Origin of the sequence: Massilia sp. DJPM01, assembly GCF_030348125.1 — a bacterium.
Taxonomy (GTDB): domain Bacteria; phylum Pseudomonadota; class Gammaproteobacteria; order Burkholderiales; family Burkholderiaceae_D; genus Telluria_A; species Telluria_A frigida.
This window is the reverse complement of record NZ_JAQOZV010000010.1, coordinates 115344-159968: the sequence shown is the minus strand read 5'-3', so window position 1 is coordinate 159968 and position 44625 is coordinate 115344. Positions and strand designations below refer to the sequence as shown.

Genomic DNA, 44625 nt, shown 5'->3' with positions numbered 1-44625 from the left:
CGCACACTTGTGCTTCGCCGCGCGGTGTGCCGCCCCCCTTCTCCATGCGGCCAGCATGGATTGTGGCGGCCAAACGAAAAGGTTAATAGATAATATTCAATTTGCAATAAATTGCTTGTTTTTGCAAACCGCTTGTTTCATGATGATTGTTGCCACGCGATTTCGTGTCTCACCATGAGCGCCGGGCCTGCTCTCTCGATAAGGGTGAAAAATGAGAAAAATACTACTTTTTGTCCACGGGACAGGCGTGCGCAAAGTGGGCTACGACGCCGCTTTCGAGCTTGCCTGCAAACAGGCTGCGAAATACGAATTGGGAGTCACAGTCGAGGGTTGCTCATGGGGCGAATCGGTGGGTGCCAAGCTGTCGAAGGATGGCGCCTCCATTCCGACCTACGGGACAACCCGCAGCGCAGGGCCGTCTCCCGAGGACGAGCAACTGGCGTTGTGGGACTTGTCGCTGCAAGACCCCACCTTCGAACTGGGTATGCTCAGCGCGAGCGCGCGGCGCACGCCCGATGATCGTCCACCGAATGCGGAAGAGCCGGGAACAGCATTGCTCAAACGGTTTTCGCAACTGCCCGACGCCAACGGCCTGGTACAGCGTCTGAAGGAGCTTGGCTTGTACGAGATAGCACCGCCGGACGAGGCGGTCCGTCCGATTCTTCCTGAGGCAGTCGACGCCGTCCAGGCTTCGCCTGCTTACAAGGCCGCACGCAAGTCCGGCGCCGCCGGTACGCCGGAACACCGGCATGCGCTGGCGCGCGCCGCCATTGCGTCCATCCTCCAGGCGGCGCTGAACGCCGGCCTGCCTGTTCCGGGCGGCGAAGTGCGCGATGAGCTGGAGGAGGACATCCGGCGACTCCTCGACAACGATACGTATGGCGTACTGGATTTCATCCTGTCGCCGCTGGCAGGGCTGGCCGCCAATGCCGCCACCTGGCACGTCAAGCGCAAGCGCAAATCCATCATGGACGCGGCCTTCCCTGTTGCCGGTGATATCCTTCTTTACCAGGCACGGGGTGCAGTAGTGCGCACCTTTATCCGCGCTGAACTCGAGAAATTCGAAAACGATGACGTCACCATCATGGCGCATAGCCTTGGCGGCATCGCTGCAGTCGAAACCCTGATCGAAACGCCTGCCCCCAACGTGCGGCAGTTGGTCACCTTCGGCTCGCAGGCCGCGTTTTTCCACGAAATCGGCGCGCTTGCCACGCTTAAGCCTGGCGCCGATTTGCCCGCCGGCTTTCCTGCCTGGCTTAATTTCTATGACTTGAACGACCCGCTCAGTTACATTGCGAACGGAATCTTCAAGGCCGCGCGCGACTGTCGTGTCGAGAGCAAAGCATCGTTTCCGGCGTCGCACAGCGCCTACTTGCACAGCGAAGTGATGTGGAAAGAGGTCGCCAAACTATATGGACATGTTTGACGTCGGAGCCGCCCATGTTCGCGCGATTGTCGTCGGAATCGACCACTACGGCTATGGACCCGGTTGGGACCTGACAGGACCTGGCGCAGATGCCTTGCGCATGGTGAGCTGGCTGCTTGATTGCGAGGTACCTACTGCGAACATCGATGTTTTCCTGTCGCCGGAAAGCTGGGACAAGCCCTGGGTCGCCGCCTGGCTTGCGCAGCAGAAGGCGCTGGAGAAGGGCGGCGTATCGCGCACTGCATTCAAGCAACGCCCCGCCACACGGGAAGAGTTCGTCAAGCTGATCGACACCGGATTGCAGTCCCCACCGTGCAAGGCATTGTTTTTCTTTTGGGGTGGGCATGGCGTTGTTGCGGATGACGATGGGAACAACTACCTGTATACCGCAGACGCGAACCCTGACCTTCCATACTGCGTGTGCGCGCAGACCTTGCTCCCCGCCTTAAAGCATGACAAATTCTCGAAATTCGCGCACCAGGTCTTCGTGATCGACTCGTGCGCCAACGCGCTCGACACCGCCAACAGCAGCGTCCAACTTGCTCCTGCGTCCTTTGTCCTGAAGGGGCGACTGGACCTGGCGATTTCGCAGTGTTGCATGTTTGCGGCGTCGATGGGCAAGCGCGCATCCAATGTGACGGAAAACGGAACTGGCCTGTTTTCGAGCCTCTTGTTGGAACGCATTTCACCTTTAGCATCACCAAACGAGGATGATTTTGCCGCCGCGTTCCGGGCTCTGCATGGCGCGGGTGCTACAAATGGGCTGGCCAGGCAGAAGCCGTGTATCTACCTTGATGCGCCGGGTATCATGAAGGTGCGCAACACGATTCGTCCGCTCAGTCATGAAGGCGTGGCATTGATCGCGCTGATCCGAAAATGCCGCATTCCAGACGCTACGCTCATCAGCTGCTACCTTCAGTCGCTGGTCGATTATTCCCGCAATTACATAGACGATAAACTGGACCGCTGGGTGCTCGATCTCGAGGACGCGCCGGCGCGGCCAGGCGACTATCCGTCACCGCTGGTTGAGTTTGCAATTCGGCTTGCGCGCGCCCATCCTGCGTCCGCGGGCAAGCTGCAGGAGTGGATCGCGGGCCGGCCCGATCATGAACTGCGCGAGAAGCTGGACAGGAAACTGGCCAATGAAGACCGCATGAACGTGCGGATCGCCACGTTGTTTGTCGAACTGAACGGGGACCGCGCGGACAGGCTGGTATGGTGGCTTGACACACCCGGCGAACCGGGTTTGAACGGTGCGGTCAACCTCGATCCTTCGCTGCCCAAACGCGATGAGCTCCAGCGCTGCCTTGGTCCCATTCTCGTGCGCGTGGAGAATGCCATCCGGATCAGGTTCCAGTTACGCCTGGGTTTCATTGTCCCCGCCGAGCTTTTCCTCGCTGGCCTTGAATCGGTCACGATTCCCCAGGGCCTGCTGGAAGTTCCCTTGAGCAGCAAATACCCGGTTGTCTTTCACTGGCGCCAGCGTATGGCGCCGGGCTTGGGTATTTTCGATCCTGAGTGGGAAAAGACCCTGAGTATTCTGGAAGACCGGACCGGGAACAGCCTCAGCACCCCAGTCTTGTGGGTGGAGCACGAGAGCAAGACAGGACGGGATTGCTATGTAAAAGCAGTAGACGAACTAAAACGGGACGCAAGGGCCGTGTGCCTGGGCATTGGCCATTGCCATGACATCGGCTCCGCCAAGACGCTGGAAATGATCAAGATCTGCCTCTCGATCGGCGTGCCTTGTTTTTTCTGGCTGCCGCGCCCGCAGCTGCCCACTGCAGCGGCTGCCGCGCGCGAACTGGTACGTGCCAGTTTTGCCAGGCAGCCGGTGAGCACTGCCCCGGTCGGTATATGGTCGGAAGGCCGTGGCGCCGATGAAGACAGCGTTATCCGCAAGATCAGCGCGGTATGGGACCTTCGGGAAGCCCTGCCGCTGGACGAACAAATGCATACCGACTAGGGAGAAACGCATCATGAGCAAGGCAAGCGAGGCAATGCCCAATGGCGAGTGGCGCATCTATCGGGGCGACAACCTGCCACGCAGCGAATGGGAAATTCCCGCGCCGCCGCCATGGCGTCCGCGCCGCGCGGCGCCCGAGCTAGCCGCGTCTGCCTCCTTTTGTCCGGCGCTGTCTGAGGCGGTCCAGGGCACCGGTCGCCGCTACAAGGCCAACGAGGACATCATCCGTCTGGTCAACGCCGCGCTGCACCTGCGCCGGCCTTTGCTCATCACGGGCGGGCCGGGAACTGGGAAATCCACGCTGGTCGACGCGATTGCCTACGAACTCGGCCTGGGCGAACCATTGCGCTGGGCGGTCACGTCGCGCAGCACGCTGCGCGAAGCGCTCTATAATTATGACGCGATCGGCCGCATGCAATACCGCGAAAGTTGCAGCGCATCGGACAGCCAGCTCGACATCGGCGATTTTGTCGAACTCGGCCCGCTAGGCACTGCCATGTTGCCTGCGATGAGGCCGCGCGCCTTGCTGATCGACGAAATCGACAAGGCGGACATCGACCTGCCCAACGATTTGCTCAATGTACTCGATGAAGGACGCTTCCACATCCCTGAACTGAGCCGCATCAAACAGCGCACCGTCAAAGTGAGAAAGTACGGCAACGAAGGGGTGGTCGACATTTCGGCGGGCTTGGTCGAGTGTTATGAATTCCCTCTTGTCATCTTGACCAGCAACGGCGAACGCGATTTTCCTGCGCCTTTCCTGCGCCGCTGCCTCCAGCTGCGCATGCCCGATCCCTGCGACGATCCGGTTCGGCTCAAGGCCATTGTCGATGCGCACCTCGGTGAATCGGCGTCAGCAAAGGCGGACGCGATGATTCAGTCGTTTGCCACGCGCGCGCAAGGCGGCGATATTCTGGCCACAGACCAGTTGCTCAACGCGATACAGCTGGTGATGGGGAGCTACTCCATGGACGACGCCGACAAGTCGGAACTCGAGCTGTCCTTGATGGCCGGGCTGGGCAGGAAAATCTGATGATCGGCGTGCTGGCCGACAGTTTGCGCCGCGCGGGCCTCATGTTTACCGTCGATGAGCTCAAGGATATCGTCTGGCTTGCCGGTCAGCTCGAGGGCACTGGCGCGCCTGGCGGCGCCGCTGCTCCTGCGCGCGCGCATGCAGCTGCCGGAGTCGAGCATGCAAGCGAGGAGCCGGTCCGCCCCACCCGCGAACAAGCCGCTATGCACGATCAGCACGGGAACGCGGCAGCGGACCTTCCGCCCGTTGCCGCCAGCGCCGGGGCCGCCCCGGACGGCATCGCCGCTGGCGTGCTGCGGGTTCCAGGCGTGTCCGGGACCGGATCCCCGGAGCATTTCCGGCGCGGCCTGCAGCCGTTCGCACGGCGCGTGCCGTCGCGCTGGAATTTCAGGCTCGACGAGGTCGCCACCGCCGAGCACGCCGCCGATACGGGTGTGTGGAAACCGGTCCAGCGCGCAGTTCGCGAGCGCAACTTCGATCTGGTGCTCGTCATCGAAGATTGCGCGGTTGCGCAGATACGCCACCAGGCGCTTGCCGAAATGATCCATATCCTGCGCGGCTACAGCGGCCTGCGCAGTGTAAGCAGTTACCTGCTTGAAGGTGGGCCCAACTTGCACTTGCGCGCGCAGCCTAGTGGCGTGCAATATCCTGTCAGCCATGTCCAGCGCAGCGACAGCCGCCAACTGGTGCTGTTTGCCACCGACGGCACGTCGCCACGCTGGCGCGATGGCAGCGCGCAGGCTTTCCTTTACCGCCTGGGCGCATTGACCTCGGTCAGCATCCTGCATCTGCTGCCCCAGCAGGCGTGGCGCCACACGGCGACCGGGCACCCCGAATTGATGATCCACGCGCAGCTGCCCGGCGCACGCAATACGCGTTTGCGGGCCACCATGCCGTGGTGGTTGCAGGGCAAGACCGGCGACGCGCCAATGCTGGTGCCGGTGTTGGGACTCGATGCCGCCACCGCCGGCGCGTGGGCGCGGACCATGAGCGCGCGCGGCGGTGCCTTCGTGCACGGGATCCTGCTCCCTTCGCCTGGCGCGCTGTCGGTCCGGATCACGGCCCTGGCCAAGCAGGCGCGCCCTGCAGCCGTTGCCGATCCGGCTGCCCTGGTCGCGAAGTACCGCGGCATGGTTTCCAAGCCGGCCTACGATCTCGCCGTCTTCCTCTCCACTATCGATCCACTGACAATTGCCATCATGCGGCTGGTACAGCGCGCCATGCTGCCCAAAAGCACTGACGAGGAGTTGTCCGAGCTCGTCGCCGGTGGTTTGCTGGCAAAAGTTGCACCAGCCGAAAGCGATGCCCCAGCGCAAGAGCGGCAGTACCGCTTCCGTCCGGGTGTCGCCACGGAATTGCAGAAGGCGCTGCGCCACAGCGAGCGCAGGGAGGTCGACCAGCAGTTGCTGCAGGTGGGCCGGTTCCTGGAACAGAACAGGGGGGATGGCGAACACTTCGAGGCGCTGTTCCCGATGCCCGAGGGAGGCGCGCGCCTGAGCCAGTGGTCGATGCCATTTGCCGAAGTGTCGCGTGGCGTGTTGAACGGCTATGCCCAACGGGGACGCGGCCAGGTGTCGCCGGTCAAGACGCCGGCGCAGGGGGACGGAACCTGCGCCAGCGCGGGTGGGCGCACGACCCTGCGCATCCTCCAGCTGTACGATATTCACATGGGGGAAGCCTGGGAAACGGAATTTTCGCGGGCACGTCCCGAACTGGGGGAAGCCTGGAGGGCGAACATGGAAACGTTGCTCGCCCATGGCGGTGTCGACGTGGTGTGCGTGTCGGGCGACCTGACCTGGCGCGGTGCGGCGAAAGAGTTTAAGGAAGTCGGCATGTTCCTCGACGCCACCCTTGCCATGCTCAAGCTCGGCAAGGACCGGCTTTTTGTCGTCCCAGGAAATCATGACATCACGCGGATCGGGGAAAAGGCGGCAAAGGGGCTGATCAGGACGTTGCCAGAGGGACTTGGCGAGGAGCAGCTGCAGTTCGTCAAAAAATCGCAAGAGAATTATCGCGATTGGCTCGCCTCATATTTGCCAGCAATCAGCGCCGCTACGCCAGGACCGCAGGCCGACTTCCGCATCACGCTCCAGGGATGGCGCGTGCCGGTCCATCTTATCGGGCTCGACAGTGAGTGGCTTGCCGATGTCCCGGGCGACGTGCCCCGCGTGACGCACGAGCAGATGGAGCAGGCACTCACAGGCGAGGACCAGCGGCCGCTCAAGGGCGCCGTGCTGGCATTGGCGCACCATACGCCCGATGCCCGGTTGAGCCAGAAGACCATGCGGATTGAGATGGCAGCCCGGGGCGTGACCGTGCTGATGCACGGGCATCGCAGCAACGCCGACGTGGCCTGGTCCATGCGCAACCGGATGTTCGAATGCTGGGGCCGGGGCATGTCCCTGCGCAGCGAAGAACCCATGCGCATGCATGCGGTCGAGCTGGACATCGCCAATTTGTCTGTGCCTGCAGTGCGGCGATACTGGTCGCGCGAGTGGGATGCGCTCACTGGGCAATGGGTGACCAGCCAGACCGATTACTGGGATGGGCATGGTGAAATCATGCACACGCGTTCGCTACCGCCGCAGGCTGCCGAAGCCTGTCCGCAGTTCGTGGGCCGCGAGCGCGAACTGGAACAGCTGACGCGGTGGTTCATGGGCCCTGCCAGCCGTCCGCAATTGGAAGGCGCCCAGTTGGGCTTTATTGAAGGGCCCGCGGGTATCGGCAAGACCGCCCTGGCCGAGCATTTTGCCGCCCATGTCTGGGCGCGGCAGCGAGGCGGCCCATGGGTGACCATTCCTGCCGGCTCCCGCATGGAAGCGAATGCGCAGCTGCTCAAGCGCTTGCCCACACTTGGGGCGCCCGATGCAGTCATGGCGGATGCCGCACGCTTTTTCGCCGAGAACGGGACGCTGCTCATCCTGGACGGGGTGGACAGCGGCAATCCTGAATCGTACAGCGTAGCAAAAGAGGTGATGAAGGCAATGGCGGGATGCCCGACCCTGTTGATCGGGCGCGAGTGTCCTGCTGAGCTTCGCGGAGTGCCGTTGCTGCGGCTCGAGCCGCTAGAGTCGCGGGAGGTCGTCGGAATACTGCAGTCGCTTGTAAAAGGCGCGTCTGAGGTGGAGAGGCGGCTCAGCGCGTTGGCCGACAAGTGGAATGGGGAAGCCGACGTGTTGGTATCTCAGGCCAAGGAACTGGCCAAGGAACTGGCCAAGGAGACGCCACTTGCAACGGCGGTGAGCTGGCTGTCGCGCATGATTGGCAGAGGCGCCTCGGCGCCGCCGTCGACGACGGCAAGCGTTGATGCCGATGATAGCGATGAAAAGTCCAGTTTCGAACGGGCGTTTGCGGAATGGTCGACGAGCGATGGACATAAACATGCCTGGAGTACGGCAATGGTTGCGCTCGCACACGGCCCCGAAACGTTCACCGTGTCACTGGGCGCCGCGCTCACTGGCATGGCCCCACCCTCTATCGGGTCAGATGCCGATATGACGGCGTACTTCGCCTTCCACACTTCTGCAGTGCAGGCGGGAATGCTCGAGGGGGACCGTGTACAGCCGCATTACCGCGCGCACCTGAGGGCACTCTGGTTCGAAATGGAAGAGCTTGTCCGCAAGCGCTGGTTCAGATGGGTTGCGGCGCGGCTCAGCGCCGCCGACACCCAGCGCGACGCTGCCTGGGATGAGCTCGATGCCACTTACGAGGGACTCGGCGAACTGATGCATTCGTGCTCCGAGGAGCAGGCCAGGGTGCTACGCGAAGCCTGTGTTCCGTATGCGCGCCGGCGCCATGCCACTGCGCCATTTATCATTTTGTGCGAACGGATGGTGGCCGGGCAAGATGCACACCATCATCCTGCGGACCCCTATTGGAGTTGGACGCTGGCGTTGCTCTTCCACGCAGCCGGGAACGCGCGCCAGGCGTTGGAAGTCATCCACGCTGCGCGCCTGTTATTTCCCTCCGAGGCCTGGACCGAATCAAATGTTGCCGACGTAGTGAAGCTGCGCATGGGGCTGGAGGGCAGCCACGCTGAGCCAGGCCCGGCCAGTGAGGATGGCTCTCACGCCCCTGCCGTTCCGCACCGCCTGTATGACAATATGCTGGCGCATCACCGTCATATTGTGCGGGCTGCATTGCAGGCGACGATATGGGCGAGCAGCAATCGGCAGCAGGCCGGTGTCGTTCGTCAGGCAGCCGGGACCGGCCTGACAACGTCATTGCTGGCCTATTTGGCCCAGTGTCACGCATCATCGAGCCTGGAGCCGCAGCCCTACATTGTGGTAGTGGATCGCTTGGTGTGTGCCGATGTCATCATGGCCCGTCTGGAACTTGGCGGAGCCGCAAGCATCGACTGCCGCTATCCTGCGTCCTCGCACGATTTGGCGGCCCTGCTAAAACAAGGCGACCCGGCAATCATCGTCACGACGCTGCAGAAGCTGCGCCAACTCCAGTCCGTGGTGTGTCCGCATAAATGCATCCTGGTCGCGTACGACATCCACCAAGTCGCGAACGAACTGGACGTCGGATTTCCCCGCGCAACCCGTATTGCATTCGTTTCGCAATCCTACTCAGAGGTGCTCGCCGACATGTTCGGGGATCAGATTGCAAGCTACAGTTTGAGTGACGCAATTGCTGACGGACTTCTGTTGCCCGTCAAACTGCGGCGGGTCACCCTGGAACACGTGCTGCCACCAGTTGGCGAGGAAATGGGGCAGAACGCCAGTGATTACGATGTGCTTGGACGTGTTGCCGATGTAGTGATCAACGGGCTGCAAGCATCCGGATCTCCAGGCAAGGATCTAGTGATTGTGGAGAACCTTCAGTCTGCCCTCGCCCTGCGCGATCATCTCGCTGTCCGGCTCGCGAAACACCCGCAGGTCGTCATCAACATCATCTCTGGTGAGCGAACAGAAAGCACGTACAGTTTTGACAGCGAAGAAGGCTCGGATGCCCTCCTTGTCATTCCTGTCGGGCGGCTGGCTGGAATCGACCTTGAAAAAGTCCGCAATTGCTACGTCGCTTGCACCATAAGCCCGTACGTCGAGCAGAAAATCGAATCGCTGATCAATCGGCGCAACCGGAGCAGCGATGCAGGCGGAATCATCGATATGGCGGAAAATAGCTGGGCCTCGATACACCTGGAAACCAAACAAGATACCGATTGATCCAAGCCTAGCTGCGGTCGATCTGGCTATTTTCCTTGCTGCCGCTGTTAGCCACCGCAAACATGATCCCGCAGCCGAGCGGGATGAGCGCGCCGATGATGGTCCAGATGGCGCCGATATTGGCAAGGACGGCCAGCTTCCACAGCGCCGCCAGCACGCCGCCCATCAGGACGACAAAACCAACCATATACATTCCCGCCCGTTTCATGATAATTTTCCTTGTGCAGGCCGTGGCCTGTGGGTGCAATAGCTACCCACAATACATAAGCGGCACCCCTGCCGTCTGTGTGCTGGCACAAGTTGCAGCCCATGATGGGGCGGCTGTGGCGCCGACGAGATATATCGACTTGGATCGCTCGATCCGGTGCGTGTACCGCCAATTCACAACAGGCTTCCGAGCCTGTCGGGCTACTCACAACTGCTTTCGTCGATTCCCACGCTTATACACCGGAGCCTGGAAACTGGCTATTGCTCCGGTTTCGCGGAAGATGTCGTTCACGACGGTACCATTATCGCCAAGCTCGGCACCATAGTCGTAGTCGACTCCGTTTCGTATGACGTTCGTATTCGCACCGGGAGCGCCTGCAGCGCCGGCGCCGAAGACGAGCGGAAGATCCAGAAAGAATATTCGAAGAGAATCAAGCAACTCAGACGCGAGCCGGGCACGCGCCTACACAGCAGGACATAGACACGTTCGAACGCGCGGCAAAAACGCCTACCGGGCTCGCCATCTACACGCGACGAGCAGAGACGTTAATGAACACCTTCATTAACGCAACGATCGAGTCGCGGAAGGCCAGGCTGGAAGTCGAATTCATGACCACGGCAATCGGCCAACAGCTGGCCGCCATCCTTGCCCATCAACGAGCGCGCAAAGGACTGGCCGGCTGGTTCAAGGACGTGAGCGCCAATCTGAGCGTGAATGTCCTGACGATCTTGCTCATTGCAGCGCTCGTTTTCGGATACCGACTCCTTGACAACTGGTTGAACCATCTGAGTTCGGAGACGGGTGTCAGTTCCACGGAAATCGTCGATCAAACCGCCCTTGCCGGCTGGACCGGCGATCCTGCCGTCGCCCCATCGGCTGATGCGCAGCACCCGGCCAACGCGCTCATGCCTCGCCTGCGAGCGCGCGTGGCGGCCGATTAGCCCGCCTTCGGCCGATCACGCCAGCCAACGCCGCGCCTGCGGCTTCTGCCATTGACGCCGCGCTGGACTTACCCCTGTCTCCGCCAGCACTGTAGAATCGCGTTCACCGGCATTTCAATAACGATAACAATACCTCCATGAACATCCCTGAAAAAATCCGCTCCATCAAGGCCTCGCTGTCCGAACGCAGCCGCGAGCGCAAGCGCCTGCGCGGCCCCGCCGACCTGAACTACGCCATCGCCGATTCGATCGAGATGCTCGACGCCACCGCCTGGCAAGCCCTGGCGGATCACTCCGGCTTCTTCATGTCCTTCGCCTACCTCAAGTCGCTCGAACAGGTACTGCCGCACAACCTGACGCCGCGCTACGCCCTGATCTACAGCGGCATCGGCGCCGAGCGCATGCCGGTGGCTGCCGTGTACATGCAGATCGCCGAGCTCAACCTGGCGCAGGCGCGGCCGGACAAGCGCCAAGCCGCGTCCACGCGCTCCGGCCCGCTCGACGAACTGGCGAAAAAGACCACCCAGCGCATCCTCAGCTGCGGCAACCTGCTGACCTTCGGCCAGCACGGCATCGCCCTCGCGCCCGGTGCCGATCCCAAGCTGGCCTGGCACGGCGTGGCCGAAGTGCTGTACCGCGTGCGCCAGGCCGACAAGCTGGTCGGCAAGACCCACTTCATCATGATCAAGGACTTGCACGCGCCCCACACCGATCACGCGGCGCATCTGGAACACCTGAGCTACCGCTACGTGGAAACCGAGCCGAACATGGTCCTGGCCCTGCACGACGACTGGAAGCACTACGACGACTACCTGGCCAGCCTGGCCTCCAAGTACCGCAGTGGCGTGCGCAACGCTGTCTTCAAGACGCTCGACGAGGCGGCCTGCACGCTGGAACAGCTGAGCGACCTGGATGCCGTGCAAGAGCAGATTCACGGGCTCTACAAGGAAGTGCAAGTCAACGCCGGCTTCCGCCCCTTCGAGCTGCGCCCCGAGTATTTCCCGGCGCTACAGAAGGCGGCCGGCGAGCGCTTCCGCTGCAGCGTGCTCAAGCGCGACGGCGAGATGCTGGGTTTCCTGATCTCGGTGGCCGATGGCGACACCTCGATTGCCTACCACATCGGCTTCAACCGCGCGGCCGCGGCCGACCTGCCGATCTATCTGCGCCTGCTGCACGCCGGCATCGCCGACGCCTTGTCGATGGGCTGCAAGCAGGTGTCGTTCGGCCGCACCGCGCTCGAACCGAAAGCGGCCCTGGGCGCCAAGCCGCAAACTTTCGGCATCCTGGTGCGCCACCGCCAGCCGGTGCTCAACAAGATGATCAAGCACCTGCTGCTGGGCATCGAGCATGATGACGCGCCCGAACGCAGTCCGTTCAAAAAGGCCGCCGCGAAGGCCGCCTGAAAAGTCAGTGCTTTTTGGTGGCCGGCGCGGATTGTAAGGGCATATATCTGGCGGCCTTGCTGTCCCACACGAAGACTTGCTTCCACTTGCTCTTCAGCGTTTTCATCTGGAGATCCGCGTACCCGTTGGTCTTGCTTGGAAGAACAGACAACACGTTCTGGTCTTCGGAGACATCCCGCTCCCGGGTGCCATCCTTGTTCCGTTCGCCGGCCAGATCCTTGTGGAAGGAGATCGGTTCCGACAGGATATTGACCAGCTTGCCGCCGTCGATCCGGAACAGGGACAGGGCTTCGAACGATGCCGCGCCGCCGGCATAAGCGTCATGCCATCCGAGGCGCAGGCCGATGGCCGTTTCCGTCGGCGTGATCTGGTACCGGGCGACATCGAAACGGCGATATTCTTCCGGCATCAGGTCGCTGTCTTCGCTGCCCGGGGTATTGAATTTCCCCTCCGGCCCCTCGATACCGGAAAATTTCCAGCTGGTCTTTATATCGTAAGGCTTTCCGTAACTGGCCACCAGCGTCGTCCCCGCACTTCCCGCCTGATATTCCACGACGCCCAGGTACACCGGTTTGTCGAGATAGTCAGGCGCCTGGCCGGGCTGGTCATATTTTTCACAGCTCGGCTCCTTGCGGGACTGCCGGTCCGATGCGAATTCCTTTTTGCTCCGGGAAAAACAGGCAATCACGACAAAGCTGTTGGCGCGATAAGGCCAGGTTTTCGCGCCGACCAGGGTGGCGAGCGACGCGTCGCGCCCGGGCGCAATCAAGGCGACCAGCGTATTTGCTGTCAGGCCGGGCGGAAGCGCCGTCCCGAATCCATCCGGTTTACCCTGCTGCGCATAGGCCAGCGACGAGCATGCCAACAACGTCAGTCCCGCAATTTCCTTGATTCGCATGTCACATCCATTTGATGAAGTCACGCGGCGACACTGCGCGTGGGCGCCGCGCTCCGCCAGCACCTGGCGGACCGCGATGATACGGCTGCGGCAGGCGTCGGCGCTACGTCTGCCAGGTGCGGCGCTATTTTCCGGCGCGCTGCTGCTTGTAATAGGTTTCCCAATTGACTTCCGCCAGATGAACCGGAGGAAAACCGGCACGCGTGATGGCATCGGCAACATTCGCCCGCAAATAAGGATAAACGATGTTCGGCAGGCCGATTCCCAGAAGCGGGGCCATTTGAGCGGTGGGAATGTTTTTGATGTCGAAAATAGCGGCTTGTTTCGCCATGACGATGTAGGCGGTTTTGCCATTGATCTTGTGCGTTACCGTGATGCTGACCCAGCCCTCGTAGGCCTCGCTCGCAATCTTTTCCGATCCGGCGTTCAGTTTCACATCGGTTTGAGGCGTTTTGTCGTTGTCGAGAAAAATGGCCGGTGAATTCGGCTGTTCGATCCGCAGCTCTTTCAAATACAGGCGTTGCACGCCGAATACCGGTTCGGCTTTGGCGTCGGCGGCCCAGGCGGCCGGGGTGACGAGCGCCGCCAGCAGTGCGGCTGCGGCGGCCGGGCGCAGTGCGCGCAGTTGCATGTTCATGTGTCGTTCCTTCAGTTGATGCTGCGAGTAAGCAAAGGCGCCGCCCCGCAGCGAAGGCAGTCAGTCCCGGCGCCGCAGGCGGCAGGTACCGATGGCCGCCAGGCCGGCCAGCAGCATGGCGTAGCTTGCCGGCTCCGGCACTGGCGCGGCGCTTCCCTGCGCGTAGCTGTAGGCGGCCCAGCCGATGGTGCCATGTCCAGCCGCTTGGCCGGTACTGAGCGTCGAGCGGTAATCGACCGTCCGCGCGCCGGAAAAGTTTTGGAGCTTGTCGTCGAATTGGTCCGGGGTGCCCGACTGGTCGAAGGCGCTGACATAGCCGTAGATCGACGCCACCGCGCGGCTGCTCTCGCCCAGGCCGTCATCAGCTTGCAGCGATACCGACAAGGTCAGCTTGAGCTGCGTGTTGGGCGAGAGCTCGAACATGCGCCAGTCCGAACCGAGCGCCGAGACACGGGCGCCGCCCGCCAGGCGCGAATCGCGGATCTGCGCGCTCGAACGCATGATGCCGTCCCCCACCATGGCCGCCGCCTCGCCGTAGGGTCTGCTCAGTTGCACGCTGCCCGGCCAAAAAATTTCCTGTAGTTCCCCACCATCGTTAAGGTTGGCGTTCATGGCAACGTCACGGTAGCCGAACTGCACCCACGGCGTGATCTGGTCGTTCGGATCGAGGTCGATCAGTTCGATCCGGACATTGCTGATCTGGACGGACGCGCTGGCGGCGCCGGTCTGGCCGGCAGCGCTACTGAGCGCGGCAGCCAGCGCGCAAGCGGTGAGGTGGGACTTGGATACGAGCATCGAAATTCTCCCCAAGAGTCATCGACTTCAAGGCAGGGCGGATGCACCTGCCCAGGCAAGCTTAACAGTTAACACTGCCAAAAATGCACGATTGCCAGCATTTGCCCACGTCGCGCTACAGCTGCCATGCGGCCGGCACGTGGCGTGTCCCGTCGATGCTCCCACTTCCTGTTGACACTACATGAAATTACGCGTATGCAGGGCCGACAACTGCTGCGCCTCGGCTTTCGAAAACCCCAGCCGCTCCAGGCGCGACTGGCGCCCCTCGGCCATGTCCACCATCAGCTGCTGCACGCGCAGGTAGCCGGCCGCAATCGCCGCTGGCGTCAGTTCTCCCGCCGCCAGCAGGATCAGCGCGTCGAACACTTCCTCGTTCAAGCCCGAGCTGGCCGCCAGCGCATCGTTGCGCGACTGGACCGCGTTGGCCAGGCGCGTGCGAAAGGCCGGCTCGCGTTCCAGCCGCGCCGCCAGGTGCGTCATGCCGAAGGCGACATGGCGCGCTTCGTCGCGCGCGGCCAGGCGCGCGATCTGGCGCGTGACCGGATCGGGCGCGCACGCGTGCAAAAAATGCAGCAGGCTCACAAAAGTCCCCTCCCCCAGCACCGACAGCAAGAATTCGGCCACCGAAAAATCCTGCTCGTCGAGCAGCGTCTTGAGCGAGCTTTGTCCGCCCGCCGTCGACAGGCCCGGCTCGCGGCCCTTGAGGCGCACGCGGCGCGTGAACACCTCGATGTGGCGCGCTTCGTCAGCCACCTGGATCGCCAGCACCGCCTGCACTTCGCGGAAATGCGGATGCACCTGCCCCAGAAAGCGCGCCGGCACCACCAGCGCCGCCACCTCGTTTTCGATCATGTAGGTCAGCACCTGCACCACTGCGTCTTCGACCATGTCGGGCAAGGTGAATTCGGCGTTCCAGTCGATCGCCGTCTCCGGATCCCACTGAGCCGCCGCGGCCTGCGCGTACAGGTCGGCCGCGCGTTCGGCCCACACGTCGTCCTTCTGGTCGAGACGGAACTGCATGGCCGGCGAGCCCGCCTCCACCGTCGCGCCGCGTGCCGCCAGGCCCCACTGGGCCTTGGCCTGCGCGGCGATGGCGCCTTCCACGCGCGGATCGGCGTGGCCGCTATGCAGCGCCGCGCGCCAGCGGCCCGCTTCAGCGCCGCCGCGCGTCACGCGCACCAATCTGCGCCCGTCCACCTCAAGCGCCGCGCACGGGTGCCCCTGGCTGCGGCACCAGGCCGTCAGCTGGCCGTCCCAGCCCGCGCCGCTGCCGGTGACGTCCAGCGCCTCGCCCGGCGCCAGCTGCTGCAAGCCATGCTTGACCAGCAGATGGGCGCCGGCGTCGAAGCCGAGATGCTCAATATCGATAGTCGGCTGCAAGGATCTTCCCTTCCGCATCGTAGAAGCGCTCGTCGTCCACCGCGCGCACCAGCGCGTCGTAACCGCTCACGCGCCCCGGCAGCCAGGTTTTCAAGCCTTCCAGTTCGAGCAGCGGACGCACGTCCGGATCGTCCCAGCTCATGGCCAGCAGCAGTTCGCCGAAGCGCGCGATCTTTTCCGCCGGCGCGCCGGGGCTGACCGTGAAGTTGCAATGGTCGAACGGCGCCGTGCGCGCCATGATCGCGGTGGCGCCGGCCGGCAGCAGGCCTTCGCGCGAGAACACCATGTGGTTACTGTCGATCATCCAGGCGGCGTCGATCTCGCCGGCCATCAGCGCCAGCGCGGCATCGCGTTCGCCGCCGATATGGTCGCCGTGCTTGCCGCCCAAAACGTCGAAACGGCGCGCCGTGTAATCGCGCCCGGCCAGCATGCCGTGCTGGCGCAGCAGGTCGAGCGGAATCAGGTGCGCCTGGGGCGAGTCGATGGCGCCGAAGCCGATCGTCTTGCCCTTCAACTGTTCCAGCGTGACCAGCGGACCGGTACGCGTGACCAGCACCGAGGTCAGGTCGCAATCGCTGTCGCGCATGGCCAGCGCCGTCACTTCCTGGCCGCGCGCGCGCGCCATGCGCTCGGCCCGCACCCACGCCAGCGGTGAATTCCAGGCCAGCGCAATGCTGCCGTCGAACTGCGCTTCGACCTGGCGCTCGTAGTTGGAGTACAGGATGTAATCGAATTCAAAGTCGTGGCGGCGGAAGTATTCCTTGAAGCCTTCCCAGATCGTCACGACTTTCGGTGCGTAGGCCACTGCGCCCATCATCAATGGTGTGTTCATCGCGCCTCCTTAACCGAAAACCGGCATGCCGCAAACGGCCTTGCCGATGAAGTCGAACAGCACGTCGGAGGTCGGCGCCATGACCGAGGCGGCACGCGCATCGCGGAAGTAGCGTTCGATGCCGACATCCTTGCGGAAGGCCGCGCCGCCGCACACGCGCATGGCGCTGTCGGTCACTTCCAGCGCCGCTTCGGCGGCCGCCGCCTTGACCTGCATCACGCGCAGCATGGCGTCCGGACGGTTGGCGGCCAGCGCGGCGAGGGTGTCGTCGCGCAGCGTGCGCACCATGTCGGCCTGGATGCGGGCACGCGCCAGGTAGGCGCGGATGGTCGGCAGTTCGGCCAGCGAGCTGCCCAGGTGTTCCAATTCGCTGCCGGCGGCGTGCGCGCAGGCCGCTTCCAGCACGGCGTCCATCTGGCCCAGCGAGGAAGAGGCGATCAGGGTCGAGAACACCGGCAGCACGGCGCCGATCATGATGTCGAAGCCGCCGCCGTCGACGCCCAGCATGGCGGCCGGCGCGACCCGCACGCCGGTGGCGCTGATGGGCGAGGAGCGGTTACCGCGCAAGCCCATGCCGTCGAACGCCTTCGGTTCGCTCAGGCCGGCGCTCTTGCTGTCGACCAGCCACAGGGTGCTGGCGCCTTCAAGGGCCACGGGCGCGGTCGACCAGACGTACGAATCGGCTTCGCCGGCGGCGGTGACCATCGATTTGCTGCCGTCGATGACGATGCTGTCGCCATCCTGGCGCGCCGTGCCGACCGGCGCCCAGAAGTGGCTGCGCGAGCCATTGTCGGACCAGGCCAGGGTGCTCAGGTGGCGGCCGCAAGCGACGTCGCGGCGCACGGTCTCGCTGGCGAATCTTTCCAGCACGGTTGCCGCGCACAGGTGCATGCAGACGATCATCGCCGTCGACGGGCAGGCCTTGGCCAGGCGCTCGATGAGCTGCGCAGCCTCCGGCAGGCCCAGGCCCATGCCGCCCACGTCCTTGCTGCTGACAAGGCCGAGCAGGCCGGCCTGGCCCAGCGCATCGATCGCGGCGCGCGGAAACTGGGCATCGCGGTCGGTGGCCGGCGCGGCCGGCAGGACGATGGTGGTGACTATGGTGTCGAGTGTTTGAAGGTAAGACATGGCATCCCTGTGAAAATGGCGGATCAATGCCGCCGGATGCGCGAACAGGGACAAGACAAGGAAGGCTCCGGACGGGAGCCGGGCAATGAAGCGCACCTCGACAAGTTCTGCTCGACCTGCCCGGCGGCAGCGCTTGGAAACGGTACTTTTGCCGCGTTTGCACATCGCACCAGCCGCACGCGGGCCGTCTGACCCGGTTCAGCGTTCCAGGGGAGCTGACATCGGCGTTACGGCGGGCTGGTTCAAGACAAACACAACAGTTGCCGCAGTCTATCAGAGTCGCGCCGCGCCCGGCAGGGGCGTTGCCCTTCCGGCGCAGTACACAGCCGCCGAAAAATCCGCTTGACCGCCTGTCATGTGTCAGATATTCTTTACAGGTGAAAGAAAATAAACCACTCATCGAGGGAGACCAGTTGCTGGCGATCCTGTCGGCACTTGCCAATCCGCACAGGCTGCGCATCATCGCGGCCCTGGCAGCGGGCGGACGCAATTACGTCAGCCAGCTTGCACGCGACATTGGCATCAGCCGGCCCTTGCTGCACCTGCATCTCCAGAAACTCGAACAAGCCGGCCTCGTTACCAGCCGCCTCGAACTGTCGCACGACGGCAAAGCGCTCAATTATTTTGAAACGGCCGCTTTCGCCGTGGCGCTGACACCCGAGGCGATTGCCGAGGCAGTGAAGTCCCTTACCACCAACCTTGAGAAATAGGCCAACACCATGTCCGAACACGTCTTTTTGATCACCATCGGCCTGCCGCTGGTCACCGTCCTGCTCATTTTCGGCATGAAGTATGTCGCCGCCATCGCGCAAGCGAAAGCGCGTCTGGCCAGCGACGAGGCTTACCGCCAGCTCGCCACCCAGGCCGCTGCGGCCCAGAGCGAAACGGCGGCCGCGCTGGCGGCCATCGGCGGCCATCTGGCGGAAGTGAAAACCCGCGTGGCCGCCGTCGAGAAGATGCTGCGCGACGTCGAGTAAGCGGCACCCGCCGATTCGATCATCTCACCAGGGAGAACACCATGCCGTACCAGCAAGGAATTGAACTCGGCGGCAAGGATGCGCAGCGCTGCGCGCGCATCGCCGGCGCGCTGTACCTCGTCATCATCGTCATCGGGCTGCTGGGCGAGACGCTGATCCGCAACAGCCTGGTGGTGGCCGGCAACGCGGCCGAGACGGCCCAGCGCATCGTGGCGTCGGAATGGCTGTGGCGCGTCGGCATCGCCGGCCAGTTATTGCTGCTGCTGTGCGCGGTCGGCTTGTCGCTGGCCTGGTACGTGCTGCTGCGTCCGGTGAACCGGAACCTGACCCTGCTGGCCATGTTCTTTGCGCTGGTGTCGCTGGCGGTCGAAAGCGTCAGCGCCCTGCAACTGCAAGGCGTCCTGACCCCGCTGCTGGCCGGCGCCCAGCTGGGCATGGACCTGCGGCAGGCGCAGGCGACGGCTTACCTGGCCATTGTCGGCCACTCGTACGCGTTCGCGGTGGCGCTGATGTTGTTCGGGGTCGAATGCATGATCGTCGGCCACCTGATCCGCAAATCGGGCTATTTCCCGGCTCCGGTCGGGGCGCTGATGCAGCTCGCCGGCCTGTGCTACCTGCTCAACACCTTCATCATGGTGCTCTCCCCTGCCCTGCACGGCGCGCTGTTCCCGGCGATCCTGGTGCCATCCTTCCTCGGCGAGAGCGCGTTCTGCCTGTGCCTGCTGTTCAAGGGCGTCGACATTGCGGCGTGGGAGCGCAGCGCCGCGCCGTCGCCATCACTCACCTTTCACTGACCGTAGCACACCACAAGGAGCCGCACCATGAACGACATGAGTACCCTGAGACTGTCCCTGTTAAGAGCGATGTACCTGCTGCTGGTGGTGGGGCTGGGCCTGACCATGTGGCCCACCATCATCGCCCCGCCGGCCGTGACGGCCAATGCCGGCAGCGTAGTGCGCTCGCTGCTCGGAGCGCTATGCCTGCTGTCGCTGCTGGGATTGCGCTATCCGCTGCGCATGCTGCCGCTGCTGCTGTTCGAGCTGGCCTGGAAGATCATCTGGGTGGTCGCCTTCGCCCTGCCGATGTGGATGGGACCGGGCCTGGACGCGTATGCCGCCGAGACCCTGTTCGCCTGCGTCCTCGGCATCGTGCTGGTGCCGCTGGTACTGCCGTGGGGCTACATCGCGCGTGAATATGTGCGGGCGCCGGGCACGCCGTGGTCGGCCAGCGTGCGCTGAGACCGGGATGCGCGCGGCATCGTGCGCCAGCCCGGCCGCACGATGCCGCATCGGCGTTCACAAGAGCATGCCCAGGCTGTCGCTGTGGCCGAAGGCGTCATACCAGAGTGCGGCGCTGGCGCCGCTGATCCCGATGCCGCCGGGATCGCTTGCATAGAGCAGCGCAAGAGCGCCGCCGGCCGGACTGTCGTCCGACGCCAGGCGGAACTGGTCGAGCTGCGCGCCGGGATGCCATGTATCCGGCATCGCATCGAATGCGGCGAGCAGCGCCAGCAAGTCGTAGAGCACGACCGTGCCGGCCGCGCCGGCGTCGTTCACTTGCAGCCGGAAGCTGTCCGGCGCCGGACGCTCGTACCAGCCGGCCAGCAGCATGCCCTCGGCCGCGCCGGTCATGAGCATCAGGTCGCTGCCCGAGCGGCTCAGCCCCACATCCGTTTCGCCGATGCCGCCGCCCAGGGAGATGGTGGCCATGCCGCGCGCGCACAAGTTCACCGTATCGAGGCCATCGCCGCGATTGAAGGCGATGGTGAAATCGGCGCCCCAGGCGGTGATGTTGTCGTTGCCCGTCCCGCCGACGTACAGGCTCTGCCCCGCCCCTTCGATCAGGTCGTCGCCGGCGCCACCGTCGAGCAGGTTATTGCCGCGCACATCCTGCAGCAGGTCGCCGCCATCCTGGCCGAACAGCAGGTCGGCGCCCTCGCGGCCGTGCAGGATGTCGTTGGCCTGGCCGCCGATGACTACCTCGAAAGCGCTGCCTTCCCCGGCGTACTCGCCCGTCCACAGGGTGGACAGCAATTCATCCTCCGGCAGGAACCAGTATGCGGTGGCGCCATCGTCCCCGCTCAGGATCATGGCTTCCATGTCGACGTCTGCCGATGCCTGCGACAGGGAGGCAAAGGCGGCGGACACGGCCGCGCTCTGGTCCATGTTCCAAAGCACGAACATGCAGTAATCGGGGTCGCCCGCGTACAGGGCGTCGAGAGGGCTGCGTACGGTGGTGGTCATGAGTTCTCCAAGAAAAGGCGACGCGGGTCGCGGGCGGCCGGGCCGGCCGGCACCCGGTATCAGCTTGACACCCGATAAATATAACTTTTCATTGGGAAACTTTATGGACGCAGGTCACTCATGCGATATGAAAATGTTGATACGTGACAATTTGAACCGCTTGAGTCCGCGGCCATGGGCGCCGGGCCAGCGAAACCGGTGCGCTGCGCGCCCGGCAAATGCGCTCACGCGCGTTTCAATGCGCATGGCGGTAATGGATACGCGGGCAGCCATGGCGCCGAACATGCGACAGTCGGCATTTGCTGGAAGAAGGACCATGCCGGCACACCGTCCTTGTTGAGCAGCAGCGACGCCGCTGCCGCCGGATCAATCCTTTTTCTTCATCAGCCCGGCAAGGGCCGCAAACGGGTTGTGGGTGGCCGGCGCCACCTCGGCCGACAGCAGCCCGGCGCCGCGGTCCGCTTCCAGGTAGCGCGAGTGCTCGTTGTCGTGGCAGTACAGGCACAGCAGCTCCCAGTTGCTGCCATCGGGCGGGTTGTTGTCGTGGTTGTGGTCGCGGTGGTGCACGGTCAGCTGCGACACGTTCGCATTGGTGAACTCGCGCATGCAGCGCCCGCAAATCCACGGATACATCTTCAGGGAACGCGCACGGTAGCCGGATTCGCGCGTTTCCGCCGCCTTGCGGGCCTCGGCCACGATCTTGTCGAGGCGGGCGGCGTCGGGTTTTTTAGGCAATGTCATACACAGGGCTTTCTATCACGTTGCCGCATGCTGCGGCAGAAAGCGGATTGTCGCAGAGTTTGCGGCGGGGGTCGAGCGGATCGGGCTGCTCGCCCGGCGTATCGGCCATCGCAATATCACCGGAAAACAGGCAATCTGTGGCCGCCAGAAGACATCATTTTCACTCATTCAGCAAGCCGCCCACTGCCTTGGCACTGTCCGGACCACCCATCAAGCCGGCCAACTTTCGATCGGAGACAGGCATTGCCTGCCCGCATTGCGATGCAAGTGGTATGGAAGACCGTCCCATCATGCCGGCCTGGCCCTGCTGCGGCCGGAAAAACGTCCATGGCCAAGTGGTCTTGTCGGGCTGCCCTTGCAAGCCCAAAGCATCTCGCCGTTTGCCGGATTTTACTTGGTCAATAATCCATTCCGCCGCCCCATCTGTTCTTACCAGCCCTCAAGTTAGATTGCGTTTCACCTCTGTTGACCTCGCTTTAATAGACGGTAATACTGCAACATCCCCGACGATCTGTTCCAGATCCCGTCCTATCAACCCAATACAAGTCCTGAGTGAAATATTTGCCTGCCGCGATATTTCGATACCAAACCATCACCCACATTGGAAGCGCTCCCATCACCAGCATCCACCCAGACACACAATCGCTCAAGCAACGTCTCCCCCTTGTGACGGTACCCATGCGGGTGCTGCACAGCGGGTTTTCGCGGGAGCCGGCCAGGCGGCCGGTTCCGACCACTGCGCATCGCGCATCAACCACAAAGGCCGCCGCCATGCATCATCGTCCAGCGCAGGCAACGGCCACTTTCCACGAGGTGACCGCACCATGAAAAAACTGCTTCAATTCCTCTCGCTCGGCGTGCTCGGCATCGGTTTGCTGAGCGGCTTCAGCGGCACAACATCCGGCAGCGCCGCCATCGGCACACCCAGAGCCACCACGCTGGCCTCGACGCTGCCCTCCTCCTCGGCGCCCTCGAGCACCGAGTGGACCTTCTGCGCCAACGAAAATGGCGACTGCATCTTCACCGGCAACCAGACGGTGCGCTTTGGCGCCGGCTCCAGCTTCACCAGCAAGAAGTTCGACTGGGCCGCATCCTGCAATAGCGGCACTTTCGGCGTCGATCCGGCTCCTGGCGTGGCCAAGCACTGCGAAATCACCAGCAGCTTCGCGTTTTGCGCCAATGAAAACGGCCAGTGCGGCTTCGGCGACACCGAAACCGTGCGCTTCGGGGCCGGCAACACCTACCTCACGCAAACCGTGACCGGCGGCGCCGCCTGCACCACGGCAAACTTTGGCGATCCCCTGCCCGGCACGGCCAAGCACTGCGACCGCGCGCCCACCAGCTGGACCCGCTGCGCCACGGAGAACGGGCGCTGCAATTTCAGCGGCACCCAGGTGCTGCTGTACGGCGCCAATGGCAAGTTCTTCACCAGGACCTTGAGCAACGGCGCCGACTGCAACAGCGGCGTGTTCGGCGACCCGATTCCGGGCGTGCCGAAACGCTGCTACCTGCCCGGCGTGCCGATGCCGTCCGGCTCCACCCCGCCCCCCGATACGGGCACCTGGAACCAGCTGACCACCTTCAAGCTGGTCAACGGCACGCGCGGACAATATCCGGACAGCCAGGTGTACTGGGCCATCATCGGCAAGGACTGGACCAGCGGCAAATTCGTCCACGTCGACGCGGCCGGCCGCTTCGTGCCGATGGCGCTCAGCGATAATGGCGCACTGAGCAAGAACGGCAAGCCCTACACCAATTACTTCCACACCATTGCCCAGCTCAAGTCGATCACCATCCCGCCGCTCAACTCGGCGCGCCTGTTGCTCAGCGTCGGCAGCCCGATGTACATCCAGGTCAATGCCGACGTCAACGGCAACCTCGGCTACGCCGGCGCCAACATCGAAAATCCCTCCGATCCGAATATCGATGTCTACTTCGATTTCGTCGAGATGGCGATCGTGCCCAAGGGCGGCTTCTTCGGCAACACCACCCGGGTCGACCACTTCGGCTTCCCCGTGACCTTGCGCCTGCAGGGCCTGGGCGGCTACGACCAGACCGTGGGTGAAACCGAAACGCGCGCCGCGCTGATCTCGCAATTCGTGGCCAACGCACCGGCCCAATTCAAGGGCCTCGGCCAGGCGCCCTACGCGCCCTACCGCATTATCGCCCCGGCCCACGCCAGCTTCAACAATGGCGGCGCCAACGCGACTTACCTCGACGGCTACATCAATACCATCTGGAACAAATACACCAACCAGAAACTGGTCTTCACCAACCAGCAAGGCACTTTCAGCGGCCAGGTGGTCAACGGCGTGTTCGAGTTCACCGATGGCGCCGGCACCTACAGAGTGCGCAAGCCGACCACCGCGATGGCGCTGCTCGGCAGCGGCACCCTGGCCGACGCCAGCGGCACTGTCGGCGGCACGCCGGCCTACGACAAGCAATTGCAGATCCAGGCGCAGCTGTGCGCGGCAATCAACCGCCACGTGGTGGAAGATCCGGCGCACTGGGGCAACGCGGCTTACTTCTACCCGGCCGGCCAGGCGGCCAACTGGTATGCCAAGTTCTGGCACGACCACAGCATCAACAAGCTGGCCTATGGCTTCGCCTACGACGATGTGTGGAATTACAGCTCGTCGCTGCATACCACCGCGCCGACCACGGCCACCGTGACCATCGGCTGGTAAGCCGCGCCGGGGCGGCCGGCGGCCGCCCTTCCCTCTTTTTTACGGATACCGACATGAAGAGTTTATTGAAATATATGGGCATGGCAGCCATCGGCGGCGCCATCCTGGCCGGCTGCGGCGGCGGTGCGTCCGACAGCGCCCCGGCCAACAGCAGCGCCGCCCGGCCCAGCGCCATGACGCTCGACGCGGCGGCCAGCGCCAGCCCCGGGGAAGCCGAGGGCGTCGGCACGGCCGCCGGCGTATCGGCCGCCGTGGCGCCGTGCAACGCCGTCACCTGGAGCGCGGGCATCAACTACCCGCTGGGCACGGTGGTGTTGTACGCGCCGAATGGACTCTACTACAAGGTGGTACAGGTCGCCGGCAATGGCAGCGATGGCACCACGCCCACGATCAGCACCTGGTACTGGGCCCAGACCACGTGCGGCGTCGCCGCAGCGAAGAAGATCGCCGCCGGCTACTACCCGAACTGGACTCCATCGCCGCTGCGCATCCGCGACGTCAATCCGCGCTATAACCTGATCTACCTGTTCGCCGCCACCCCGGTGGGCGGCCCGCCGGGCAGCACCGGCGCCGTCACCTGGAGCGCGCCCGGCAACGGCCGTGGTGCGGCGACCAAGCTGAAAGCCGACATCCAGTACGCGCGCAGCACGCAAGGACGCAAGATCATCCTGTCGGTCGGCGGCGCCGGCAACGGCATGAGCTTCCCGAACCGCACGAAATCGCAGACCTTCGTCAACAGCATCGCCGCCATCCACGCGCAGCTGGGCGGCATCGACGGCATGGACTGGAACACCTTCGAAGGCAACCAGACACCCGACACTGGCGAAATGATCTGGATCAGCCTGGAATTGAAAAAGCGCTTTCCGGGCTTCATCATTTCCGCGCCGCCGGCGCCATGGAATCCGGTCGACAAGGAATTCTGCCGCGCGATGGTGGCCGCCGGCGCGCTCGACTACGCCGCGCCGCAATACTACGACGGGCCCGATCTCGCCAGTCCGGCGTATGTGGTGGAGAACATCAAGCAGTGGGTCAGCCTGCTGGGCGCGAGCCATGTGGTGGTCGGCTTCGGCATCGATCACGCGACCAATTACATGACCCGCGAGCAGGCCATCACAACCTGGAAGCAGGTCAAGGCCAACCATCCGGACATTCGCGGCGGCTTCGACTGGAGTATTCATACCGATGAAGCGCAGGGCTGGCCCTTTGCCAACGGCGTTGCGCCGCTGATCAACCCGTAATCGTCATCGTTCCCGCGCCAAGGCGGGAACGACAACGGCTTATCGCGGAGCGCTCGCCCGCTGCGGATCGATCCGCGACAGCCACCATGCGCCATGGCGGAACGTGTAGTCGAACGGACCGCTGCGCACCACACTATCTTCCTTGGGCGCACCCGCGCCTTGCTTGCCGGCGGCGATTGCCGGCAAGCCTTTTTGGGCCGCCCCGGCCTTGAAATAGATATCGTGCAAGGTCTTTACCAGCGCCGGCAAACGCGCATCGTCCTGCGCATAGGGCACGCATGCATCCTGCTTGACGCAGACCGTCACGGGGAACGCGACAAAGCGCGCAAACCGGTCCGCCTGCTGCTCTTCCACATAAGTGTTGACCCAGCTTGAGGCATCGGCAACGTCGAGCGCAGCCTTGGAAATAGCCGCGATCTCGCTCAGGATGCCCTGACGCATGCTGTTCCTGGCCGTATACACGCCCTTGACTGGACGCAGCACATCATCGACCCGCCACTGGCCGCCTTCCCGCACCACCACGTAGCGCATCGTGCGCCGTGAATCGGCCGCCTTGGGAAACACCCTGAACGACACATCCACCGCGTTCGCCCCGACCGGCCTGGCCGTGAAGCCGGACGACGCCAAGGTCAGGTCCGCATCGCTGTCCTGGGCATCGAGAAACATGTCGGCATCGGCGCCATAGCCGCACATATCGTCCCCGCGCGCCACCTTTCGGCACGCGAAGTCATTGTCCGCGAGCAGCTTGCGCGCACCAGCCGAATAGAAAGCGCCGCTGTCCAGATAACGTTTCCTCGCCGCCGCCTCATTGGCGAAGTAGTCGCGGTAAAACGCCGTGATCAGCGCGACCGGCGTGCTTGCCGCCGGCACGCTGGCGGCCGGCGCGGCCAGCACGCCGGCGCTGTGGGCAAGTGCGCCACACAGCGCCGCCGCAAGAACGCGGTTCTTGTAGCGTGGCATGTCAGCGCGCCAGATGCTGGTCGAGCCATTGCTTGACCGTGTTATGCCACAGTACCGAATTGGCTGGCTTCAAGACCCAGTGATTCTCGTCCGGGAACACCAGCAGCTTGCTTTCGATACCCTGGCGCTGCAGCGCGGTAAAGGTGCCGAGCGCCTGCGAGGTCGGAATGCGGAAATCCAGGTCGCCCTGCACCACCAGCATCGGCGTCTTCCAGTTCTTCACGAAATGCACCGGATTGAATTGCTCGTACGCCGCCGCGTTGTCCAGGTAAGTTCCCTTGTTTTCCCACTCGGTGAACCACAGTTCCTCGGTCGCGTATGCCATGCCGCGCGTATCGAACACGCCGTCGTGGTTGACCAGGCAGCGGAAACCGTCCGACCAGTTGCCGGCGATCCAGTTCATCATGTAGCCGCCGTAGGACGCGCCCAGCGCGCAGCTGCGCTCGCGGTCCAGCCATGGGAATTTCTTCACCGCCGCATCGAGCCCCTTCTTCAAGTCTTCCAGCGGCGCGCCGCCCCAGTCACCGCTGATCGAGTCGGTGAACGCCTGGCCGTAGCCGGTGGAGCCGTGGAAGTCGATGAACACCGTCGCGTAACCGGCACCGGCGTAGGTCTGCGGATTCCAGCGGTAGCTCCACGCATTGCCGAAGCTGCCCTGCGGGCCGCCGTGCACCAGGAAAGCGACCGGATACTTGGCGCCGGGGGTGGCGTTCCACGGCTTCATCACATGGCCGTAGACGGTCTCGCCCTTGGCGCCGGTGAAGGAAAACTGCTCGGACTCGCCGAAGCGCACGTCCGCCAGCAATTCGCTGTTCAACTGTGTGAGCTGGGTTGGCGCGGCGCCGTTGCTGCTCTTGAACAGTTGCGCACCCGATTGCAGATGAGCCTGCGCCATCACCACCGTCTTGCCGCGCGTATCGAAAGCGCTGACATAGCCCTTGTCGCTGAGGGGCGTGACCTTGCCGCTGGCCGCATCGATCGAGAACAGGCGATGCTGTCCGACGTCGTCGGCCGTGGCCAGCAGGGCCTTGCCATCGTCGCGCCACTTGTAGTCGGCGATGGAGCGGTCCCAGCTCTCCGCCAGGACGCGCTTCTTGCCGCTGGCGACATCCATCAGCACCATGCGGAAACGGTCGGCCTCGAAGCCGGGCCGGCTCATGGCCAGGTAGGCCAGCGTCTTGCCGTCCGGTGAAAACGCCGGTTTGCTGTCCCAGGCCGGATTATCGGCGCTCAGGTTGCGCGGCTCGGCGCCGCCGGCGGCATTGGCCTGGTATATATCGAAATTGGTGGACCAGGCTTCGGTCTTGCCGGCCACGCGCACGCCGAATACCACGCTTTTCCCATCCGGGCTGAAGCGGTATTCCTCGCGGTCGCCGAACGGTTTCGAGGGCACGTCGCCATCGATGCTGCCCGACAGGCTCACCGGCGCCGCGCTGACCTTGCCGCTGGCATCGAGCGGGGCCGAGTACAGCACGCTGTTGCGGCCGTCCGCCCAGGTATCCCAGTGACGCACGAACAGGCGGTCGTAGACCTTGCCGCTGGCCTTGTTCTTGGCCTTCTCGTCCATGCGTGTCTTGGTGCAAGCCAGGTCGGTGCAATCGCGGAACACGGCCAGGCTCATCGCCAGACGGTCGCCCGCCGGCGACAGGCGGAAATTCTCGACGTCGAGCGGCAGGTCGGTAACCTTGACGGCCGCGCCGCCAGCGGCCGGCTGGCGCCACACCTGCGACGAACCCGAGCGGGCCGACAGGAAATAGATGGCATCGCCTTTGGCCGACCATTCCGGATCGGTGCTGTTGGACTCGCCTTCGGTCAGCCTGACCGGGGTGGGCTTGGCGCTACGCAAGTCGATCATCCAGAGCTGGGTGTTGCCGCGGTTTTTCTCCATATTGGTGCTGCGCACCGTGTACACCACGCGCGAGGCGTCGGGCGAGAGGGCTGGCGCGCCGACCCGTTCCATCCTCACCAAGTCGTCGATGCTGAAACCACGCGGCGCGGCCAGCGCGCTACCGGCGGCCAGTGTGGCCGCTCCCAATATGAACAAACGTCCCATCATTGCAATGTCCCCAAGAGTCATGAAAGTGCCAGCAGAACCACATGGCCCCGGCATCATACCAAGTTCGATTGCGCTGGGCAGCTAAAAACGTGTCTTCCAGCCAAGCACCGACATGGAGGCGGGGCTGCAGAGCCCATCCTACAACCGTCGTAAAACGTCCTACAACCGGGGTCAGAGCTCTTATTAGCAACAATTTTGTTGCCAATTAAAGCTCTGAACCCCAATCGCGTTCCCCAGTCGTTTCGGAGTATCAGCGCGTGCCGTATTCGCGACCAAACCGTCGCGTTAACGCAAAACCGAACCGGGGTCTGACCTCTGATTAGAAATCTTTCTAATCAGAGGTCAGACCCCGGTTCGGCTGTTGACATGCTCCGGCATTGACCGGAGGCAGCCAGTCTTAGCGTTTGATGCCGGTCACTTCCACTTCGACCCTGCGGTTCGGTTGCAGGCAGCCGATCAGCGCGGCGCGCGGCGCCACACCGGTGCAGGCCTCGACCTGGTCCGCTTCGCCCTTGCCGGCGCTGACGATGTCGCCCGCAAAACCCTTGCCCAGGATGTACTCGCGCACCGTCGCGGCGCGCTTTTCCGACAGCGGCTGGTTGTACGCTTCCGTCCCCAGGCGGTCGGTGTAGCCGGTCAGCTTGATGCCGGAAATCTGCGCATACACGCCATCGAGCTTGATCATCATGCTGTCGATGCGCGCGCGTCCCGCTGGCAGCAAATCAGGCAAGCCCGATTTATCGAAACGGAACAAGGCATCGGCCGCCAGGGTCAGCTTCTCGACCACCACAGCCGGCGCCGCACCCGGTACCGGGGCCGCCGCTACCGCCACCGGTGCACCGCCGCAAGCGGCAGCCGAGGCCTGCGCCGCTTGCAGATTGTCTTCGGCGATCTGGATGTACGGGTTGGCATGGCGCCAGCCTTGCTGATTGAATTCGTTCCCGGCATGCACCAGTTCGACTTCGGCGCAAGCGACCTTCTGCGCCGCGCAGCTGAAGCCTGCGCCGCTCTTGACTGCGCCGAAGCGCGCCCACAGGTCGTCGCGCAGCTTGGCCGCGTCGTTCACCAGCGGGGTCTGGTCGCCCGGATTGGGCGTGGCGCCCGTTTCCAGCGCGCCCACGATGGCAGCACCCTGCGCCAAAGCTTGCTGCGGGAAGGCGGAACGGTCGTTGCGGGTGTATTCATGCAGCGACACGTCGAGCCAGCACTGCGCCTTCGACAGATAGTAATTGCTGACCGGGACACCCTTGTCGTTGAGCGCTTTGACGCGCTGCTGCAAGGCCTTGTAGCCAGCCTGGTCGGCCACGATCGCCTGGTCGGAGATGCGCTCCGCCGGCGCGGTCAGCGTTTGCGCAAAGGCGCCTTGAACGGCAAGGGCCATGGCGGCGAACAGCACAACGCGCGGGCGGGAAATAATGGTTGGTTTCATTGTCATTCTCATGTCAGGAAATTAGCGGGCCAGCGCGCGATTCGCGTCCGGGTCCTTGCCTTTGAATACATTTTCGTCAAACTTGAAGCGCAGGCGCACAAACCATCCCTTGGAGGTGTAGTCCGCGGCACTCAGATCGCGTTCGCGGAAACCGCTCACGTTGTAGCCCGCCGACAGCCACAGGTTTTCCTTGACCAGGTAGCCGACTTCGACCCCGCGCGCATACTGGCTGCTGCCCTTGTTCTGCGGACTGTGCAGATAGGCGGCGAGCACGCCGATATCCCAGTTTTCGGTGATGTCGTACACCACGCGGCCCGATGCCATCCAGGCGCTGTAGGTCTGCTGGCCCTGCGGCAGGTTGCGTTCGCGGCTGGTCTTGGCGGCCAGGCGCCCGGTGCTCCACCACGGACGGCTAGGATGGTAGTCGAGGTGGGTCGAGACGATGTGCGCGGCATAGTTGTCGCCATCGGCACGGGCACCGTCGCGCACGTTCTTGTACTCGTAGCGCGCCAAACCGTTGAACTGGTTGCGGTCGACCGGACGCCAGGCGACACCGAGCTGCGCGCGTTCCTGCAGGCTGTTGGCCAGCGGCTTGCCGCTCAGGTCGTCGTTGTTGCGCGCCAGCAGGGCGTAGTTGCGGGCCAGGACGGTCCAGTCGCGGTCGAGCTTGCGCACGAAGGAGAGCGTGTTGAGCCACTGGTCCTGCGACTGGTTGCCGATGTCGCCCGGGCTGTCGAACAGGCGGCGCCATTCGAGCTTGACCGAAGCCTTCCACAGCGGGTTGGCGGTGTAGTCGAGCGCCGTCGCCAGGGCCACGCCCTTTTGCTGGCGGCCGTCGAACACGTGCAGGTATTCCGCATTGGTGCTCACTGCCAGGCCTTCGGAAAGGTTCCAGGTGTTGCGCGCACCGCTGGCCAGTTGCAGGTCGCGCCCGTCGGCCAGTTGGGTGTCGATGGAATCGCGCAGGCGGTATTCGGAGAAGATGCTGGCGCCCGGCAGGTAGGTCGATTCGACACCGGCCACAAACGCATTGCTCTTCTCGGCAGGATTCAAGGCGTAGCGCGATGCGAGACCGGTCTGGTTCTCGTAGCGCGCATACGCACGGCTGCGCTCGGACAATTGATACTGCGCGCCCAGCTCGTAACGCTTCTGGTCGCTGCTTGATACGCCATGTTCGATCACGCCGGTCAGAGTCAGCGAATCGGTCGCCTTGTACTGCGCGCCAATCGCCACCGTGTTGGCATCCAAGGTGCCGCGCGTACCCGGCGTGGTGGTCGCGCCGACCGGTGCGAAGGCGGTAATGGTGCTGCCGTTGACCGGGCTGATCGCGCTGTTGGTATTGCCGAAGCCGAAGAAGCCGCCGCTCGGATTCAAGCCGTTGGCGTTCGACACCACGCCGGTGTTGCTGGCCATGCCGACCTGGTTGCGCAGCTCGCCCTCTTCCTTCATGTGTTGCAGCGAGAAGTCCAGGGTCAGGCGCGGATCGGCCTTCCACAGCATGCCGACACGCACGGCATCGCGCTGGGCCACAACCTGCTGGTCGCGGCTTTGCAGCGCGCTGCCGTACACCGTGGTGGTGGACGTGAATTTGGCGCTGACATTCACGCCGGCATCGCTGTGGCCGGGGCTGATGCCAGCCGCGGTGTTGTTGAATTCATCATCGGCACGCTGCCAGTAGGCACGCATGTCGACAGCGTCGCTCTTGTGCGACAGCGCCACGCGCGCAGCCTGGCCCGACGCTGAGCTCGACAGCTCGCCCGCCTGCCCGCTCGGGGTGGTGAACACTTGTCCGTTGGCCGTGTAGCTGGTCGATTCGCTCTGCGCGAATTCGGCCACGATGCTGGTTTTTGGCGCCAGTTGCACGCTCGCGTTGACGCTGTGCAAGCGGTAAGGCGATTGCGGATTCTTGTCGTCCACCGCAGCCATGCCGACGCTGATGCTGTCGGTCAGGCGGTATTCGCCATTGACGCCCATCACCCAGAACTCGTCGCCGCCCTGCTCCACTTCGTACGTCACGCGGATCGATTGCGGGTCGCCTTCGGGCGTGAGCGATGGCACGGCCTGCTTGAACAGGATGCGGCCCGAAAACGGCTCGAAGCTGTAGTCATCCAGGCGGCGCATTGGCGTGACCTGCTTGACCAGGTCGGTCTGGTTCTTGTCGCGCACGATCAGTTCGACGCGCTCGGAATTGGTCAGCGCGCCATTGTTGCGCACGGCGAACGGTCCCGAGCTGCCGTTGGCACGGTATTCTTCGATGACCTGCTTGGCATTGTCGTGGAAGGCAAAGCCGCCCAGGTTGCCGCGTTTCAGGTCCCAGTTGCCGCGCAGGCCGGTGGCGGTGCGCTGGTACTGGCCGAGCTTGCGCGCTTCCATGCCCGTGTTCGGGCCGGGAACCGACGACATGCTGCCTTCGCTGGTCGAAAAATCGCCGTACAGCACATAGCTTTTCTTGTCGTCGACGCGCACGTACAGGCGGCCGGCCGAGCGGGCGTCGAACGCGGTAGTGGCACTGTCGCCGTAGACCGGGTAGAACTCGTTCGGATTGATGTCGCGCTGCAGCTTTTCCTTGGTCTGCTGGTCCGAATCGTAGGCGGCCGTCAACAGCTTGCTGCCGAGGATGGTGCCTTTGACGAAGAACGCGGTGCGGGCGCTGGCGTTGGCCTTGCCGCTGTTGAACTGGCGGCTCCAGCGCGTGATGTCTTGTTCAAAGCCATCGTTAAAGCGCGCTGGCGCCAGGTCGCCGGCGTTCAGGCGGCGCTTGCTGATGACGCCTTCGATCAAGCCCACGGCCAGCATCTGGCGCAGTTCCGGAACGAAGGTAATCACACCCTGGGTGCTGATCTTGCCACCGTCAACGCGCAGCAAGACTTCCTGCGCGGCGGCCGGGGCCAGCAGGCGGAACTGCGCCTTGCCGTTTTTTACGCGCAGCTGCACGCCGGGCGTGACCTTGTCGGCGTCGCCGCTTTGCGGGCCGAGTGCATCGGTGGCGCTGCCGTCGAGCAGGATGCGCCCGGCCGACGCTTCCAAGGTCAGCAGCACGTCATCGGCCAGCGGCTGGCCATCGTCGCCCAGCACCTGCACGCTCACGCGCACCGGCGACTGGCCGTCGGCCGGCACACCGTCGCGGTCGGTTTCGACCAGGATGCGCGCGACCCTGGCGCTAGCATCGAGACGCCCTACGGGACGCCCTACGGGACGCCCTACGGGACGCCCGCTCCACAGTTGCGGCGCCGCCATCTGGGCACGCAGGCCGGCATCGGCCCGGGCCGATGGCAGCGCTTGCGCGCCGGCATTCGGGAAAGCGCAGGCCACCGCCAGCGCACCCGCCAGCAGGCGACCGGTGCCGCGGCGTTGAATAAGAAGAAGTTTTTTGTTCGTCATGGTGTTCGTCTGGGCCAGGCGGGATGGTTGCTTATTGCGCACGGGCTTCTCCCGCGCCGGCAGGGATTGCTCCCTGGCGTGGCTTGACCAGTTCCTGGTTGGCGCTGTCGGTCGCCTGCCGCGGCGCGGCAGGTGCTTTGCTGTCGAACTTCAGGCCTGGCAGGCGGATCGCTTCCGTTTCCGGCGCGCGTCCCCCACCCTGGCTGCGGCGGGCTTTCACCTGCTCGATGACCGGCGCCGAGCACGAACCCTCGGCAAAGTCACCGCGCAGCAGTTCGCCATTCTTGGTGTCCAGCCAGATGCTGTTGGCATCGCCCAGGTTGCGGTTGCTGGTCGTGGTCAAGCGGCTGCCGCGTGGCAAGGTCAAACTGTCGGCCTTGAGCACGTGCGATTTCGGGGAGAGGCCGCAGAAGCTGTACTTGCCTTCCACGTCGGTGGTGAACGAGGTACCGTCTTCCAGGTACAGACGCACACCCGGCACGCCCAGCTCTTCGCTGTCCTGCACCGAATTACCGTTGCAGTCGACGAAGACCTTGCCGGCCACGCAGGCTTGCTCGGTGAACACGCCACCGCTCAGGCGCACCTTGTACTCGGCCTTGTTGGACGGGTACGCGCCCGGCAGCGGCTGGTAAGCACCCGATGTGACGCAACCGCCGGCCACGTTACAGGCGTAGGCAATCGCACGGTTGATGCCATCGCCCTGCAGGCTGCCGACGCCGGCACGCAGGCGGTAGGTCAGCACGGCTTGCTTGTTGCTTGCCAGCGGACCCAGGTTGAAGGCCAGGACCGGGCCAAGCGCCGGCACCGGATCGGCGACCGGCTTGCCATCGACTTTCACGGTGCCAGGCACCAGCGAGAAGCCGGCCGGCAGGCTGTCGCGCACCGTTGCCTGGGCTACCGCGCTGCCGCTGGTCTGGCGCACGGTCACGGTGTACAGCAGGCTTTCGCCAAATTCGAGCTGCTGCTTGTCGCCGGTTTTGGTCAGCGCCAGGCCAGCCGCTTCGATCTTGTCGATCGGCAGGTGGTTGTTCACGACCGGGGCGCCATTCGTGCCCACGGTGAAGGTGTAGTAATACTGGGTGGTGTCCGCACCGCCCGGCACCGCACCGACGCAAGCGTTCGGCTTGTGCAGGTTCACGCCGGGCGCCGGAGCGCCGTCGGACTTCTGGATCAGCGCCGCATTGGTGCTGGCCATCACGCTGGCGGCACCCTGGCAAGCCGGGATCTTGGCCGATTCAGCCGGTACATAACCGACCGGATAGCTGGTGATCGCCAGCTTGTAGACACCGGCCGGGAAATCGTTCAGTAAACCAAACTGATACACACCATCGCTGCCGGTGGTCTGGTTGAGCGCTTCCACGCCGCCCAGCAAGTGACGCGCCGGGTTGAAACCAGCCGGGCCAGTCACGCTCACGACCGCGCCACGCACCGGTTGACGGGTCGCGCTATCGTACACGACGCCAGACGGGGTCAGCGGCAAGTTCTGCTCGGTAATGTCGCTGTTGTCGGTCAAGGTAATGCCCGTGATCTTGCCTACCACCGGCGTGCCCGCATTGCCGGCCGAGGTCGGGACGATCGGCATGCCGTTGCCATCCTTGGTGAACACGATCTCGAAACCGGGACCGGTCGGCAAGCCCGTGCCTTCGTAGCCAGGGCAACGCAGGCTGTCGAACTGGTAGTAGCCCTTGGCATCGCTCTTGACGGTGCAAACCGGTTTGCCGTTCTGGGTCAGGACCACGGTCCAATCCTTCACGCCTTCATGGTTCTCGGGACGGTTGCGGGTGTGGCCGCGGTCCATCCAGACGTAACCGCTGATGATCGGGGCGCGGGTTGCCGGACCCGGACGCAGGCGTTCGCCGAACAGGTAGCCGCCCACCACGCCGCCATTGGCCGCGATGATGTCGTTCGTCACGTCGAACTGGGCGATCGTGTTTTGCGACGGCGCGGTGCCGAAGCTGCTGTTGTCGACCTTGCCGCCTGCGACACCAGCGGTTTCCTTGCCATCCATGTACTTCGAGGTTGGCAGGTCGGTCTGCGATTCAAGCAGGGTGTAGCGGCCGGGAACCAGGTTCTCGAACACATACTTGCCATCGGCGCCAGTGACGGCCACGCAGCCCATGGTGCAGGCGTCGATGCCCGTCATGCTCACGTGCACGCCTGGCAACGGGGTTTCGCCCGCGTCCATCTGGCCGTTGTGGTTGGCGTCAACATATACATAGCCTTCCAGACGCGCGCGGCGTTCGCCGAACAGGTAATCGGTGCCATCCTGGGCCACGCCCAGCTTGATGGCCGAGATGGTGTTCTTCGGCGCCGTGTTGTCGAAGGCGCTGTTATCGACCGACCCGACGACCACACCGGCGATCTTGCCCGGGGTTTCCTTGCCATCGGTGTAGCCGGCCGGGTGGGTTTCCACCAGGCTGTAGGTGTCGGCCGGCAGGCCGACGATCAGGAAGCGGCCATCCGCATCGGTGGTGGCACGGCCTGCTTCGCCCTTGCCGCCGATGGCGCTGACCGGCACGCCGGCAATGCCTGGCTCGCCGGCGTCCTGCACGCCGTTGTGGTTATCGTCGCGGTACACCACGCCCGCCAGGCTGCTGCCCGCTTCGCGGAAATCGTAGTCGCGCGCATCGGTGCCCGCCACCAGCACGATGCCGATGGTTTTGTTCGGGCCCTTGTCGAGCGTGCCGCCGACGGTGCCCAGGGCACTGCCGGTGTTGGTCGGGAAGTCGCCATAGGCTGCCGGCTGGGTTTCGACCACGGTGTAGGTGCCCGGAACCAGGTCGGTGAACAGATAGCTGCCGTCGGCGCCGGTGACGGTGGTGCGCGCCGGAATGGCCACGCCATTCGCATCGACACCGGTCAGGGTGACGGTCACGCCAGGCAATGCTTCGCCAGGCTCGCGCTTGGCGTTCTTGTTGCCATCGACATACACAGTCCCGCCGAGCTTGGCCAGGCCGGTGCTCACCGGATTGATTTCACGGAAGTCGTAGCCGGTCGCCGCGCCGCCTGCTGGCGGAATGACGATGGTGGCGACCGTGTTCAGGCCGGCGGTGCCGCCGCCCAGGGTGCCGATCTTGGTGCCGGTGGCAGCCTCGAAATCGGACAGGCCGGCTGGCTGGGTTTCAACCAGGGTGTACGTGCCAGGCGCAAGCACCGGGAACAGGTAATTACCATTGGTATCGGTCTGGACGGTACGTAGCGTGCCGTCGCTGCCTTTGAGGGTCAGGGTGACGCCGTTGAGCAATTGCTCGTTGGTATCGCGCTTGCCATCCTTGTTGGTGTCAACGTAGACGGTACCGGCCAGCGAACCGGTGTTCGGTGCGCCGCGCTCGCCGAACAGATAGTTCACGGCGGCCGTGCCCGGCGTCAGATTGATGCCGGTGATGCTGTTTTTCGGGGCATTGATGGTACCGCCAACCGAACCGGCGGCATCGATGCCGTCGGACACGCCACCCGGCTGGGTTTCGACCACGGTGTAGGTGCCAGCCATCAGGCCGGTGAACAGGAAGCTGCCATCGGCGCCGGTGACGGTGGTGCGCGGCACGGGGCCGGTCAGGCGCACGACGACGCCCGCCAGCGGCGTATCGCCGCTGTCGCGCACGCCGTTGTCGTTGGCGTCGAAATACACGGCGCCGGCGATGCTGGCACCGATTTCGCGGAAGTTATAGTTCACGCCATTGTCGCCCTGCGCCAGCGGCAGGCCGCCGATGCTGTTCGGTACCGCCACGCCGGTCGTGATGCCGCCGATGGTGCCTGGCTGGCTGCCGGTGTTCCCCGGGAAGTCGTTGTAGCCGGCCGGATGGGTTTCGGTCACGGTGTAACCGGCGCCGCTGCTCGGACGCAGCTTGTCGAAGCGGTAGGTGCCATTGGCCGCGGTGGTCGTGCTCAGGCTGACGGCCGCGCCGCGGTCATCGGTGCCGCTCAGGGTGACGGTCACGCCGGCGATCTGCTCGCCAGTGGTGACGCTGGCATCCTGGTTGCTGTCCGCATACACGGTACCGCTGATGCTGGCCGGCACCAGTTCGCCGAAGTTGAAGTCGGTGTGCGTGGTCGCAACGGCATACGCAATCGTGCCGATCACGTTGGCAACGTTATCGACGCAGCCCGCGCAGGCGGCGCCGCCGACATTACCCTTGCGGGTGATGCCGTCGAGGTAAGCGGCCGGCTGGGTTTCGGTGACGGTGTAGCCGGCGCCGTTGGCGTTACGCAGGAAGCTGAAGGTGTACGCGCCGTCCGGGCCGGTGGTGGCCACGCAGGTCGGCGTGCCGCAGGCGTTGCCGCCGCTGGCCGCCGTGCCGCTCAGGTTCAGGGTCACGCCGGCAATGCCGCTTTCGTCCGCATCCATCGTGCCATTGTTGTTCTTGTCGGCATACACAAAGCCGCTCAGCTTGCCGGTGGCTTCGCCGAACAGGTAATCGATGCCCTTCTGGCCGCCGGTGAGCACGACGCCGGTGAAGGCGCTGTTGCCGGGTGCCAAGCCAAGGTTGCCGGGCACGGTGGCGCCGGTGCCGAGGGTGTTGGTGGCGTCGATGAAGTCGACCGGCTGGGTTTCGGTGACGGTATAGCCGGCACCATTACTCGCCGGCAGGCCGGTAAACAAGTAGTTGCCGTTGGCGTCAGTCGTGCCAACGCAGTTGCTCACGATGGTGCACAGATTGGCGCCGGTCGCGGTGGTGCCCGACAGGGTCACGGTCACGCCCGGCAGCAGGGTGTCGGCGCCGTTCAGGGTATTGCTGCGGTCGGCGTCGAGGTAGACCTTGCCCGCCAGGCTGGCGGACGATTCGCCGAAGTTGTAATTGCTCCCGAACTGGCCGGTGCCGATCACGATGCCGCTGAATTTGTCATTGGTTTTGCTGCCGCGTACCACGCCATTGACAGTACCGACCGTGTCGATGCCGTCGGCGTAGCTCGACAGCGGCGCGCTGGCCTGGCTCTGCTCGGTGAGCACGTAGCCGGTGGCATCGCTGGCTGGCAAGCCGGCAAAGCCGTAGCCGCCGCTGCTGTCGGTGACGATGGTACACGGATTTGGCGAAATCGCCACGCACACGCTGGTGCCGGTCGAGGTATTGCCCGACAGGGTGACCGAGACGCCGGCAATGCCCGGTTCGCCCGCATCCTTGATGCCGTTGTTGTTCAGGTCGGCATAGACGATGCCGCCCAGGCCCTGCCCGCTTTCGCCGAAGTTGTAGTTGACGGCGGCGTCGCCCGCCACCAGCGGCACATTGCCGATGGTGCGCTTGGTGGCGCCGATGACCGGGGTGTTGGCGGCCAGCGCGGTCGCGCCGTCATTGCCGCCCTTGCTGCCGATGGTCATGCCGGTGTGGGTCACGCCCGGCAGGGTCGCCTGCACCACCTGGTAGGTACCAGGGCGCAGGTTGGCAAAGCTGTACGCACCGTTGGCGCCGGTCGGCACGGTGGCGTTCACCGGACCGAGATCATCGGTGCCGGTCAGGGTCATGGTCACGCTGGTCACGCCCGCGCTTTCGTCGGTGGCCGGTACGTTCGTCACGTCGCGCACGGCGTCGGTGTCGAGGTCGACGAAAACGAAGCCCGACAGGGTCGCCGGCTTGAGTTCGCCGAACAGGTAGCCGGTGGCGTTGGTGGAAGCCGGCAGGACGATGTTGCTGATCTCGTCGCCGCTGGCGTCGCTGGCGCTGCCGGCCACGCTGCCGGCCGCTTCCTTGCCATCGAGGTAGGTGGCGGGCTGCACTTCGCTCACTTTATAGGTGCCTGGCGAGCGGTTGTCGAACAGATAGGCGCCGCCAGCCGTGGTGGTGGTGGTGACATTGGTGACGGTATTGCCGTAGATATCGACACCATCCAGACGCAGGGTGACGCCGCTAATGCCGTTTTCGCCCGCGCCCTTGGCCGCGTCGTTGTTGCCGTCTTCATACACGAAGCCGGCGATCGAGGACCGCTGCACTGCAACGGTGGCACAGCCACGGTTATCGACCGCGCTGCGCTCGACATCGTTGGTGCTGGCGTTGCCGCAGTTTTCCAGCGCCGCATTGACGGCGGTGGCGATCACGGGAATGCGCACGGTGGCCGCCTTGCCGCTTTCCAGCAGGCCGACGTTACAGCTGATCGTGGCGCCCGCGCTGCAGGTGCCGCTGGTCGGGGCACCGTTGTTGGTGCTCCAGGTCAGGCCGGCGGTGTATGGCGCCGCGTTGTAGGGCGCGGCCGCGCCGCCGGTGTACAGCGTCAGGCCGGCTGGCAGGCTGTCGCTGACGACGGTGCCGCTGCTGTTGCCGGGACCGGCGTTGTTCAGGGTCAGGACCCAGAAGAACGGTTCGCGCAGTTGCACCGCAGTGGCCAGCGCGTTGGCGCTGCCGTTATAGGCGAACGCGGCTTTCGTCAGTTTCAGGTCGACGCGCATCTTGATGGTGGTGCTCTGGTCGGCCGAGTTGTTCGGCATCAGTTGTTCCGGCTCGCGCGACGACACGCTGACGGTCGACTGGTAGGTGTCGCCCGAGCCGGTCGGCTGGGAGTCCACGTGGAAGTCGAGGTACAGGTCGGTGTTGGCGTTGTTGCCCATCAAAATGTCGCTGGTCGGGAAATTGCAGGTGATGCTCATCTGCGCCGGACCGGTGACCACATTGCCGACCTGGGTGCAGTAATTGGCATACGCCTGGCCGTCCGGCAGCAATTTGCCGCCCAGGAAAGTCATGCTCTTGCCGGCAGGCGGCTTCATCAGATAGGTCAGGACCAGGTGGGTCGCCACCGACGGACCACGGTTGGTGATGGTATTGCGGTAGGTGACCACATTGTCCGGGAACACCGGGCCGGCGGCAGCCGGCACGAAGCCCATCGGATCGACGTTGTCGGTGTTGTTGACCAGCAGGTCGAGCGTGGCCGCGGTGACCGCCAGCGCATTGGTGCCGCTGTTGTTGGCGTAGTCGCTTTCGTTGCTGCTGGTGGCCACCGTGGCGGTACTGCCGATATTGCGCGGATTCGGCGCGTTATCCATATAGTCGGGACGCACCGTGATGGTCACGGTGCGGGTCGCGCCCGACGCCATGTTGCCCATGGTGCAGTTCAGGGTCTTGGCCGCGGCGTCATAGGCGCAGCTGCCGCCATTGCTGGCGACGGCCGAGATGAAGGTCATCGAGCCTTCCGGAATATTGAATACATCGACCACGGTCACGCCATTCGCCGTGGACGGACCGTTGTTATTGATCGTCAACACGTAGGTGGCGTTGGTACCGGCAGGCACCGAACCTGGGGTGACGGTATTGGTGATGGTCAGGTCGGCGACCGGATCGACGATCACGTCGGCAGTCGCGACGTTGTTGGCCGGCACCGGATCGCCTTGCACGTTCGAGCGCACGCTGGCCGAGTTCACCCATTTATTGCCGGGCTGGCCAGTGCTGTCGAGCAGCGGACGGGTCACCGTCACGCTGATTTCCACCGTGCTGCCGAGCGCCATCGTGCCGCTGCTGAGGAAACAGGTGACCATCGCGCCGGTGGTGCAGGTAAAGCCCGCCGGGCTGGTGCCGCCGGTTTTCGAGGCATTCACCACGGTCTTGCCGGCGATATGGCCAGGAATCAAGTCCGACAGGATCACATTGGTCGATTCGGCCGGACCGGCATTGGTGATGGTCAACAGGTAGGTGATGGTCGGCGCATTCCAGTCCAGGGTGCCGGGAGCGGCGCTCTTGGTCAGTTGCAAGTCGGCCGAGTTGGGGGTCAGGGTCGATACCGAGGTGGCGCTGGCGCAGTTATTCGCAGGCACCGGATCGGCTTGCACGCCGCCGCTATCGGTGAACACGGCGCAGGCGGTATTGGTCAGGGTGCCGGACAGGGTGGCGGTGGTGGTCAGGCCCAGGTTCGAGGTCGAGGCATTGAGCGCCAATGCCACGTTATAGGTACAGGTAATATCCTGGCCGACTTGCGGGGCGCAGCTCCAGTTGGCGCCGCTGGCGCTGACAAAGGTTTCACCGGGCGGCAAGGTGTCGACGATCTTGACTTCGCCGATGGCGGCCGCGCGCGGGCCGTGATTGGTCACGCGCATGGTGCTGACCATATTGGCGCCCTGCGCCACCGGATTCGGGGTCTTGGCCTTGGTGATCGACAGATCGACGCCGTCCGGCACGATGCTGATGTTGACCGAGCCGCTGTTGTTGGCCGGGTCGCCATCGGGCGTATCGCTGCCGATGGTGGCGGTGTTGGTGACCGGGGTTTGCACGCCGACGACCGGGGCGGTGGTGCTGATGACGATGTCCTGCAGCGTGCCGGCCGCGAAACTGGCGCGGGTGCAGCTGACATTCTGGCCGTTGACGGTGCAAGTCCAGCCGGTGCCGCTCGCGCTGATGATGGCGAAGCCGGCAGGCACGCTGTCGCTGACCACCGCATTGGTGGCTGGCATCGGGCCCAGGTTGCGTGGCGCCAGGGTGAAGCTGACCGGCTGGCCGCTGCCGACCAGGGCCTGGGACACGGTCTTGGTCACGGCCAGGTCGGTACCGACGGTAATGGTGGTATTCGCCGACGAGGCATCGTTGGCGTTGTTGAAGTCGGTCGCGCTGCCACTGATCGTCACCACGCCGGTGCTGGTGATGGTGCCGGTGGTGGTGCCGGTGGCCTTGGTGTTGATGATAATGTCCGGCAAGGCGCCCTTGGCTGCGCTCGGACGGTCGCACGTCACCACCTGCCCCGCCGCGCCGCACGACCAGCCGGAACCGGCCGCCGAGAGGTAGCTCAGGTTCGGGCTCAGGGTGAAGGTGGCACGGGTGGCGCCGGCCGCATCGGGACCGTTGTTGGTCAGGTTCGCCGTGTACACCAGCGTACCGCTGGCCATCAGGCTGGCGGGCGAGCCGTTCAGCACCAGCGACAGGTCGGCGCCGTTGTCGATCGTGGTCAGCTGCGACAGCGAATTGTTGCCGGCGTTGCTGTCGGCATCGGTGGTGCTGACCGCCGCCAGCAGGTTGACCGTCTGGCCGGCCGTGGCCAGGGCGCGCACGGTCAGGTCGATGTCGAGCAGGTCGGCGGTACCGGCGCCGGCGCCATCGCCCGCCACCGTGGCGTAGCTGCAAGTGACCTTGTTGGTGCCCGCATCGTGCACGCAGGCCGGATCGGACACCGACACGAAGCTGGTCTGCGGATCGAGCGTGAACACCACCTTGACGTTATTGGCGACGTCGCTGGTGTTGTTGGTGACGGAAGCGGAATACAGGATGGTGCCGCCGCGCACGGCCGGGTCGGGCGTGTCGGTCAGTTGCGATACCAGCAGGTCGACCGCGGCTGCCTGCAAAGGCAGCCCCAGCAAGGCAATCGCTGATACCCGGAGCAGGCATGCGAACACACGCGAGGATCGGGACTTCACCACTTGTAAGGCGCTTTTGAACATTATTGGCTTCATCAATTAAGAATGCGGACGACAACAAATCGCCCGCCATGCACACGGCATCGCTTTGCGATTGGGAATTAAAACGGGAACGACGCGGAGGAAAGGCACACTGCGGACATGGATGCATCGACAACACTTTTCTTGCGCGTCGACATTATATTCAGATAAGCAACGACTTACAAAGTTCTTAATGGAAATGATACAAATATGCAACACTAACAACTGTGTGCGCATAGTATTAACATTCTAGATGTTTCCACAAGGGAATTTTTTAATGAAAATGGGCGCGTCATAGGAGCGTCAGGACGGCGTCCCGGCTGGCGCCGGGCGCGCGTCTTGACCCAGGTTTTCCCTATGACGGACGGTCCGTGCGGAGCGCCCTTACAGCGGAGATAACACAAGCTGCCGAGTTGGAATTTCTTAAGAGTAATATTAAGCCATGACGAAAAACATGCGTTTCGCCATAATTTATACTTTTTTGGAAATTGACATAAATATCTTATTGCTATAAACGCAGTATTGCTCAGCGCTTGGAGGCGTTTTCCAGCAGCAAGGTGCGGATGTCGTTCAGCACCACATCGGGCTGAAGAAACGAGGTGGAATAGATTTCGCGCACGCTGCCGGAAGCGTCGATCAGATAGACCTTGAGCAGGTGGCTCAGGGTCGGCAGGCGCTGCCCCGGCGCCCGTTCGGCGGCCACCGACACATCCTGGCCGAAGCCGTCCAGCAGCGGCGCCAGTGCGGCGCTGGCGGGGCTGGTGAGGAAGCGCCACTCCACGCTGGCGCGGTCGCGCGCATCCGCGCCGCCGTAGCTGCGCATGGCGGGCGGCGTATCGTAGGTGGGATCGAAACTCATGCTGACAAAGCGCACCCGGTCGCGCGTGCGCGCATCCTTGCCCAGGGTTTTCTTGAGCGTATGCAAGGTCGCGTAGGCCAGCGGACAGCCGCGCGCGTCGGTGCAGTAGGTATAGATGAAGGAAAACAGCGTGACTTTGCCGGTGGTGTATTCCGCCAGCCGGTGACGGCTGCCGTCGCTGTCGAGGACGACGCCGTCAGGCGCCTTGAGGATGCGTTCGAGCTTGTAGGCGCCCGGCGCCGGCAGCACGAACTGGCGCGCCGGCGCCGCCAGCGCGTACGGCGCCAGCGCGCTCAGTGCCGCCAGCGCCCACCCGTGCACACGCCGCAAGTCAGCGGCCCGCCATGCGCGCTGCGCCCTGCCCCGCATCGGCGCTGAGCTTGGCGCCCGCGGCGCCGAACTTCATGTGGTGCGCGCGGCCCAGCTTCAGCTTGGCAAAGTCGACCTTGAAGGTTTCCTTGAGCTCCTTGCCATCCCAGGCGAACAGCTTGACGAACTGCTCGTCGTCGGCGCCCTTCTTGTCCCAGTTGGCCAGCAGCGAACTGCTCACGTACAGGCGCTTGCCGTCCCAGCTTTGCGAGACCATGTTCACCTGCGAACCGGTGCGCTTGGAATAGGTTTCCTTGGGCGCTTCCGGATTACTGATGTCAAAGTAGCGCGTGGTGCCATCCATGAAGGTATTCACCCACAAGCCCTTGCCGTCGGCCGTGATCGACAAGTCGACCGGCAGCGGCACCTTGGCCGGGTCGCCGATGGTGGCCACGTCCTTGGCTTGCCAGGCGCCGCTGGCATCCTTCTTGACCAGCCAGATTTTCGAGGTCAGCGCGGTGGCCGTGATGGCCCACTCGTCGCCCTCGTTCAGGGACCAGCGGATTTCCAGCGGCGCGCCGGGCACG

30 protein-coding genes (1 of these 30 cut by a window edge) are annotated in these 44625 nt (G+C 64.0%); 13 read left to right on the top strand and 17 right to left on the bottom strand.

Going from position 1 to position 44625, the window contains the following annotated elements:
• Positions 1-211: 211 nt before the first annotated feature.
• Genes PO883_RS09635 through PO883_RS09620 form a run of 4 tightly spaced genes read left to right on the top strand, consistent with a single transcriptional unit; the run spans position 212 to position 9596 of the window.
• The gene (locus tag PO883_RS09635; RefSeq protein WP_289309563.1) at positions 212-1426 is read left to right on the top strand and encodes a hypothetical protein; all 1215 of its coding nucleotides are present in this window, start codon (positions 212-214) and stop codon (positions 1424-1426) included.
• Complete coding sequence (locus tag PO883_RS09630) at positions 1413-3392, top strand: caspase family protein (protein ID WP_289309562.1); 1980 nt, start codon at positions 1413-1415, stop codon at positions 3390-3392. The genes PO883_RS09635 and PO883_RS09630 overlap by 14 nt, the downstream gene beginning before the upstream one ends.
• Before the next feature lie 13 nt (positions 3393-3405).
• Positions 3406-4425 (top strand): MoxR family ATPase, encoded by a 1020-nt coding sequence (locus tag PO883_RS09625; protein WP_289309561.1) that lies wholly within the window; start codon positions 3406-3408, stop codon positions 4423-4425.
• On the top strand, positions 4425-9596 hold the full coding sequence (locus PO883_RS09620; protein WP_289309560.1) for an SAV_2336 N-terminal domain-related protein: 5172 nt from the start codon (positions 4425-4427) through the stop codon (positions 9594-9596). The genes PO883_RS09625 and PO883_RS09620 overlap by 1 nt, the downstream gene beginning before the upstream one ends.
• 7 nt (positions 9597-9603) lie before the next feature.
• Here PO883_RS09620 and PO883_RS09615 read toward each other — a convergent pair whose 3' ends face one another.
• The gene (locus PO883_RS09615) at positions 9604-9804 is read right to left on the bottom strand and encodes a hypothetical protein (protein WP_289309559.1); all 201 of its coding nucleotides are present in this window, start codon (positions 9802-9804) and stop codon (positions 9604-9606) included.
• Between the two features lie 548 nt (positions 9805-10352).
• Between PO883_RS09615 and PO883_RS09610 the strand changes: the two genes are divergently transcribed.
• A complete protein-coding gene (locus PO883_RS09610) occupies positions 10353-10745 on the top strand; it encodes a hypothetical protein (RefSeq protein ID WP_289309558.1) in 393 nt (130 codons plus the stop codon).
• 137 nt (positions 10746-10882) lie between these two features.
• Positions 10883-12148 carry a GNAT family N-acetyltransferase gene (locus tag PO883_RS09605; RefSeq protein ID WP_289309557.1) on the top strand — a complete coding sequence of 422 codons (1266 nt, stop codon included), beginning with the start codon at positions 10883-10885 and terminating at the stop codon, positions 12146-12148.
• Between the two features lie 4 nt (positions 12149-12152).
• Here the strand turns inward: PO883_RS09605 and PO883_RS09600 are convergent, their stop codons facing one another.
• The 6 genes from PO883_RS09600 to PO883_RS09575 form a co-directional block, all read right to left on the bottom strand.
• Positions 12153-13046 carry a hypothetical protein gene (locus PO883_RS09600; protein WP_289309556.1) on the bottom strand — a complete coding sequence of 298 codons (894 nt, stop codon included), beginning with the start codon at positions 13044-13046 and terminating at the stop codon, positions 12153-12155.
• 124 nt (positions 13047-13170) lie between these two features.
• Complete coding sequence (gene secB, locus PO883_RS09595) at positions 13171-13683, bottom strand: protein-export chaperone SecB (RefSeq protein ID WP_289309555.1); 513 nt, start codon at positions 13681-13683, stop codon at positions 13171-13173.
• A gap of 60 nt (positions 13684-13743) precedes the next feature.
• Positions 13744-14478, bottom strand: a complete 735-nt coding sequence (locus PO883_RS09590; RefSeq protein ID WP_289309554.1) for a PEP-CTERM sorting domain-containing protein — start codon at positions 14476-14478, stop codon at positions 13744-13746.
• A 177-nt stretch (positions 14479-14655) separates the two neighbouring features.
• The gene (locus tag PO883_RS09585) at positions 14656-15858 is read right to left on the bottom strand and encodes a ferritin-like domain-containing protein (protein ID WP_289309553.1); all 1203 of its coding nucleotides are present in this window, start codon (positions 15856-15858) and stop codon (positions 14656-14658) included.
• Complete coding sequence (locus PO883_RS09580) at positions 15836-16690, bottom strand: phosphate/phosphite/phosphonate ABC transporter substrate-binding protein (protein WP_289309552.1); 855 nt, start codon at positions 16688-16690, stop codon at positions 15836-15838. Before PO883_RS09580 ends, PO883_RS09585 begins: the two co-directional genes overlap by 23 nt.
• Before the next feature lie 9 nt (positions 16691-16699).
• Positions 16700-17818 carry an acyl-CoA dehydrogenase family protein gene (locus tag PO883_RS09575; protein ID WP_289309551.1) on the bottom strand — a complete coding sequence of 373 codons (1119 nt, stop codon included), beginning with the start codon at positions 17816-17818 and terminating at the stop codon, positions 16700-16702.
• A 9-nt stretch (positions 17819-17827) separates the two neighbouring features.
• Between PO883_RS09575 and PO883_RS09570 the strand changes: the two genes are divergently transcribed.
• The 5 genes from PO883_RS09570 (at position 17828) to PO883_RS09550 (ending at position 20033) form a co-directional block, all read left to right on the top strand.
• Positions 17828-18010 carry a hypothetical protein gene (locus PO883_RS09570; protein WP_289309550.1) on the top strand — a complete coding sequence of 61 codons (183 nt, stop codon included), beginning with the start codon at positions 17828-17830 and terminating at the stop codon, positions 18008-18010.
• Between the two features lie 185 nt (positions 18011-18195).
• Positions 18196-18528 carry a metalloregulator ArsR/SmtB family transcription factor gene (locus PO883_RS09565; protein WP_289309549.1) on the top strand — a complete coding sequence of 111 codons (333 nt, stop codon included), beginning with the start codon at positions 18196-18198 and terminating at the stop codon, positions 18526-18528.
• A 9-nt stretch (positions 18529-18537) separates the two neighbouring features.
• A complete protein-coding gene (locus PO883_RS09560; RefSeq protein ID WP_289309548.1) occupies positions 18538-18795 on the top strand; it encodes a hypothetical protein in 258 nt (85 codons plus the stop codon).
• Positions 18796-18836: 41 nt separating this feature from the next.
• On the top strand, positions 18837-19589 hold the full coding sequence (locus PO883_RS09555; protein WP_289309547.1) for a DUF4386 domain-containing protein: 753 nt from the start codon (positions 18837-18839) through the stop codon (positions 19587-19589).
• A gap of 27 nt (positions 19590-19616) precedes the next feature.
• Positions 19617-20033, top strand: coding sequence for a hypothetical protein (locus PO883_RS09550; protein WP_167088178.1), 417 nt, complete (start codon positions 19617-19619; stop codon positions 20031-20033).
• A gap of 57 nt (positions 20034-20090) precedes the next feature.
• Here PO883_RS09550 and PO883_RS09545 read toward each other — a convergent pair whose 3' ends face one another.
• The 3 genes from PO883_RS09545 to PO883_RS09535 all read right to left on the bottom strand — a co-directional run bounded on the left by PO883_RS09545 (position 20091) and on the right by PO883_RS09535 (position 21779).
• Positions 20091-21038: a calcium-binding protein gene (locus PO883_RS09545; protein WP_289309546.1), complete on the bottom strand. Its 948-nt coding sequence runs from the start codon at positions 21036-21038 to the stop codon at positions 20091-20093.
• A gap of 114 nt (positions 21039-21152) precedes the next feature.
• The gene (locus PO883_RS09540; RefSeq protein ID WP_289309545.1) at positions 21153-21356 is read right to left on the bottom strand and encodes a hypothetical protein; all 204 of its coding nucleotides are present in this window, start codon (positions 21354-21356) and stop codon (positions 21153-21155) included.
• A 48-nt stretch (positions 21357-21404) separates the two neighbouring features.
• Positions 21405-21779 (bottom strand): YajD family HNH nuclease, encoded by a 375-nt coding sequence (locus PO883_RS09535; protein WP_167088176.1) that lies wholly within the window; start codon positions 21777-21779, stop codon positions 21405-21407.
• 824 nt (positions 21780-22603) lie between these two features.
• Between PO883_RS09535 and PO883_RS09530 the strand changes: the two genes are divergently transcribed.
• Positions 22604-24466, top strand: a complete 1863-nt coding sequence (locus PO883_RS09530; RefSeq protein WP_289309544.1) for a glycoside hydrolase family 64 protein — start codon at positions 22604-22606, stop codon at positions 24464-24466.
• A 53-nt stretch (positions 24467-24519) separates the two neighbouring features.
• Entirely contained in the window at positions 24520-25704 is a 1185-nt protein-coding gene (locus tag PO883_RS09525) for a glycosyl hydrolase family 18 protein (RefSeq protein WP_289309543.1), read from the top strand.
• Between the two features lie 39 nt (positions 25705-25743).
• Here the strand turns inward: PO883_RS09525 and PO883_RS09520 are convergent, their stop codons facing one another.
• From PO883_RS09520 to PO883_RS09490, 7 genes are all read right to left on the bottom strand, one after another.
• Complete coding sequence (locus tag PO883_RS09520) at positions 25744-26664, bottom strand: hypothetical protein (RefSeq protein ID WP_289309542.1); 921 nt, start codon at positions 26662-26664, stop codon at positions 25744-25746.
• Between the two features lies 1 nt (position 26665).
• Complete coding sequence (locus PO883_RS09515; protein ID WP_289309541.1) at positions 26666-28720, bottom strand: S9 family peptidase; 2055 nt, start codon at positions 28718-28720, stop codon at positions 26666-26668.
• A 397-nt stretch (positions 28721-29117) separates the two neighbouring features.
• On the bottom strand, positions 29118-30149 hold the full coding sequence (locus PO883_RS09510; protein ID WP_289309540.1) for an OmpA family protein: 1032 nt from the start codon (positions 30147-30149) through the stop codon (positions 29118-29120).
• A 21-nt stretch (positions 30150-30170) separates the two neighbouring features.
• Entirely contained in the window at positions 30171-33530 is a 3360-nt protein-coding gene (locus PO883_RS09505) for a hypothetical protein (protein WP_289309539.1), read from the bottom strand.
• A 31-nt stretch (positions 33531-33561) separates the two neighbouring features.
• Positions 33562-42777, bottom strand: a complete 9216-nt coding sequence (locus PO883_RS09500; RefSeq protein WP_289309538.1) for an SdrD B-like domain-containing protein — start codon at positions 42775-42777, stop codon at positions 33562-33564.
• Between the two features lie 619 nt (positions 42778-43396).
• Positions 43397-44050 carry an SCO family protein gene (locus PO883_RS09495; RefSeq protein WP_289309567.1) on the bottom strand — a complete coding sequence of 218 codons (654 nt, stop codon included), beginning with the start codon at positions 44048-44050 and terminating at the stop codon, positions 43397-43399.
• Positions 44051-44060: 10 nt separating this feature from the next.
• Positions 44061-44625, bottom strand: the final stretch of a protein-coding gene (locus PO883_RS09490; protein ID WP_289309537.1) for a selenium-binding protein SBP56-related protein. 764 nt of this gene lie beyond the right edge of the window; the window shows 565 of its 1329 coding nt (coding positions 765-1329); the start codon falls outside the window, past its right edge; the stop codon is at positions 44061-44063.

What these genes read in the sequence shown, in the direction of transcription:
- PO883_RS09530 (WP_289309544.1), top strand. Translation starts at nt 22,604, where the DNA reads ATGAAAAAACTGCTTCAATTCCTCTCGCTCGGCGTGCTCGGCATCGGT.
- PO883_RS09625 (WP_289309561.1), top strand. Translation starts at nt 3,406, where the DNA reads ATGAGCAAGGCAAGCGAGGCAATGCCCAATGGCGAGTGGCGCATCTAT.
- PO883_RS09545 (WP_289309546.1), bottom strand. Translation starts at nt 21,038, where the DNA reads ATGACCACCACCGTACGCAGCCCTCTCGACGCCCTGTACGCGGGCGAC.
- PO883_RS09635 (WP_289309563.1), top strand. Translation starts at nt 212, where the DNA reads ATGAGAAAAATACTACTTTTTGTCCACGGGACAGGCGTGCGCAAAGTG.
- PO883_RS09600 (WP_289309556.1), bottom strand. Translation starts at nt 13,046, where the DNA reads ATGCGAATCAAGGAAATTGCGGGACTGACGTTGTTGGCATGCTCGTCG.
- PO883_RS09540 (WP_289309545.1), bottom strand. Translation starts at nt 21,356, where the DNA reads ATGGTCCTTCTTCCAGCAAATGCCGACTGTCGCATGTTCGGCGCCATG.
- PO883_RS09575 (WP_289309551.1), bottom strand. Translation starts at nt 17,818, where the DNA reads ATGTCTTACCTTCAAACACTCGACACCATAGTCACCACCATCGTCCTG.
- PO883_RS09580 (WP_289309552.1), bottom strand. Translation starts at nt 16,690, where the DNA reads ATGAACACACCATTGATGATGGGCGCAGTGGCCTACGCACCGAAAGTC.
- PO883_RS09590 (WP_289309554.1), bottom strand. Translation starts at nt 14,478, where the DNA reads ATGCTCGTATCCAAGTCCCACCTCACCGCTTGCGCGCTGGCTGCCGCG.
- PO883_RS09605 (WP_289309557.1), top strand. Translation starts at nt 10,883, where the DNA reads ATGAACATCCCTGAAAAAATCCGCTCCATCAAGGCCTCGCTGTCCGAA.
- PO883_RS09510 (WP_289309540.1), bottom strand. Translation starts at nt 30,149, where the DNA reads ATGAAACCAACCATTATTTCCCGCCCGCGCGTTGTGCTGTTCGCCGCC.
- PO883_RS09615 (WP_289309559.1), bottom strand. Translation starts at nt 9,804, where the DNA reads ATGAAACGGGCGGGAATGTATATGGTTGGTTTTGTCGTCCTGATGGGC.
- PO883_RS09525 (WP_289309543.1), top strand. Translation starts at nt 24,520, where the DNA reads ATGAAGAGTTTATTGAAATATATGGGCATGGCAGCCATCGGCGGCGCC.
- PO883_RS09610 (WP_289309558.1), top strand. Translation starts at nt 10,353, where the DNA reads ATGAACACCTTCATTAACGCAACGATCGAGTCGCGGAAGGCCAGGCTG.
- secB (WP_289309555.1), bottom strand. Translation starts at nt 13,683, where the DNA reads ATGAACATGCAACTGCGCGCACTGCGCCCGGCCGCCGCAGCCGCACTG.
- PO883_RS09555 (WP_289309547.1), top strand. Translation starts at nt 18,837, where the DNA reads ATGCCGTACCAGCAAGGAATTGAACTCGGCGGCAAGGATGCGCAGCGC.
- PO883_RS09550 (WP_167088178.1), top strand. Translation starts at nt 19,617, where the DNA reads ATGAACGACATGAGTACCCTGAGACTGTCCCTGTTAAGAGCGATGTAC.
- PO883_RS09560 (WP_289309548.1), top strand. Translation starts at nt 18,538, where the DNA reads ATGTCCGAACACGTCTTTTTGATCACCATCGGCCTGCCGCTGGTCACC.
- PO883_RS09620 (WP_289309560.1), top strand. Translation starts at nt 4,425, where the DNA reads ATGATCGGCGTGCTGGCCGACAGTTTGCGCCGCGCGGGCCTCATGTTT.
- PO883_RS09535 (WP_167088176.1), bottom strand. Translation starts at nt 21,779, where the DNA reads ATGACATTGCCTAAAAAACCCGACGCCGCCCGCCTCGACAAGATCGTG.
- PO883_RS09515 (WP_289309541.1), bottom strand. Translation starts at nt 28,720, where the DNA reads ATGATGGGACGTTTGTTCATATTGGGAGCGGCCACACTGGCCGCCGGT.
- PO883_RS09630 (WP_289309562.1), top strand. Translation starts at nt 1,413, where the DNA reads ATGGACATGTTTGACGTCGGAGCCGCCCATGTTCGCGCGATTGTCGTC.
- PO883_RS09505 (WP_289309539.1), bottom strand. Translation starts at nt 33,530, where the DNA reads ATGACGAACAAAAAACTTCTTCTTATTCAACGCCGCGGCACCGGTCGC.
- PO883_RS09520 (WP_289309542.1), bottom strand. Translation starts at nt 26,664, where the DNA reads ATGCCACGCTACAAGAACCGCGTTCTTGCGGCGGCGCTGTGTGGCGCA.